Raw genomic sequence first — 57,671 nt, 5'->3', positions numbered from 1 at the left:
TGCCCCTGATGTCCCTCGACGGCAGGCCCGAGCGCTGCTCCCTCGCCAATGTGGCCGCATACCTGGGGCCGTTGTCGCCGGAGCGGGCCGACGGCGAAGGCCCGGCCGTCGGCCCGGTGTCGGCGGCAGGCACCTGCTGAGCCTCGTCGCCGGGGACCGGCAGTTGTCCTGGTGGCTGCTGCCGAGGGACCCTCCGCTCTTCGGGCACGTCCGGCGGGTGGATCACACCGCCCACCACCTGCGACGCGACGGCCCCGCCGCCCTGGAGCAGGCCGCCCACATCCGCAGTCACACCCGCCTGCTGGCCATGGAGGGAGCCCTGTTCGCCGCCCCCGTCCGGCAACACCCGCAGGCGCGGCCCCCGACCGAGCGCTGACACGGCACGGGACGGCCTCCCGGCCGCCCCGCGAAGCTCCGGTTGGCAGGCTCGGGAGGCACGTCGGCCGGACCCACGGCGCTCCCCTGCGAGGACCTCCAGCAGGGGAGCGCCGTCCCGACCGCGGCACGCCGAGGGGACCGCCCCGGGCTCCGCCCGCGCTGCGGCTACAGCCAGCCCGCGAACTCCAGCAGCAACTCGGCGTCCGATGTCCGCCCCACGCGGCGCGCCCGTACCCCCGACTCCACCGCCCGGAACAGCGTCCAGCCGCGCAGCCGTTCCTGATCCACCTCCAGCGACTCCGCCAGCCGCTTGATCCGCCGCCTGGTAGTGGCGGCCCCCGAAGGTGTGGCGATCAGGTCCTCCACCCGGTCCCGCACCAGCCGAGCCAGATCGAACGCGCACTCACCCACGACAGGATCCGGCCCCACCGCAAGCCACGGCACCCGGTCACCGGCCAGCACCTTGCTCTGCCGAAACGTCCCGTGCAGCAACCGCGCCTCAGGAGGCGCGGCCAACAACTCGTCCCGGGCGTCCAGGGCCGCCGAGACCAGCGAAGCGACCTCCGCCCCGCTGTCCCGCATGGCCGCGGCCTGCCGCCCGGTCCGCTCGGCCACGGTCTCGAACGCGTGATCGCCCGGCGGCTCCACCCACAGCCGCCGCAACGCCCCCGCCGCCTCCAGCAACGCCTTCGCCTCCGGCAACGACCGCACCGACACATCCGGATGCAACCGCTCCAGCACCAGCACACCCTCACCGGCCGCCACCTCGACCAGCTGTACGGCCCCCCGGCCGCCCCAGTGCGCGAGCGCGGCCCGCTCGCTCTCCGGCCGGGCCCGGCGCGGGGCCAGCTTCAGCACCGCCGGCGTTCCGTCGGCCTGCCGAACGAGCACCACCAGGCTGCTGCGCCCACCGGGCACCTGCACCCGTTCCACAGTCAACTCGCGTAGATCAACGGCCTGTTGGGCCACCTCGGGCAGCTTCTCCAACCAGTCGTCACCGCTCGGTGCCGTCTCACCGAGCGCCCTCACCAGACGCTGCGGCGGTTCGAAAGCCATGCGCGAGTAGTTCCCTTCATATGGTCCTGCGGCCCGGTGCGGTGTTACGCCGTGGGTGTCGCCGAGGCCGTTGGGGTCGCGGCCCGCTCGGCGAGACCTGGGAAGGGTACGCTGCCGCCGCGCCAGCGCACCGCCCGGACCGCCGCTTCCCGCAGCGCCTCCGCGGCCGTACCGCGCACCCCGCCGGTCGACGCCCGCACCAGGTCGGAGTAGACCCCGGCCACCCGCTCCTCCAGCTCCGCGGCGAGCCGTACGGCGGCGGCCGAGTCCGGCACCGGGAACGGCAGCGCGTACGCGGCCGACGCGGCCACCGGCCTGCCGCCCAGGTCCCGTACCTCCCGGACCAGCGCGTCCCGCCGGGCCCGGTGCCCGTCGTAGGCGGCCTTGGCCTCGGTGCGCCGGCCCTCGCGGATACGGCCGCCGACCACGCCGTAGCCGTAGACCGCCGCGTGCTCGGCGGCCAGGGCCGCCTGCAGTGCGGTCAGTTCCGCGGCCTTCTCCTCGCTCACTTGGCATCCTCCGTCAGCAGATACGCGTGCCCGGCCCCGGCCGCAGCCACCGAGGCCAGCAACCGGGCCAGCTCGCCCGGCACGTCGATCAGGGCCTTGGCCCGCTTGTCGGCGAGGGTCCGCTCGGCCGCCGCCAGCCCGGCGAGGGCGCCGCTCTCGGTGGTGGGTACGGCGGAGGCCGATGCCGATGCCGACGGCGCGGCAGTGGCCGTAGGAGAGGGTGTGGAACCGCCGCCCCCGAAGGCGGTCGCGTGTCGGACGACCTCCGCGCGGAGCGGGTTCAGGCGCTCCGCGAGAGTCGGGTGGGCGGCGAGCACCGCGTCGTACTGCTGGAGCAGGGTCTCGCTGTCGGAGGCCGCACGCGCGCGTGCGCGTTCCGCGGCCGAGGGGCTGCCCGCGGTGTTCTCGGTGTCGTCGGCGTCGGTGGAGCAGCCCACCAGGAGCGCGGCTCCGGCGGCCGAGGCGAGCAGGCTCCTTCTGCGCGGTCCCGTGAGGGTGCGCGGAGGTGGGGGGAACGGCACGGCGGATCGTCCTCGGGGGCTCGTACGAACGAAAACACGGGAAGGGCTGCGCGCCCGTGATCACGGTACCCGCGCATGCCCCGGACTCATGTCACCGGCTCGTGGGCCCACCCGAGGGCGCGGGGAAGTGCGCGATCGGCAGGCTGCGACCCGTACCCGCCCGACCTCCGCAACCACCCGAGCCCAACGGCGCCCGCCCCCACTGCCGGAGGCACACGTGGGCGGCAACACGCTCCAGGACCGGATACCCTTTGAGCAGACACGCGCCCTACCCACAACAGCACACGCGGCCGAGGAGTCACCCGGATGAGCACGACCCAGAGCGAGAGGCTGCGAGTACTGCTGGAACCGCTCGTCAGCTCCCAGGGACTCGATCTCGAAGAGGTCGAAGTGGACTCGGTCGGACGCAAGCGGGTGCTGCGCGTGGTCGTCGATTCCGACACGGGTGCCGATCTGGACCAGATCGCGGATGTGAGCCGCGCGCTCTCCGCGAAGCTCGACGAGACCGACGCGATGGGTGCGGGCGAGTACACCCTTGAGGTCGGGACCCCCGGTGCCGAGCGCGAGCTCACCGAGCACCGTCACTACGTGCGTGCCACCGACCGGCTGGTGAAGTTCCAGCTGGCCGAGAGCGGTGAGTTGGTCGCCCGGATCCTCGACGTGGACGACGAGGGGATCGACGTGGAAGTGCCCGGAGTGAAGGGGCGCAAGCCGACCGCCAAGCGGCTCGCTTTCGCGGATGTCCTCAAGGCCCGTGTGCAGGTCGAGTTCAACCGCAAGAACAAGAACGACAACGAAGAGAACGCAGAGGAGGCGTAGCCGTGGACATCGACATGAGTGCCCTGCGGGGCCTGGTACGGGAGAAGGAGATCTCCTTCGACCTGCTGGTCGGAGCGATCGAGTCGGCCCTCCTCATCGCCTACCACCGCACCGAGGGAAGCCGTCGCCACGCGCGCGTGGTGCTCGACCGTGAGAACGGCCATGTGACGGTCTGGGCGAAAGAGGACCCCGAGGACCTGGAGGAGGGGGAGGAGCCGCGCGAGTTCGACGACACCCCGTCCGACTTCGGCCGGATCGCCGCCACCACCGCCAAGCAGGTCATCCTGCAGCGGCTGCGGGACGCCGAGGACGAGGTGACGTTCGGCGAGTTCGCCGGCCGTGAGGGCGACATCGTCGCCGGTGTGGTCCAGCAGGGCCGCGACCCGAAGAACGTGCTCGTCGACATCGGCAAGCTGGAGGCCATCCTGCCGGTGCAGGAGCAGGTGCCGGGTGAGGAGTACCCGCACGGGCTGCGCCTGCGGTCGTACGTCGTCCGGGTGGCGAAGGGCATGCGCGGTCCGTCCGTGACCCTCTCCCGTACGCACCCCAACCTGGTGAAGCAGCTGTTCGCCATGGAGGTGCCGGAGGTGGCCGACGGGTCGGTGGAGATCGCCGCCATCGCGCGCGAGGCCGGCCACCGCACGAAGATCGCCGTCCGCTCCACCCGCAGCGGTCTGAACGCCAAGGGCGCCTGTATCGGCCCGATGGGCGGCCGGGTGCGCGCGGTGATGGGCGAACTGAACGGCGAGAAGATCGACATCGTCGACTGGTCGGACGATCCGGCCGAGATGGTGGCCAACGCGCTGTCCCCGGCGCGGGTCTCCAAGGTCGAGGTGGTGGACCTCGCGGCCCGCTCCGCGCGCGTGACGGTGCCGGACTACCAGCTGTCGCTCGCGATCGGCAAGGAAGGGCAGAATGCCCGGCTTGCGGCCCGCCTCACCGGCTGGCGGATCGACATCCGTCCGGACACCGAACAGCCGTCCGACCAGCCAGGGGAATAGTTCTCGGCCGTCAGTGGCTTAGATCACGACAACAGCCGTTCGATTCTTGCCCGGCAGGGGTGAGGTCGGTGCGGGGAGGTAGACTTAGCAGTGTCTGGCCGGACGCGAGCCCGCGCATGCCCTGAACGCACCTGTGTGGGGTGCCGGGAGCGAGCGGCCAAGAAGGACTTGCTGCGCATCGTGGCGGTCGAGGGCGAATGCGTCCCCGATCATCGCGGTACGCTGCCCGGCCGGGGTGCTTATCTGCATCCCGCCCTGGTCTGTCTCGACCTGGCGGTACGCCGCCGGGCGTTCCCACGGGCGCTGCGTGCCCAGGGAACGCTCGACACAAAGGCGTTGCGTCTCTCCGTCGAGCAGGCAACACCGTAAGAGCGAGTCGTACGGAACCTCCGTGCGGCCCGGTATTCCGCGAGTTGGAAGTAGGTCGAGATTGCGATGAGCACTCGATGAGCACGCGATGAGTACGCCCATGAAGTAGCGACGGTCCGGACGCACCCGGACCTAAAAGGAGCGAAGTGGCTAAGGTCCGGGTATACGAACTCGCCAAGGAGTTCGGGGTGGAGAGCAAGGTCGTCATGGCCAAGCTCCAAGAACTCGGTGAATTTGTCCGTTCGGCGTCCTCGACGATCGAGGCGCCCGTTGTACGCAAGCTGACAGACGCCCTCCAGCAGGGCAGCGGAGGCGGCAAGCCCGCCCCCGCACGGAAGGCTGCCCCGGCCCGTCCGGGAGCCCCCTCTCCGGCGCAGGGTGCCCGTCCGGGTCCCGCCGCCCCGCGTCCGCCGGCCCCGAAGCCGGCTGTCGCCGAGAGCGCCGCCGCGGCTCCCGCAGCCCCGGCCGCGCCCGCCGCACCGGCCTCCACCGGTGGCCCCCGTCCGGGCCCGCGGCCCGCGCCGCGGCCCGCCCCGGTCTCCCCGGCGCCGACCGCGCCCGAGTTCACCGCGCCTCCGGCGGCTCCCGCGGCTCCGGCCGCCCCTGCCTCCACCGGCGGCTCCGCACCCCGTCCGGGCGCCCCGCGTCCGGCTAGCCAGGCGCCCCGTCCGGGCGCTGCCCGTCCGGCCGGTCCCGGCCAGGGCGGACAGGGTCGTGGCGACCGTCCCGAGCGTGGCGGCGACCGTCCCGGCGCTCCGCGTCCGGGTGGCCAGGGCGCGCGCCCCGGTGCTCGTCCGGCCGGTCCCCGTCCGGGCAACAACCCGTTCACCTCCGGCGGTTCCACCGGCATGGCGCGCCCTGGGGCGCCCCGTCCCGGTGCCCCGCGTCCCGGCGGCCAGGACCGCCCGGGTGGTGCTCCCGGCGGCGCTCCGCGTCCGCAGGGTGCCGGTCAGGGCGGTCCCCGTCCCCAGGGTGCTGCGGGCGGTCCCCGTCCCGGTGCTCCGGGTGGCGCGCGTCCGACCCCGGGCGGCATGCCCCGCCCGCAGGGCGGCGCTCCGCGTCCGGGCGGTGGCCCCGGTGGCAACCGTCCGAACCCCGGCATGATGCCGCAGCGTCCCGCTGCGGGTAGCAGCCCCCGTCCCGGTGGCGGCCCCGGTGGCCGTGGTCCCGGTGCCGGCGGCGGTCGTCCGGGCGGTCCCGGCGGCGGTCGTCCCGGTGGTGGCGGCGGCTTCGCCGGTCGTCCCGGTGGCGGCGGTGGCGGTTTCGCCGGTCGTCCCGCGGGTCCCGGTGGCGGTGGCGGCGGTTTCGCCGGCCGTCCGGGTGCTCCCGCCGGTGGCGGCGGTGGCCGTCCCGGCTTCGGCGGTCGTCCCGGTGGTCCGGGTGGCCGTGGTGGCACACAGGGCGCCTTCGGTCGTCCCGGTGGTCCCGCGCGCCGTGGTCGCAAGTCGAAGCGGCAGAGGCGCCAGGAGTACGAGGCCATGCAGGCCCCGTCGGTCGGCGGTGTGATGCTGCCTCGTGGCAACGGACAGTCCGTCCGTCTGTCGCGCGGTGCCTCGCTCACCGACTTCGCCGAGAAGATCAACGCCAACCCGGCGTCGCTCGTCGGCGTGATGATGAACCTCGGCGAGATGGTCACTGCCACGCAGTCCGTCTCCGACGAGACGCTGAAGCTCCTCGCGGACGAGATGAACTTCGTCCTGGAGATCGTCAGCCCCGAGGAGGAGGACCGCGAGCTGCTCGAGTCCTTCGACATCGAGTTCGGCGAGGACGAGGGTGGCGAGGAGTTCCTCGTCGCGCGTCCGCCGGTCGTGACCGTCATGGGTCACGTCGACCACGGCAAGACCCGGCTCCTCGACACCATCCGCAAGACGAACGTCGTCGCGGGCGAGGCCGGCGGTATCACGCAGCACATCGGCGCGTACCAGGTCACGACCGAGGTCAACGACGAAGAGCGCAAGATCACCTTCATCGACACCCCGGGTCACGAGGCGTTCACCGCCATGCGTGCCCGTGGTGCCAAGTCGACCGACATCGCGATCCTCGTGGTGGCGGCCAACGACGGTGTGATGCCCCAGACGATCGAGGCGTTGAACCACGCCAAGGCGGCCGACGTGCCGATCGTGGTCGCGGTCAACAAGATCGACGTCGAGGGCGCAGACCCGACCAAGGTGCGCGGTCAGCTCACCGAGTTCGGTCTGGTGGCCGAGGAGTACGGCGGCGACACCATGTTCGTCGACATCTCCGCCAAGCAGGGTCTGAACATCGACCAGCTGCTGGAGGCCGTGGTCCTGACCGCGGACGCCTCGCTCGACCTGCGGGCCAACCCGGAGCAGGACGCGCAGGGCATCGCGATCGAGTCCCACCTCGACCGTGGCCGCGGCGCCGTCGCGACCGTCCTGGTCCAGCGCGGCACCCTGCGGGTCGGCGACACCATGGTGGTCGGCGACGCCTACGGCCGTGTCCGCGCGATGCTCGACGACAAGGGCGACAACGTGGAAGAGGCGGGTCCCTCGACCCCGGTCCTCGTCCTCGGACTCACCAACGTCCCGGGCGCCGGCGACAACTTCCTCGTCGTCGACGAGGACCGCACGGCACGTCAGATCGCCGAGAAGCGCGCGGCGCGCGAGCGCAACGCCAACTTCGCCCGGCGTGGAGTCAGGTTCTCCCTGGAGAACCTGGACGAGGCCCTCAAGGCCGGTCTGGTGCAGGAACTCAACCTCATCATCAAGGGCGACGCGTCCGGTTCGGTGGAGGCTCTCGAGTCCTCGCTGCTCCAGCTCGACGTCGGCGACGAGGTCGACATCCGCGTCCTGCACCGCGGCGTGGGTGCGGTCACCGAGTCGGACATCGACCTGGCGACCGGCTCCGACGCGATCGTCATCGGCTTCAACGTCCGCGCAGCGGGCCGAGCGGCGCAGATGGCGGAGCGCGAGGGCGTCGACGTCCGGTACTACTCGGTGATCTACCAGGCCATCGAGGAGATCGAGGCGGCCCTGAAGGGCATGCTCAAGCCGGAGTACGAGGAGGTCGAGCTCGGCACGGCGGAGATCCGCGAGGTCTTCAAGTCGTCCAAGCTGGGCAACATCGCCGGTGTCCTGGTCCGCTCCGGAGAGGTCAAGCGCAACACCAAGGCGCGCCTCGTCCGCGACGGCAAGGTCATCGCGGAGAGCCTCACCATCTCCGGTCTGCGTCGCTTCAAGGACGACGTCACCGAGATCCGCGAAGGGTTCGAGGGCGGTATCAACCTCGGCAACTTCAACGACATCAAGGTCGACGACGTCATCGCGACGTACGAGATGCGCGAGAAGCCTCGCGGCTGATCGTCACAGCACGCGATCGGGGCCGGTCGGCGGGGACACAATTCCGTCGATCGGCCCCGGCCGTTGCGTGTACGGTTCCTGTATCGGCGTCCAAGACCGGCGCCCATACCCCGAACCGGCGGGACATCCGGGCACACATGTATGTGGGGACTCTGTCCTTCGATCTGCTCCTCGGCGACGTCCACTCGCTGAAGGAGAAACGCTCTCTCGTCCGTCCGATCGTGGCCGAACTCCAGCGCAAGTACGCGGTGAGCGCGGCCGAGACGGGCAGTCAGGACCTGCACCGCAGGGCCGAGATCGGGCTCGCGGTGGTCTCCGGGGACACGGGACACCTCACCGACGTACTGGACCGCTGCGAGCGACTCGTCGCCGGGCGGCCCGAGGTGGAACTGCTCTCGGTTCGACGCAGGCTCCACAGCGACGAAGACTGAAGCAAGCAGCAAGACGTAGTTACTAAGGAGACGGACCAGTGGCCGACAACGCGCGTGCCAAGAGGCTGGCGGACCTCATCCGAGAGGTGGTGGCCCAGAAGCTGCAGCGCGGGATCAAGGACCCGCGGCTCGGCTCGCACGTCACCATCACGGACACCCGGGTCACCGGGGACCTGAGGGAGGCGACCGTCTTCTACACCGTGTACGGGGACGACGAGGAGCGCGCGGCAGCCGCCGCCGGTCTGGAGAGCGCCAAGGGCGTGCTCCGCTCGGCCGTGGGTGCCGCGGCCGGCGTGAAGTTCACGCCGACCCTCACTTTCGTCGCGGACGCCCTGCCGGACACCGCCAAGACCATCGAGGACCTCCTCGACAAGGCACGGCAGTCCGACGAGAAGGTGCGAGAGGTCTCGGCGGGCGCCGCCTACGCGGGCGACGCGGACCCGTACAAGAAGCCGGACGACGAGGACGACGCCGCCGAATGACGCAGAAGACCCAGACGCCCGACGGCCTTGTCATCGTGGACAAGCCGTCGGGCTTCACCTCGCACGACGTGGTCGCCAAGATGCGCGGCATCGCCCGCACCCGCCGCGTCGGGCACGCCGGCACCCTCGACCCCATGGCGACGGGCGTGCTCGTCCTCGGTGTCGAGAAGGCGACAAAGCTCCTCGGTCATCTCGCGCTGACGGAGAAGGAGTACCTGGGCACGATCCGCCTGGGCCAGAGCACCCTGACCGACGACGCCGAGGGCGAGACCACGGGGTCGGTCGACGCCTCGAAGGTCACCCGGGAGGCCATCGACGCCGGGATCGCCAAGCTCAGCGGCGAGATCATGCAGGTCCCGTCCAAGGTCAGCGCCATCAAGATCAACGGCGTGCGCTCCTACAAACGGGCCCGCGACGGCGAGGACTTCGAGATCCCCGCCCGCCCCGTCACCATCTCCTCCTTCGCGGTCTACGACGTCCGGGACGCCGTCGCCGAGGACGGCACCCCCGTCCTGGATCTGGTGGTCTCGGTGGTCTGTTCCTCCGGGACCTACATCCGGGCGCTCGCCCGCGACCTGGGCGCCGACCTCGGCGTGGGCGGCCACCTGACCGCCCTGCGCCGCACCCGCGTCGGCCCGTACAAGCTGGACTCGGCCAGGACCCTGGACCAGCTCCAGGAGGAGCTGACGGTGATGCCGATCGCCGAGGCCGCCGAGGCCGCGTTCCCGCGCTGGTCGGTGGACGAGAGGCGGGCGAAGCTGCTGCTCAACGGAGTCCGCCTGGACATCCCCGAGGAGTACGCGGGCGTCGGCGCGGTCGGCGTCTTCGACCCCACGGGCCGCTTCCTGGCCCTCGTCGAGGCACAGAAGGGCAAGGCCAAGAGCCTCGCGGTCTTCGCCTGAGCGACACCCCCGGAGACCTCTCCGGGGGGCCAACTCCCGCCCGTGGAGCGGCGGTCACGGGGTCCACGTTCCCGCCGCTCCACGGTCCCCCCTCGGTTCCCCCACCCCTAGGGTGTATCCAACCCTCCGCGTCTATTCACCCACCTGGGCAGGCGCTCGGAGTGAACCGAGGGAGCGGAAGGGGGCGCGTTCACCGCGCGATCTGTCCCGCTGATCACGCCACGCCTACCGTCGAACACAGGGCAGGGGTACAGCGGGGAGGTTCGACCATGGTGGGACGGGACCCGCGGGCGGGCGGCGGCCGTCACACGCAGGAGGAGCGCGTCACCGCGGCCGAGGCGCGGGTGCCGGGTGACGCGCCGGTGCCGGGTGACGAGGCTCTGGTGCGGATCCGCGATCTGGCCGGACGTCCGCGCGGTACCGGATTCGTCGCCGACCACCACGGCACGGTGATCACCAGCCACGAGGCCGTCGACGGACTGCCCCGGCTCGTCCTGCACGCGGCCGGCGACCGCAGCTGCCTGGTGACCGCCGACGCGGTGACCCCGCTGCCCGCCCTCGACCTGGCCCTCGTCCGCACCGAAGGACTCGGCGTCGACCCGCTCCCCGTCACCGTCCGGGACCGGATCGGGACCGGCACCTACGTGCGGATCGCCGCGGGCTGCTGGCGCGAGGCCCGGGTCCTGGGTGCGACCTCCGTCACGTACACGGCCACCGACCGCTTCCATCTCCTCGACGACGCTCTGGAGTTGGCGATCGGCACGGCGGGGCGGGACGCCCTGCGGCTGGGCGGCGGAGCGGCCGGCGGCCCGGTCCTCGACACGGTGACCGGAGCGGTGGTCGCCGTCCTCGGCACGGCGCTGCAGTCCGGGCAGCGCGACACGGGCTTCGCGGTACCGCTGCGCGCGCCCGACGGCCCACTGGCCGAACTCCTCGCCCGCAACGCGGCGACCGTGCCCGCGTACGGCGCCGACCTCAACCTCGCGGGTGTGCTGGAACTGACGGCCACCTCGGTGGGCTCGGACGGCCCGCCCGGCGCGCTCGCGGGCTTTGTCGGCCCCGGCCACGGCCTCGACGGCCCGTCCATGCTGCGGCCGGTCGAACGCCCGTCGGTGGCAAGGGAGTTCGCCCGCTTCACCACGAGCCCGGCCGCCGTGCTCGGCCTCGTCGGGCCCCCGGGCAGCGGCCGTACGACGGAACTCGCGGCGTTCGCCGCGCGGCGCAACGGCGGGGCGGAACCGGCGCCCACGCTGTGGCTGCGCGGCGCCGATCTGCGCGACGGCGACGCGTCGGTGGCGGACGCGGTACGGCGGACGGTGGAGCGGGCGGCCCGCATCCTGGCCGCGTCCGTCGCCCCGCCCGGAGGCCTCGGCGACGTCGGCCCCGAGCGGCTGGCGCGGGTCGCGCGCGAGGCGGGCAGGCCCTTGCTGTTGCTGCTCGACGGGCCCGAGGAGATGCCACCCGTGCTGGCGCACCGGCTGGACGAGTGGACCCGGGGGACGGGGGAGTGGCTGCGCGGGAGCGGGGCGCGGCTGGTGGTGGGGTGCCGGGCGGAGTACTGGGAAGGGGCGGGGTTCTCAAGGGAGTTGCTGCACTGCGGGGACGCCTCGGAGAGTTGTGTGCGCCTGGGTGACCTGCGGGACGACGAAGCCCGCCGGGCCCGCGCGGCCTACGGCGTCCCGGAGGGTACCCTCGCCGACCCCGACGCCCGTCACCCCCTCACCCTCCGCCTGCTCTCCGAGGTACTCGCCGCACTGCCCGCCGCCCCCGCCGCGCCACTCCACCGCGACGACGTGTTCTCGGCCTACCTCGACCTCATGTGCCTCCGCGTCGCCGTCCGCCTCGCCGCCGAGAACGGCCTGCGCGGCACCGCCGTACGGCGGCTCGCCGCCAAGGTGTCCGGGCAGGTGCACGAAGCGGCGCGGCGCAGTCTCGGGCCGGGGCAGGGGGAGTTGGGCCGGGAGGCGTTCGAGGCGGTGTTCCCGTGGGGCCCCGCGCCGGCGCGGCTCGGCGGGGGTACCGGGTGGGCGTCGGCCGTCCTCACCGAGGGGCTTCTCGTGCCGGCCGGTACCGGATACCGCTTCGCCCACGAGGAGTTGGCGGACTGGATCCAGGGCACGCACCTCGACCTCGACGAGGCACTGCACGCTCTCGTGCACCGCCCGCGCACCCAGCGGGCCGCGCATCTCCTCCCCGTCCCGCACCACCGCATCGGCCCCGTCGTACAGGCCCTGCTGCTCCTCGCCCGCGAGCACGGCACCGGTCAACTCGCGCTACGGCTCAAGGAGTTGACGCAGGCCCTGGAAGCCGACCCGCACTCCTGGTGGGCCGCGCGGCTGCTCTCCGGGGTGCTGGCACGGGTGCCGGACGCGACGCCGTACAGCGGCGTACTGCGGCTGCTCGCCGACCAGTTGGTGGCGCGACGGCAGGAACACGACGACGTACCGGCGGAGTTCGGGCCGGACTTCTGGAGCGCGCTGGCGCTGCCGGAGGCCGAGCGGTTCGAGTTGCTGCGGCGGCTGGTGCTCGCGGACGGTGCCGCGCAGGAGGGCGGCGGGCCCCGATTCCTCGACACCGCCGCCGAGTTGCTCGCCGCCGACCCCACCGCCGTACAGCCGCTGCTGACCCGCTGGTTCGACGACGAGCGGCCCTTGCCCGCGACCCCGCACGCGACCGTGGCGACGGCCGCGCAGGCGCTGCTGCACACGCATCGGCGGCGGGCGCTGGACGATCTGACCGAGGTGCTGGTCGGCTGTGCGCACGGGCGGGCCGACGAACTCCTCGCCGTACTGGCCGAGGAGGAGCCGTCGGCCGTGTGCCGGGCCGTGGACCGGTGGGCGCACGACGAGCGGCCGGGCCGGCGGGTGGCGGCGGTGGCGTACGGACTGCGGGCCGCCCCGCACGTACGGACCGAGGCCGACCGTGAACTCCTGCGCTACGCAGCCCAGTTCCTGCTGGCCCGCCCCGCCGACCGCTCCCTGCACGGCGGCGCGCTCGCCCTCCTCGTCCGCGATCCGCAGACCCGCGCCCACCATCTCCCACAGGCGCTGCGGCACTTCGCTTCCGGCGACCCGCAGTTCCCGCCGAGCGCGCTGGCCGCCGCCCTCACCACCCACTCCGACCCCGTTCTCGAAGCCTTCCGGGCCCGGCTGCACGGCCCGGACGCGGGCGAGGCGGTCCGTACGCTCGCCGACGTCACGACGCCCGCCCTCGCCCGCCGGGCCGCCGCCCTGGTGCGCGAGACCGTCGTACGGTGGCCGGAGACGGCCGCCCACCTCGGCGTCTACGTCGACCGCCGCCTCGATCACGGCCCCACCGCGCGGACCGACCTCCTCCCCCTGGTCACCGGCCTCCTGGACGGCGGCCCGGAGCCGGTGCGGACGGCACTCGCCGCCGTGCTCGCCGCTCCCGGCGCCCCCGCCTCCCGCCCGCTGCGCAGCGAACTCCTGGAGTTCCTGCTTGCGCACGAGCACGACCCCGCCGTCCTGGACGCGCTGCTGCACGCGGCGGCCCGGCGCGACGACGACGAGCTCCGCGACCTCGTCCACCGGACCGGCCGGCTGCTCGTGCGCACCCCCGCCGGTGCGACCCGTTTCGACCGCGGACTCGTCGACCTCGGCCGCCAGGTGCCGGGCTTCGCCGCACTGATGGCCCGCTGGCTGGCGGACACCCCGGAGGACTGGGCCGCGGTGGTCGGACCCAGCACCCGGCGCATGATCGAGAACCTGGCCGGGGTGGGGGTTCTCGCGTAGCCGCCGTCGAACGTGCGCCCGGTCACAGCCTCCATGCCGATGCGGGCCGCAGGCCCCCGGCATGGCACCCTTAGACCTGCGTAAGAGGTCAATGACACAGGTCTACATACGGACACGGGTTCGATGAGGAGCGGTCACAGTGCAGCGCTGGCGTGGCTTGGAGGACATCCCTGAGGACTGGGGGCGCAGTGTCGTCACCATCGGTTCTTATGACGGGGTCCACCGCGGGCACCAGCTGATCATCCGGCATGCCGTGGAACGCGCCCGTGAGCTGGGCGTTCCCTCCGTCGTCGTCACCTTCGACCCGCACCCCAGCGAGGTCGTGCGCCCCGGCAGCCACCCCCCGCTGCTCGCCCCGCACCACCGCCGTGCCGAACTGATGGCCGAGCTGGGCGTCGACGCGGCGCTGATCCTGCCGTTCACCAAAGAGTTCTCCAAGCTGTCCCCGGCCGACTTCGTGGTCAAGGTCCTGGTGGACAAGCTGCACGCGAAGGCGGTCGTCGAGGGCCCCAACTTCCGCTTCGGCCACAAGGCCGCGGGCAATGTGGCCTTCCTGATCGAGCAGGGCAGGACATACGACTTCGAGGTAGAGGTGGTGGATCTTTACGTGAGCGGTGCGGCGGGCGGCGGCGAGCCCTTCTCCTCCACACTGACCAGGCGGCTGGTCGCCGAGGGCGACGTCGAGGGCGCCCGCGAGATCCTCGGCCGCCCGCACCGGGTCGAGGGTGTCGTGGTGCGCGGCGCCCAGCGCGGTCGCGAAATGGGCTTCCCGACGGCCAACGTCGAGACCCTGCCCCACACGGCGATCCCGGCCGACGGCGTCTACGCCGGTTACCTCCACGTCGAGGGAGAGGCCATGCCGGCCGCGATCTCCGTCGGCACGAACCCGCAGTTCGACGGCACCGAGCGCACGGTGGAGGCGTACGCCATCGACCGCGTCGGCCTCGACCTCTACGGCCTGCACGTCGCCGTCGACTTCCTCGCCTTCGTGCGCGGCCAGGCGAAGTTCGACTCGCTGGAGGGTCTGCTGGAGCAGATCGCGCAGGACGTGAAGCGCTGCCGGGAACTGATCTCGGCGGACGCGGACGCGGACACGGACTCCGGCGACGCCGGATAGCCGTTCTCGGTTCTACGACGCCGAAGGGCGGCCGGTGCCCGATCGGGCACCGGCCGCCCTTCGCGTTCGGCGGCGGGTTACTGCTGGGGAGGCGCGGACGGCGGGGGAGGCGGAGCCTGACCGCCTTCCGGCTGGGCGTAGCCGGGGTGCTGCGGATAGGGCTGGGCCTGCTGTCCCGGGTGCTGGGGGTAGGGCTGCTGGCCGTACGGCTGCTGGCCCGGCTGCGGTTGTGGTTGCTGCGGGGGGTAGGGGCCGGGCTGGCCCGGGTACGGCTGCTGTTGCGCCGGATAACCCTGCTGACCGGGGTAGCCCTGCGCTCCCGGATATCCCTGCTGGCCCGGCATCGGCGGGGCCAGCACCGGCGGGGGGTTGCCGTCGCTCGTCCACAGGCCGTGCATCTGCTGGTGGCGGACGAAGTCCTCGGCGACCAGGGCCGCGAGATTGAAGTACGACTCCCGGACCTTCGGCCGCATCATGTCGAGGTCGACCTCCGCACCGGCGGCGAGATGCTCGTCGAACGGAACGACCACGACACCCCGGCAGCGCGTCTCGAAGTGGCTGACGATGTCCTCCACCTTGATCGTCTTTCCGGTCTCGCGCACCCCCGAGATGACGGTGAGCGAGCGCGAGACGAGGTCCGCGTACCCGTGCGCCGACAGCCAGTCCAGCGTCGTGCTCGCGCTGCTCGCACCGTCCACGGACGGGGTCGAGATGATGATGAGCTGATCGGCGAGGTCCAGCACACCGCGCATGGCGCTGTAGAGGAGACCCGTACCGGAGTCGGTGAGGACGATCGGGTACTGCTTGCCCAGCACGTCGATCGCGCGCCGGTAGTCCTCGTCGTTGAACGTGGTCGAGACGGCCGGGTCGACGTCGTTGGCGATGATCTCCAGACCGGAGGGCGCCTGGGACGTGAACCGGCGGATGTCCATGTACGAGTTGAGGTACGGGATCGCCTGGACCAGGTCGCGGATGGTGGCGCCGGTCTCGCGGCGCACCCGGCGGCCGAGCGTGCCGGCGTCCGGGTTGGCGTCGATCGCGAGGATCTTGTCCTGGCGTTCGGTGGCGAGGGTGGAGCCGAGCGCGGTGGTGGTCGTGGTCTTGCCGACACCGCCCTTGAGGCTGATGACCGCGATCCGGTAGCAGGACAGCACGGGCGTGCGGATCAGCTCCAACTTCCGCTGCCGCTCGGCCTCTTCCTTCTTGCCGCCCAGCTTGAACCGGGAGGGCGAGGCACCCGGCCGACCGCTCTTCGCCTTCTGCTTCTTGTTGTTGAGCAGCCGGTCCGACGACAGCTCCACGGCCGCGGTGTAACCCAGCGGCGCGGCACCGGGGTTCACCGGCTGCCGGTGATCGTGCTGCATGGGCTGCGGCCAGGCGGCACCGGTGCGGGGGTCGACCGGGGGCGCGGACGGAGGCTGGGGGTGGGACTGCGGCGGCAGCGGTTGCGGCTGCGCCTGCGGGGGCGGACCGGGGTGCCGCGGGTCCCCGGCCTGTTGTGGGATCTGGGGCGCGTGCGGGGGCTGCGCCGGGTCGGACCAGGACTCCGGTGCGAAGCCCGGGCGGGGTGCCTCAGGTGCGGGGGCGTGCGGGAAGCCGTAGCCGTCCTGGGGACCGGGGGGCGGCGGGAAGCCGTAGCCGCCCTGCTGGTCCGTCGGGGCGGGGGAGGGCCCTGCGTGCGGGGCGCCCTGCTGGTTCTGTGGTGCGGGGAGCGGTACCTGGGGGGTGCCGGGCGGGCCGTGTTGCGCCGGCGGCGGGAAGCCGTAGCTGCCCTGCTGGTCCGGCGGGGTGCCCGGCTGGTTCTGCTGGGCCGGGGGGTGGGGGAAGCCGTAGCCACCTTGTTCGTTCGGGGCGGGCGGAGCGGGCGGCTGGGGGAAGCCGTAGCCGCTCTGCGGCGGGGTCGGGGGTGTGGGTGTCGGTGCCGGGCCCTGGGGAGCGGGGGCGTTCCATGCGGCCGGCGCGGATTGGGGGGGCTGGGGTGCCTGCGGCTGCTGGAACGCGGGCTGCTGCTGGGGCGGCGCCGGCGGCTGAGGCGGCGCGGGGTTCATGGCCGGGGGCTGCTGAGCCTGAACCTGGGGCTGGGGCTGGGATTGCGGCTGTGCGGGCCAGTGGTCGGCCGGGGCCGGGGCGGCGGGCTGGTAGGAGGGCGGCAGGGGCGGGACCCCGCTCTGCGGGGAAGGTGGGCGAGTCCAGGCGGGCGGGAGGGGCGGTACGTCGCCGGTGGCACCCGTGGCCGGGTCGGCGGCCGGGGCGGTAGCGGGCTGCGGGGAGTCGGCCTCGGGTGCGGAGGCCGGGGCGTCGGTGTCGCTCTGTTCGTCCGCCTGGTCGGTGGCGGGCGTCGTTTCGGCGTTCGTGGCGGGGGCCGCGGCGGTCGCGGAGGCGTCGTCGGCGCTCTCGTCCTCCGCGTGAGCCTCCGCCTCGGCCGAGGCCGCGCTCTCCGAGTCGGCGACCGCGCCGTCCTCGTCCTGAGTGCTCACCTCGGCGTCGTCGTTCTCGGGGGTCGCCGTCAGCTCACCGTCGGCCGGAAGCACCCCACCGGGCACCTCGCCTCCGGAACCCTCGGACTCCTCTTCCCCGGAGCCCGGTTCAGCACCACCGGCATCCCCTGCGGAACCCTCGGCCGGAGCCGGAGTCACCGGAGCCTCCGCGTCGGTCTGTCCCGGCGTGGGGTCAGTGCCCCCACCCCGTTCCGTGATCTCCCGCTTCAGCGCGGCGGCCGAGATCCGCATGGTCGCGCCGCTCACGAGGTCGCCGTTCTCGGAGTCCTCGTCGTCCTCGTCGGAGACCAGGGCCGCGGCCGTCCAGGCGGACGGGAAGCCGGAGTTGCTCGGCAGCGCCGGTGTCGAGAACGGGAGGCCGACCGACGGCGGCGTGGCCGTACCGTTCGCCGGAGTCGGTGCCGAAGGCGGCGTAGGTGCCGTGGGCGGCGTAGGCGGTGTGGGCGTCGGCGGGGCCTGTGCGGGCGTGCCCGACGAGTTCTGCGTGTACCAGGCCGGCGGGGCGTAGTCGATCGTGAACTCGCCCGTCATCTCGATGGCGGACTCGTCATCGGGCTGGTCATCGCCGGGCGTGGCCCAGCCCCCGCGGATCCCGTCCCGATCGCTGCTCACAATTCCTCCTGGTGTGGTCGAGCACCCTCATGCCGTGCTGGGGCGACCGTTCTTGACATCCGAACATCCGATGCGCCGGGTCGTCCCCCTGAGCCCCTGGCCCTGGGCGACGCACCACCCGCTCGCGGATACTCGTGACGTGCCCTGTCCCAGCCTAATCACCAAAACCGTGGACTCGGCAGGCCCGCCCATCCCTTCGTGCACACCCACACGACCGAGACCGGCGATAGCGGATCAAATCCCCCTGGAAATCGACCAAACGCGACAGCTCGGGCACTTCAACCGGCCGGATCCACCCCACCGGCGGTCCGGCGGCGGTCCGCCGTCAGTCCATGCGGCGGGCCACGCCCAGCAGTCCCACCTCTGCGTCCGTCGGCTGGGTCATCACGTACTGCCGGTCCCGCTCCGTGCACCACAGCGTGACGCCTTCGGGCAGTGTCGGCAGTGACTCCAGGTCGGTGCGCGGCAGACCGATCACGCGCCCGATCTCGGCGGCCTCGTCCGGCGACACCCGCTGCACACCCACCAGTCGTGCCTGCCGCATCAACCGGGGTGCGACCGGGCTGAGATACGGCAGCAGGGTCAGCACGGACTGCCACGGCGCCGACGTCACCCGCCCGCGCGGTGGCCGCATCCCGCAGTCCCGCACCACCAGCACGGGCGTACCGGCGGAGGCGCCCTGCGGGGGGACACGGCCGACGTCGTACACCGCGAGGCCGTTCTGTCCGCCGCCCATCGCGTGCACCATCTGCATCCAGGCCTGCGGCCGCCCGGTCTCGACGGCGACACGCGCGCCCGTGGCCGCCGCCCGCAGCGCCAGCACCTGGGCCGTCCACAGGCCGCTGATGAGCAGGATGTCGTACGGCGTCGGGCGGTTGACCCCGAGCACGGCGGGCCGGCCGTCGGGGTCGATACCGACGACCACGCCGTCGTCCCCGATGGGCAGCGACAGCGCCTCCACCTGGTCGACGGGCAGTGCATGCCGCGGATGGCGGGGGCCGAGCAGGCCGAACCCGGTGCGCAGCCGCGAGGCGATACCGGTGGTGCCGGGCTCTGTGGTCGTCATGGTCATCAGCGGGCACCTCCGAGGGGCAACGTGGCGAGGACGCCGGGGAGTTGTTCGCGGTCGAGGCGGGCCAGGCCGGTGCGTGCCTGCCGGGCCGCCTGCTCCAACTCGCGCCGGGCGTCGGTCAGTTCCTGGTTGCTGCGGCCGGTGATCCGCAGGTGTCCGGTGAGGGCCACGTCCTGCTGCTCGCCGCGGGCCAGGGTCAGACTGAAAGTCGTCGCCAGCGCGGGCACCGCCGTCAGCTGTGCCACGAGCTGTGCCAACGAGATGCCGGACTCGCCCAGCTGGGGCCAGCGGCGCACCCAGTAGGTGGTGTGCCGGCGGTTGTCGCAGCGCCAACTGCGGCTGGACTCCTCGGTCCGCCGCTGCGGTGCCTCGCTCCGCCCGGCCTGCGCGGTCACCATCGGGTTGGCGCACGCGGAGGTGGCGATCGCGGCCGTCAGCTCCTCCTCCGTGAGCACATGGGCCCGCAGACCCGCACCGGACAGCCGGCTCGACAGGTGCTCGGCCGACCGCACCAGGCACTTCTGCGCCCCGACAAGACCGCCCCCGCGCGCGGCCACCGCCTCGGGGCACAGCTCGGGGTCGAGCTTCAGCGCGATCCAGGTGATACGGACGGCGGGGGAGCCGGTCTGGGCCTGCAGCGGCGCGTAGTTGCTCACCACGACCGACTGCTGTGGCAGATGCAGCGCGGGCGCGGGCTGGGTGTGCACCACGATCTGCGCCGATTCGAGGCGGATGCCGTCGACTTCGAGGGTGTCCCGGACCAGCCCCACGGGCAGCGGTCTGCGTCCGCGCTCGGCACGCAACGCGCCCGCGTCGGACTCCACTTGGAGCACCGCGGTGAGGAAGTCGCCGTCGCCGATCATCCCGACCGGCCGCTGGTCGCGGTCGTCACCGCGGTGGTAGCTGTACGTCCGCAGGCTCGGGTCGCACTCCACTGCGGGCGCGAGACCGGCGTCCGTCCCCGGCGGCACCGGGGTGTTGGCGGCCCGCCGCACCCGGGACCGCAGCGCCAGCAGGGTACCCAGCCACTCCGGCAGGGAGCGCCCCCGGCGTCGTACGACGGCGAGGACCACGAGGAGGGCGGCGACCGCGAGCGCGGGCACGAGCGCGACCGGGCCGACGATCCAGCCGGAGACCACGAGCGCCGCCGCGACCTCCAGCAGCACCAGCCGCTGGGTCGTGAACGAACCCCCGCGCCCCGAACGCGACTTCAGATGAGGCGTGAAGGAACCGCGGTACGGACCCGAAACGCTCACGCGATCCGAGCCGGATCCTGATCGCGATCCGGATGCGGATCCTGATTGCGATCGCGACCGGTTCCGCGTTGCGGAAGCCATCACTCCAAAACCCCCGAACTCTCCCGAAATTCCCTGCGCTCTCGTCCCCTCAGGGCCAGAGCACCCTACCCGTGACACAAGCACACCCACGCAACAGGCATAGTAGGGGGCGGGTCTGACACCTGAGGTATCAGAGGCAACCGGGGGCTGGGGACGTATCTCCACAGGTCCTCCACGGCTCCGCACGGGGAGAGAGCGGACACAGATGGCATCACGGCGCGACGAACTCAACGCCTACACCTTCGCGAAGCGCCGCACGCTCGCGTCCTTCCTGCAGCCGTCCCCGACGGGCTCGGAAGAGGGCGCGCCGAAACCACTGGGCGCACTGGTGCCCGGCGTCATCGTCGGAGTGGTGATCCTCGCCGTGTTCGGCGGTATCGGCATGTTCAAGCCGACGGCGCCCCAGGGGTGGGCCGACGTCGAGTCGCACGTCATCGTCGCGAGCAAGTCGACCACCCGGTACGTGGTGCTGACCACCGGCAAGAACAAGCAGAAGCAGCTGCACCCGGTTCTCAACATGGCCTCCGCCAAACTCCTCCTGGATCCCAACAAGTCGAGCGTCATCACCGTCGACGAGGACGTCCTCGACAACGGCAAGCTCCCGCACGGCGCCACCATCGGCATCCCCTACGCCCCCGACCGCCTCCCCTCCTCCGGCGAGGCCGAGACGGCCAAGCGCTGGGCCGTGTGCGAGCGTCCCAGCGCCGGCGGACGCGCCATCCAGAAGGCGACGTTCGTGCTCGCGAAGAAGGAGTGGCCGAAGACGGAGGGCGCCGGCAAGCTCTCCGGCGGCGACCTGATGTACGTCGTGGCCCCGGACGGCAAGACGCAGTACGTGGTCGACGCGCACGGCACCGCCTACGAGATCGCCGACCCCTCGGACAACGAACTCCTCAAGGCCCTCGACACCCAGGGCCGTGCCCCGCAACGCGTCTCCCAGGAATGGCTCGACACCCTCCACAAGGGCGACGAGATCTCCATCCCGAAGATCACCGGCGGCACCCCGGGCACGAAGGCCGGCGCCTCCGCCCTCCTGGAGGACTACGACAAGGTCGGCGAGGTCATCAAGGCCTACGCAGGCCAGGTCATGCAGTACTACGTGGTGCTGCCCGGCAAGGTGGCCCGTATCTCCGAGTTCACCGCCACGCTCCTCCTCAACAGCGGAGACCTCGTCGGCGTCGGACAGGCGGGCGAGGCCCAGCAGGTCAGCCCCGGCGCGGTCGCCGACAGCACCACCTTCGACGCGGACAAGAACTGGCCGACGTACAAGCCGAAGACGGTCAACGACGGCACCAGCGCCACCAGCGGTCCCAACACCGTCTGCAACGTGCTGCGTTCGGTGGGCGCCGACAACAAGACCACGCTCTCCACCTGGGTCGGCAGCGACTACCCGGCACAGCTGCCCACCGGCTCCTCCAGCGCGTACGTCACCGCCGGTTCCGGCCAGCTCTTCCGCCAGGTCAAGGGCACCGAGGCGAAGGCGGGCCCGGTCTTCCTGGTCACCGACACGGGCCTGCGCTACGCCCTGCAGTCCAACAGCGACAGCGCCACCGACGACAGCGGCATCGGCACCACCGCCGCGCAGCGCAAACAGGAACTGAGCGAGGCCGAGATCGCGCAGACCCGCCTCGGCTACGAGAAGGTCACCCCCACCCCCGTCCCCGCCGAGTGGTCGACGTTCCTGCCGATGGGTCCACGCCTGTCGGAGGCGGCGGCGCGGCAGCCGCAGGGTTCGTAGGCGCGACGGGGGAAGGGTTCGGAAGGGTTCAACTCATGCTGATCGCGCGGATGTTGAGGATCACGGTGGCGGCCTCGATGGTGGCCGTACCGCTGTCGATGTCGCCCTTGTTGGTGACTCCGGTGTGGGCGGACGACGGCCAGTGCACGTTCCCGTCGAAGGACTACACGGGCCGCCCGTGGGCCCTGCAGCGCGTCAATCTCGACGAGTTGTGGGCGGAGTCCACCGGCAAGGGCGTCAAGGTGGCGGTGATCGACACCGGCGTCGACGTCAAGAACCAGCAACTGAAGTCGGCGGTCGACGCCTCCAAGGGCGAGAACCTGCTGCCCCCCAAGAACTCCAAGGGCGAGACGATCGACCGCGGCAACAGCCAGGGCACCACCGACACGGTCGGCCACGGCACCCGGGTGGCCGGCATCATCGCGGCCCGCCCCGCCAAGGGCACCGGCTTCGTGGGCCTGGCCCCCGACGCGACGATCATCCCGATCAAACAGAACGACGCGGAGGGCGACGGCACGGCCGCCACTCTCGCGACGGCGATCCGCGACGCGGTGGCCAAGGGCGCCGGCGTCATCAACATCTCCCAGGACACGGCGAACGCCGTAGCCCCCGACGACCGCCTCCGCCAGGCCGTGGACGAGGCGCTCGCGCAGCGCGTAGTGGTCGTAGCCTCGGCCGGCAACGACGGCCTCGGCGGCAACGTCAAGGTCACCTACCCGGCCTCCTACGACGGCGTCCTCGCCGTCGCGGCCTCCGACCGCAACAACGAACGCGCCTCCTTCTCCCAGTCCGGCGAGTTCGTCGGCGTGGCCGCGCCCGGCGTCGACATGATCTCCACGGTGCCGGGCGGCGGCCACTGCTCCGACAACGGTACGAGCTTCTCGGCGCCCTATGTCGCGGGCGTGGCCGCCCTGTTGAAGGCCAAGTACCCGCACTGGACGGCACGCCAGATCGTCGCCCAGATCGAACAGACAGCGGAACGCTCCATCTCCGGCCACGACCGCCTCGTCGGCTGGGGCGTCGTCGACCCGGTCAAGGCCCTCACGGACGTCGACCCCGAACACCCCGTCGAATCCCCAGCCCCCGAGGGTGGAGTCTCCAAGGCCGAGGCCCCTTCGGTGACCCCCCTCCACTTCGGCGAGACGGCGGACGAACGGAATACGCGGCTGGGGACGTACGTGGTCGTGGGCGGGTTGCTCGCGGTGGCGGGGCTTGGGGGGACTGCGGTGGCGGTGCGGGATGCGCGTCGGCGGCGGGGGCGGGTTACGGGTGGTGGCGGGGCGGGGAGTTGACGGGGGTGGAGAAGCGCGGCTCCACTTGTCAGCCCCGACACCCGCTCACGAGGAGATCTGCTTCTTGCAGGGCCCTTGTTTCTTGACCTTCGCCGTGTAGTCGGAGATGAGGCTCTTCATTGCCGACTCGTCTGACCGCGCAGGCTTCAAGACCTTGACAAGGGTGCTGATGTCCTCCTTCTCCACGTCGGCTCCTCGGCACTTGAGCAGTGACACAGCGGCGTCGTCGGTGTACGCGATGCTGGTGCCTTCCGTGAACTTCGGCTGTGTGATGCGGAGTTGGGTGTACAGGATGTGCCGTGCCGAGTCACCGGCGACGATTCGCTCCCTGCTCAACGTCAACACCCTGACGTCGTTGACGCTGACCTTGCAGAGCAGGACATCGTCGGTCGAGCCCTCCGCCTCAGTGGTGAGCTTCTTGCCGGAGGCGGGCAGAAGCCGGGACAGCGCGTCGACCGGCACGGACACCCCGCACAGGGCTTTGGGCACCGTGAACTCCCGACTCGGATTGTCCGCCGAGCAGCCGGCCGTAGCGACCGCGGTGACCGCGGCAAGGATGGATACACCTCGCACAAGGTATGTCCTGTGCCTCATTTCGTGTCACTTTCCGAGGTGAGGGCCTGAGTCAGGGCAGGCATCGGACTTGGCAACGGTGGCTGTGTATTGCTCGACGAGGCGCCGCATTTCCGACGCGAACGAGGCGTGGGTGGCTTGAGCCATAACCACCTGGTCGGATTGGTCAGGTGGTTGCCCACACCCGTGCGGGAATCCGGTCGAGTACATCGCACAGGTAGTCCAGCCGTTCTTCGACATCCTGCGGGGACAGCGTGCCCGTGTACCACGTGAACAGTTCGTCATCGCGCAGTCGGAGCGGGGATTTCTGGGCGCGGGAGTCCGAGAGTAGGAAGGCTGGCACGAGGGCGCTCAGAATGCTGCGGGCGAAATCGTCTTCATCGGTGACAACCTGAAACTTCTCGTCGAATTCCGGTACGCCCAACAGCATTCTGGGTCGACGGCCGAGCACTGAATCCAGTTTGTCCGGTCGACCGATCTGCAGGAACGGCCCGGAACTGGGTGCCGAGACCAGGAAAACCGACTCGATCGTCAGCTTCCTCGACTCTCCGACGCCGCTGCTGCCCGACAGGGGATTGGAGTAGCGGTACTCGAAGCACTTGAACGAACGGCCGCGGAACTCACCGGTGATGTAGTGCCAAGCGCTCAGATGCGAGCCGCTTCCGGGCATCGGACCCACACCGCAGTACTCGGTGGCCCGCCCTCGCGCACGCTGTTCGTACGTCCATCCGCGCTCCGCCGCGACCCGCGAGAGGTCCGCCCACCCCTGCCTGACCCGCTTTTCCTCCTTGTCGCTGCGCACGCTCTGATGATGAGGGCGAACATCCCCACCACGAAAGCGAAGAGGAACACCTTCAGAAGAATCCCTACCGCCGTCTCCATGCTCCTGATTATTGCGGACGCCGAGTGGGACTGGGGGTTGCCCGACCGTGCGGTCTGTCTGGTATGTGTCGTCGGTGCTCGACCGCGTAGGTAATTCCCGCGGTCTCACCGGGGAGTTCCCTTTTCTCCCGCTGGGTGCCGATGCCGGAATCTCGACTGGAAGCGCCGCCTGCGAAGCGCAGTCGAGGTGCTTCGCCATGGCTCCTGAGAGGGAGTTTAGTACAGTCATCAAGTCTCGGCCGGTTGCCTTTGTGGACATCTGCCCCGGCGCACTTGTGCGACTTGCTCGGATGTAAGGAGTGGTATTTCATGCTTTCGTGGGTACCGCTACGAAGACGACGACGGTGCGATGTCGTCCACCGCCCGAGAGCCCCTGCGTTGCGGTCCAGGTTGGCGTTCTTTACGAATTTTCACGGAGATTGTTCGGTGTATCGCATTTCGCCTTGGTGTGGGCATACTCAGCGGCATTCCTGGCGAGGGTAATGAGTCCGGCGCGAAGGGTCGATTCGCCGGCATCGCCCTTTTTCTTAAGGTTGACGACCACGCTGAGGTGCCGGTACACACCGTGCGATGTGCAGGGAAGGTAGACCGCCGCGACCTTTGATGAGGCAAGCGCCTTGTCCCCGGCGGTGAACGGTGTCAGTGACGACACGGAGTCGTACTGCCCCAGTACTTCCTCGGCCCATGCTTCCGTAGTGTCGTACTCCAGCAACTCGGTCCCCGTCCATGCGAGTTGTTCACCGCCCCCGTCCACGGTGCAGTCCGTCTGGTATGTGTCGTCGGTGGTGTCGAGGCGGAGGTCCGTCAGGCTGTTGTCGAACGAGTACGACGATTTCTCGGGCAGAACCCGCTTCAGGGCGGCGGCACTTGTGGGCGCGGATCCCATGGTCGCGCACACATCCGATGCCTGGATGTCGCCCAGCTTCTCCTCGAAGGGCGGCAGCTTGACCACATAGGCGATGCCCGCGAGGAGGGCCAGCGAGACGAACACCGCGCAGGCGAGGAGAATCTTTGAACGAGTGAGTTTCACTTTTCAGTCTTCCGTGTCGAGTTGCCGAGGGATTCCCTCTCCGTCGAGGTATTGGTGGACCTTCCGGCCTGCCGAGTCGAATCCGTCTTCCGCGGAGGTCGCGACGGACGCCTCGATCAGGGGATAGCGGTGACCGGAGTTCTCGCCCGCCTTCCTGGATGCCGCTTCGACCAACTTGTATGTCGAGTCGGACGTGTCCTGAAAGCTCGCACCGTTGCGGTAGATCACTTCTCCGGAACTGTCCTTCATGGCTCCCTCGGTGATGGAGCTGATGATCTCGTCGGCGGCCGTTCCCGCCAGATCGCCGATGATGGCACCCCCCGGACCAGTGAGCGGCTCCGTGGCCATGCCGACGCCGATGCCGATGGCGGTTCCGCCCCACGTGCTCGCGTTCTCCAGGGCGGCGTTGTATTCGGCGTCCTTGGCACCGCCCTCCAACTCGCCCGCATAGGCGCGTCCGGCGCCGAGAATGCCCTCGATCTGGCCCGCGGTGCGGGCCACGCCGTCGATCCCCTGCTTGAGGTTCTCGCTCTGGCTGAACGATGGATCCTGGACGTAGGCGTCCGGATGCTCGAAGTGATGCTGCATCAACTGGGTCGTATAGCTGTGCTGGCCCAGATTCACTGCGGCGTACCCCTCGGGATTCTGGCCGACCGTGTAGAGGAACCTCGTCAGATCCCGCTCGTCGGGGGCAGCCGCGGTTCCCGCGATGGGGAAGAGCGCCGTCTCATGGTCCTGTCCCGCGTGCAACTGGCGATTGATATCAGGCATGTACTCTGCGGCGATCTGCCCCATACTGTCCGACATATAGCTGTTCTTGCTCAGGCGGGACGGGTCCTCGGAGATCGACTGGACGATGTTCTCCATCAGCTTTGCCTGCTCGGCATTGTGGGCCGGAGTGTCCGCCGTGGGAATTTCGCCCGCCGGATGCCCGGTGGTGGCCGCTTCCAGTGCGAGGGCCAGGTTGTTCTGGCCGGTGTGGATGTCGTCGCCGTGGAGGTCCACCTCCTGGGGCCAGTCGCGCTCCTCGAACAGATACTGGAAGTTGGACAGCGTGACCTTGCCCTTGTAGTCGTTCTCGTCGTCCGAGTCACGCTCGAAGGGATTGTCCGGGTTGTCCTTCGAGACGTACTCCTGGTTGAAGAACGAGGTAGCCGCGTCAGGGCTGTTGGACAGGCCCTTGAGGTAACCGGTGAGCGGGTCGGAACCGCTGTCGTCGCCGATGCGGTTCAGCCACGGGTCTCCGCCCATGAGCTGCCAGAACCCGTTGCGGTGCGCGCCGTTGCCGGTGAGCTTGCGTTCCGTCTCCATGAGTTTGGTGCCGTAGTCCTGGAGGAACCGGTCGTCGTAGTCGCCGGCCCGCATCAGGTTGCTCATGACCTGAAAACCCATGGGGCCGCCGCGGTCGCCATACAGCGGCTTGTCGCCGATGTCGATCATCGTGCGCTTCCAGTCGGCCATCGCCGCCGAATCGCTGTGCGACGCGTGCGCCAGCGTCATGCTCAAGTTGCGCTGCAGATCGTCGAACTGGTCGAGCCGCTCGCGCCCCAGTTCGTAGTTCCCCCGGTTGGCGTCCGTGATCCCGGTCCAGAATTCCAGGGTTTTCTGCGGCCCGAGCCGCGTGGCGAACCGCTCCGCGAAGAGCTCGTCCCCGCCGTATTTCTTGAGCCCCGCGTTGAGCCGGTCGAAGTCCTGGACCGTCAGATCGTCGGGGTTCTTCTTCGCGAGCTCGGCCAGTTCGTCCGCTTCCTTCACGGCCGCCGCGGCATCGTCCCGATTGGCGTAGTTGGCGTCCGTGAAGCCCAACTCGCTCTGATCCGCGATCGTTTGGAGGACTGTCTTGGCCGTCTCGTCGCTCTCGGTCGCCTTGTTCAGAATCCCTTGGATCTGATCCCGGAGCGCGGTGATCTCGGTCGCGTTGTCTTTGTCCCCCTGGGCACGACCCTCGGGGGGAACATTCGTGGTGACCGTGAAACCGCCGTCGTAGCCGATGACCGCGAGGTTCTTCTTCCGGCCGCCCTCGATGGCGTCGACCAACTGCCCGTGGTAGCCCTTGAGTTCGTCCCGGGTGTCGCTGAGGATGTTGTGAATCGACTTGGCTTGCGTGTGGGCGTCGGTGAATTCACCGGCGGTCTTCCCGATGAACTCCTTGGACATCTTGGCGTTCACACCGGCCCAGTCCGCCTTGTTGGCGGCCTGGTGAAGGTCGTCCTCGGCGTCCTTCTTGAGCTCCTCAAGGTGCCCGACGAGCGTCGACCAGTCGGATACGGCGTCGTCGAGCAGCGTGAAATTCGCGTCGCGGAGAGCGTTGAGTTGCATGGGGGTGTGTCCTTGGAGAGGTCGGGAGAACAGATGAAGGAGGGGGAGCGAATACGAGACCGGCGATGTAGCCGGACCACTGTCCGCCCCGGCGCTCGCTACTCCTTCTCGTCCTTCTTGCCCTTGTCTCCGGAATAGACGGGATTCTTCTCGCCCGCCGCGCCGACCCGTTCGTCGAAGCCGGCGTCCAGTGTGTCGATGCTGCTCATCTGCCGTTGGATGTAACCCTCGTCGCCGGCATGCAGCTTTGTCGTGGTGTGCATATGGTTGGAGATCTGGGCGCACGCGTCCATCAGGGACTTGAGCTGCTCGTCCCAGCGGGTCGACACATGCTGGAGCCCGGCGCCGAGTGCGAATCCCTGCTTCGAGAGGTCGTCGGCCGCGGAGTCGCTGCTGGGTACGGCGACGCGGGCTTTGTCCCAGAGTTGGTTGTAGAGGGAGTTTGCGGCGCTGCCGATCTTCGCCAGGTCTTTCTGCCCGACCCGGAGATCGCCGTACTCCTTCGGCAGGACATAGGGGCCGTACGTCCCGCCGCCACCGTCGACGTGGTTCAACTGCATGGCAGGCGACTGCCGGTCGGCGGCCTGAGCCTTGAGCTGCTCCCACTCTTCCCACGCCATGGACAGACCCTTCCCCCGTGCGCTCGACTGCGATCTCCGGTCAAGCTAGCAACCCGCTCCGGGTAAAGTCCTGGTCAGGTCCGAAATGCGGCGATTGTCTGCGTGTGAAGTTTCAGGGAAGCCGCCACCGGTTCAGGTGAGTTTCTTCAAGTCGCCCAAGGATGCGGGGAGTCTGCTTTCCTGGAAGCAGTTCATCTGTTGGGCGAGTTTCACGGCGGCGCCGTAGCCGATGCGGGTCAGGTCTTCAGGGGCCCGGGCGTCGTGGTGCGCGTCGAGTTTCCGCGTCGCGATGGCCACGGAGATCGCCGTGTTCTTCGCGCGTCCGGGGCCGACGGGGCAGCGGAAGTCGAGGTGCGAGGTGTCGGACGCCGCGCTCGCGTACGGCGCGCTCGTGCCTTCGGCGCCGTCACCCGTGAGGTCGTAGACGGTCCAGTCGTCGGTGCTCTTCCAGGCGCGGTCCTTGGTGCCGACCTTGATCCACTGGGTGGAGATGGTGAGTTGACCTCCGGTGAGTTTGTCCGCGGCGACCGGCAGGCAGAGGTCGAATTCCTTGCCGCGGCGTTCGAAGGAGGTGTCACCGAGCAGGTGCCGCTTTGCTTCGGAGAGGCTGCTGACTTTCTCGCCCAGGGTGAGTGAGGACTCGGTGAAGTGCTGGGAACCGGTGAGCCGTTCCAGTGCGGACGCGGGCTCGCCGTTCAGCAGAGCGCCGCATACCTGCGATGCGGCCTGTCCCTTGCCCGAAGAGCTCGGATCAGGCATCGGTGCCGGCGTCGACTTCGACGAGCAGCCGCAGAGCGCGACCGCGAGCACGGCTACGACCGCCTTCGGAAGCGCCGACTTCGTGAGGGGGGAGGTCATGGTTCAGCCTTCGGAGGAGGGGAGCTGGCCGACGTCTTCTTGGAGCTGGCTTCCGCTGGTGTACCCGTCCTGGTGCGAGCTGCGCAACGCGTTGCTGAGCGTCTGATACGTGTCGCTGTTCCACCGGGAATCATGGTCGGCCCGGTCGAGCACCGTGTACGCAGGCTGCATCGAGGCCTTGAAGCCGTGTTCGTAGACCTGGTTTCCCTCGGCGTGGTATTGCTCGGAATTGTCCCGGTGCTGTGCCTCGGTGTACGCGTCCAGGTTCTTCTCGATCAGTGTGCCCGTTACTTCGCTGGTCTGATCGCTGACGATGGGGATCACCGTGGCGGCGAGCCCGGTCTCTGCCTCGGGCACCAGTGAGAACATCCCTCCGGTGACCGCGCCGACGACCATCTTCTGGCGGTCCATCCGGGCGTCGATCGCCTTGTTGTACGCCTCGTCCATGGCCTGCCCATGAGCCTTGATCTGCTCGGCGCGAGCCCTGTCGAGTGTGCCCTGGACCTCGGCCCCCGTACGCACCGCGGTCTCTGCCTGGACACTGTGCACATGACCCTGCGCGTCGACCGTCGGCGGGTGCGCATCGACCAGTGATGTGCTGTACACCTGCTGCGCCTGGCCCACTTCGGTGTACGCGAGCGGATCCTGCCCCAGCGTGCTGAGGAACTTGGTTACCCCGAGCCCCTTGGCGTCGAAGTGCGCGCGCTCACCGAGCGAGCTGCGACCACCGTTGTCCATGGCGTACAGCGACTTGTCGGCGTCGTGGTCCATGGCCCAGTCGATGTCGTCGATGTAAGCGGCCCCGATCTTTCCGAGGCTGTCCGAGATGCCCTGCTGCTTGTGCATCAACTGCGCCCCACTGAGGCCGACTTGGTCGTGTCCCTTGTACGTGGCGTCCCGCCCGTACAACGCTACGACCTTCTCGGCGACCCTGGCGGTGTCCGCGTCGCGATGCAGCGAGGGCGGATGGGCGCCGTACGGCGACCCGGTCGTCGCGGACTCCAGCGCGTGCCCGAGCGAGTCGTACCCCGCGATCGTCTTCGCGTGTTCGCCCACGTAGTCCTCGGGCCACTCGCGCTTGTCGGCAAGGTAGTCGAAGTTGTCGCCCTCGTTGAAGAACTGCGTCGATGCGTCCGAGTTGTGGCCCAGCCCCTCCATGAACCCGGTCATCGGATCCCGCCCGGCGTCGTTGGCATCGCCGTAGTGGAGCTGCTCCCACTGGCCGGAGTGGTCCCAGGGCAGGACGTCCTCGCGGGTGACGCGGCGCTGGAGACCGCCGTACTCGTCGGAGGTGTGCGACTTCTCGTAAGCGATGAGGTGGTCGCCGTAGCCGTGGAGGAAGTCGGTTCTGTACTCCCCGTTGCGCATCAGGTTGCTCATCACCTGGAAGCCGTAGACGGGGTTTTCGCCGTTGGGCCGGACGTTCTGCCCGCCCAGGTTGATGGCGTCGGACTTCCAAGTCTGCATCTTGTCGCTGTCGGAGTGGCTGGCCGTGGCCAGTGTCATTCCCAACTGCTTCTCGAAGCCCTCGACGAGCTTCATCCGCTCCTTCTGCGCATCCGAAAGTCCCTCGCGTGAACGGGGGTTGACGGCGAACTGAGCGTCGTCGACCAGGCTCGCGTAGAACTCCATGGTCCGCTTGGGGCCCACGTCGGTCGCGAACTTCTCGGCGAAGAGCGGGTCGTTCTTGTACTGGGCGAGCGCGGTGTTGAGCTCGTCGAGTTCGGTGTTGGTGACGTCGCCCGGATCCTTGGCGAGGATCTTGGCCAGCCTGCCGGCGGCTGCTACGGCCTTGGCGGCGGAGTCGCGGTCCGTGTACGCGGCGTCGGAGAAACCGTACTCGGCCTGGTCGACGAGGAGTTGGAGGACCTTGGCCGCGCTGCTGTCACTCTCGGTGGCCTTGCTGAGGATGTGCTCGATCTCCGTGCGGAGCGCGTCGATGTCCTGCTGGCTGGTGGCATCGGTCTTGCCGCTGGGGTCGGAGGCCCAGTCGGGGCGGGTGTTCTGGGTGACGACGAAGGTGCCGTCCCCGGTGTCCATCACGGTCAGGTGCTTCTTGGCGCAGCGGTCGACGGCGTTGTTCAACTGGATTTGGTAGCTGACAAGTTCACCGTGAGTGTCGCTGAGGATCTTGGTGATCGAGTCGGCCTGGGTGTGGGCGTCGGCGAACTCGGCGGCCGTCTTGTCCACGAACTCGCGGGTGACGGTGGCGTTGAGACCTGCCCAATCCGCCTTGTCCGCCTTGGCCTTGAGGTTGTCCTCGGCGTCCTTCTTCAGATCGGCGAGCTGCTTGGTCATCTGCTGCCAGTCGGTGATCGCCTGGCCGAGCTGCTGGAAGTCGCCGTAGCGGAGCGTGTCGAGATCCATCAGTTCTGCCCGCTCCCGCTTTGCCCGCTCCGGTGGTCGAAGCCGCCATCAAGGGTGGAGATGCTGCTGATGGTGCCGGCGATGTAGACCTCGTCGCCGGCGTGCGCGCCCTTGGTGTAGTCGAGGTGGTTGGAGATGTGAGCGGTGGCGTCCAGGAGTGAGCGGGTCTGCTCGGCCCAGCGTTCGGCGACGTGGTCGAGCGCGGCGCCGAGAGCGAAGCCCTGCTTCTTGAGACCGCCGGCCGCGGTGACGGAGGCGGTGCGGGCGTAGCCGCTGTAGTGGGTGAAGCCCTGATAGAGCTGGTAGGCGGCGTCGCCAACCGCGGCCAAGTCCCGCTGGTTGACGCGCAGATCGCCCTGTGCACTGTCCCCGCCTTCGCTTCCGCCAGGGTCCGGCGCCAACTGGTTCAACTCCATCTTCGCCGAGTGCCGCTCCGCCGCCTGTGCCTTGAGCTGCTCCCACTCGTCCCACGCCATGCGTGGATACCTCCCCGTTACTGCTGTATTCCGTTATGCCCCGTGGTTTGCGCTTTGCCTGATGAGTAGGTTTCCGGCAGGGCAAAGTTGGCGTCAACGTAGCAATCGGTTTGTCAGGGTCAGGTTTTGTAGTCGCAAAGATCTTCTGATGTGGTGGCGGGAGGGGTGAGTTGTGGGGTGGTCACCGATGGCCGCTTTGGCGGTCCGCGGGTCGTTGCGGTGCCGGTCGGACGGTGGGTGCGGCCGTCGGTGAGGCGGTGTGCGGGAGTTGCCCTGTCCATGGTTCGTAGCGCGTGGAAATGTGATGAAGATCGAGAGGTGTGAGGTGTTCGAGGAGGTTGACCGTGGTCACGATTGGGCTGCTGGTGGATGGGTAGCGCCACCAGGGGTCCTGTGACCGGTGTCATCCGAACAGGCGAATCGGGCAAACTGTGGCGGCCGGGCCTGTTGCGTAACTGAGGTAACACGCAGCGCGGTTGGAGCCGATGTACAGGTTGACTACAGTGGTAAACGCGTTGTCAGGTGTGGCTCGCTTTGCGATCGTACGGTGAGCGGATGGGGTCGGCGCGGCTTGACTGCGGCCGATGGATGAACGGGGAAACGGGGAGGAGCGTCGTGCTTCCGGCAGACATGGTGGGGGGCGTGTCGGCTACCAGGGCCAAGGACCTGGAGGCGAGTAGCGAAGCGCTGACCGACTTCGTGAACCGCGTGGACAAGGTCCTGCGTGATCTCGAGAGTTCGGCGGGGAACCCGAAACGGGTGGGTGCGCAGACGGTCAGCGCGGGGTCGATCCACAGGGGTGGGCGAGGCGCTTTCCACGAGGCGGACGGCCTGTACGACGAATACCACGCGGTCCACGACAAGCTCACCGCCCTGTCCAAGACTCTCCATCTGCAGATCGAGGCGATCGGTATCGCCGTGCAGGGTGCCAGGGGCACCTTCGACGGGGTGGAAGAGGATCAGCGTCGGCGGTTCTGGGAGATCCAGACGGAGATCACGAGGATCAACGGTGCCTCGGGTCCCGAGCGCACCAACACCGCCAACTCCGGTATGAGTGGGTGACGATGACTGACGACCAGCACAAGGCGGACCTGAACCGGGTCTCCAGCCAGAATCAGTTCACCGACCTGGCTCGGGGTGTCGAGGAGCGACCGAGGGAGAGCGGCCTCCTGGCCGGTCTCTTCTACAACCCTCTGCGCGCGGTGGTCGAGAGCACGTCGGAGGGCCAGGCCGTCCACGACTCCGTGCACGGACCGTCCGGCGACCGCCGTACGAACTTCGAGAATCGCCCGCTCAACGAAATGATCGACCTTGTGGAGCGGACGAACCCGGAGGACCTGGAGTCCTCCGGCAAAGCGCTGTGGGACGCGCGTGACGCGATCAAAGCGGCGGCCGACGAGCTCAGCGGTCACATTGACAGGGTCGAGTGGGCCGGGAAGTCGGGCGAGGCATTCCGTAAGTGGGGGAGTGAGCTCGTCACTCAGACGCACAGCCTGAGTACGTTCGCCGGAGGCGCCGGCGACCAGATCACCGCCGCTGCCATGGGTCTGGCATCCGTGCGCAGTGCCATGCCCGCTCGCGATACGCAAGCGGAGCGAAAACACCCCGCGACGTTCACGGCGGCCGAGAAGGTCGCGAACAAAGACGAGTACGCGGCGGCCCTGCGTGTGGAGAAGGATCGCCAAGAGGCGATCAACCAGATGAACCGGCTGTCGTCGTACTACGTGGTGTCCAAGGACGAGCTGGCGGCGCTGAACAGCAAGGCGCCCGAGTTCACGGCCATGCCGAACGTGGGTGTGCCGCGGCCTCAGACGGACAAGAAGGGTGGCTATGCGCGGGTCACATCCCCGAAGTCGGAAGTGACTGGTGCCTCGAGCGCCGCCGATCACCACGCTACTGCCGTGTCAACCACGGGTAGTACCGGCAAACGTGATGTCCCAAGTGACGTCACGCCGCCTGTGAAACACACCACCGATCGTGTGACTCCCCCTGATGCGCCGACGCGCACGAACATCGACAGCGTCGGCACACTTCCGCCGGCCACCACGGTGCCCACCACGGTTCACAATCCGCCGGTCACTGGTGTCCCTGTCCCGGGGGGAGGGCCAGCCAACGTGTTCGAGAGCGGCTTCGGGACCCCTATCTCAAATGGTCCGGTGAGCAAGAGCGCCGGTGGCTTCCGGACCCCCTTCTCCGCGCAGGGGCGAAGTGGTACCTCGGGTCTGGGTAATTCGGGCACTGAGCGGTCTGCTGGCCGCGGGCCCACGAGTCAGATGGGCCGCGCTACGGAGACGGGCAGGTCACTTGCCAAGGGCACTGCTTCAGGTGTGAAGCCTTCGCCGATGGGGCGAGGTGTCACTGGTGGCGTCCCGCGGTCAAGCGGTACGGCGGTTCCACGTGCCAACGGCGGTTCGACCACCGGCGCCGGACGTTCGAACGGCGTGGTGGGCGGGCGGCCCACGTCCTCCGCGGGCAATTCGGCGAAGGGCGGGGCGAGGGTTCCGCGTGGCAATGTCATCGGTGCTGAGGAGGCGGCCGGCTCCCGGTCCACGGGCGGTCGGCCCGGACAGCGCGGGGTTTTCGGAGCGCCCGAGGCCGCGACAAGGCCCAGTACGAGCTCATCGGGGGCGCGTGGCGGTACGAGTACTCCGGAGAGTGTCACGGCTACGCCCGCCCAGCGTAAATCTGTTGCCCAGGCCGAACGTAACGGCATGACGCGGGGCGGCTCCGGCCTCGTGCGCGGATCTGGTAGCCAAGGGAAGCACGGCGACAGGGAGCGCACGGACGGATCTCAGCCGGCCGACCACATCGCCGAGAACGAAGAAGAAACCCATCTCCCCACCCCGCCGCGGCGTGATGTGCCGCCGGCCGTCAACTGAGCGCGAGCGAGGACAGTCAACGCCATGAAGTCAGGGACCAGCCGACGAGCCCAGAGGGCTGAGCTCCTCAAGACGCGCCGTGCCAGACGAGTGCGCGCAGTGAGCGCGGTAGTTGGTGCCCTGGCCGTAGTAGGCGTGGGATTCGCCCCGAGTGCCGCTGCCGACGATGTCCAGTCGAAGCAGTGGTACCTGGACCAGATGCAGGCCGAGAAGATGTGGAAGGTCAGCACGGGCAAGGGCGTCAAGGTCGCAGTCGTCGACACCGGGGTGAACCCCAACACGCCGTCCTTGAAGGGGCAGGTGCTAGTGGACGATGTGCCCAAGGCGGTCTCGTATCACTCCACTGTCGACTTCGACGGCCATGGCACGTCCATGGCCGAGCTGATCGCCGGTACCGGGGCGGGAGGGAGTCTCAAGGGGCTGGCGCCGGGTGCGAAGATCGTCCCGTATCGAGTTGACCTCAAAGGCCTGAAGGTCGGATCGCCGGAGCAGAAGAAGACGCCCGAACCCTGGCAGGCGGTCAGAGCAGCGGCCGACACCGACGTAAAGATCATCAGTATGTCGATCGGGGGGTACGTCAGCCCTGAGCTGGAGCAAGCGATCAACTATGCCGCTTCCAAGGGCAAGCTAATGGTCGCCGCCGTGGGCAACTCGGGTACCGGGACGGGCGATGGCAATGTCGATTATCCCGCCGCCTACCCTTATGTGGTCGGCATTGCGGCGGTCGACTCGTCGTTCACCGTCACGAAGTTCTCCTCGTACGGAAACTACGTCGATCTCGTAGCACCCGGCACAGGTATTCCGGGATGGTGCGACACCACCTTCCACACGTATTGCGATACAGGTGGCACAAGCCAGGCGACCGCGATCGCCTCCGCCTCCGCCGCCCTCATCTGGTCCGCCCACCCCGACTGGACGGTCAACCAGGTCACCCGCGCCCTGATCGACACGGCGAGCCGGACGTGGCCGGAGAACGAACCGAGCAAGTACGCCGGTTACGGGTTCGTCCGTCCTCGCATGGTGTTGGAGAACGCCAAGTACGACGCGGGCGCCCCCAACGTCGACCCGCTGGCGAAGGAGAACGGCGGCAACCTGTTGGCCAAGTCGGCGAGTTCTTCTTTGACCGCATCGACTCCGTCCGCGTCAGCCACGTCAAAGACTCCGGGCAAGGGCTCTACCGGCGGCACCTCAGCCGCAGGATCAAGCGCCGAGTCGTCCAGCGACAGCAACACACTCTGGATCGCACTCGGCGGCGCAGCCGCAGTCATCGTCATCGGCGGTGCGGGCGTAGCCGTAATGCGCGCACGGCGTGCCAGGTGACCAGGATTTCCAGCCAGACCGCGAATCAGTCAACACACGACGCCAGTCAATAGAAGAAGGGTGAGCTGACCATGTCCAACAAGCAGAAGCTCGAAGATGCCGCAGTAGTCGATATTCAGAAGCAGATGCTCGACAAGTACGACGGCATCGCCAAGCGTGTGCACGGGCTTCAGGGTGTGATCGACGGGCTTGAGGGGCAGTGGCACGGTATCGGGCGTGCCGCGTTCGACAAGAAGCAGTACGAGATCAACGAGTCGCTGCAGAAGATCGGCACCATTCTCGGTGACGTCATCGAGGCGATGACCGCGACGCGCAACATCAAGGACAGCAAGGAAGACGAGGTCCGCGCGGCGGTCAACAAGATCGACCTCCAGGACGGCGCCCCGACCGTGACCTCCCCGCTGAGCTCCTACTGAGTCACGACGCCCACCAGCCCATACGAACGAGACGAGGTAGACACGCATGAGCCGTAACTCCGACGGCCTTTCCGTCACTTATGACGGGCTGGACTTCGCGGCCACCAAGATCGGCAACGAGGCGAAGCAGCTGGAGCAGGACCTCCAAGAGCTCCGCGCGCTGGTCGTGAAGAGCCAGCAGTACTGGGAGGGTGACGCGCAGGGCACCTTCAACGAGAAGCTGCACCGGTGGGACAAGGAAGCCAACGACATCCACACCGCGCTGACCGGCATCGGCCACGTCGTGTACACGTCGGGCGGTACCTACATGGAGGGCGACAAGAAGGCCGCCAGCTACTTCCAGTAGCAGAGCCAGGCGAGGTACGCAGCAGCAACTCAGGGTGGGCGCGCGCGGGAGGCGCCCACCCTGTTGCCGTGCCGGGCCCCCGCACGAGAGGGTGAGCACGCGCCGATGCCGGAGGGCGGAGAGCGCACGACACACGGCTACGACACGGTGGAACACGGCTACGACACGGTGGAACACGGCTACGACACGGTGGAACATGGCTACGTCACGGCGGATCGGCCCCTACACGATCGTCACCCGGCTCGACGGCAACACCCACACCCCCCACACTCACGCCTCCGCCCAATCGTCCGCCCAACCCCCCACCCCCGAACGCCGTTTCATCGCCCGCAGCCCCGACGGTGACCGCACCGTCCCGCTGAGCGCTCCCCTGCCGAAGGCCGACCCGGGGCGGTTCATGGCGGAGGCCGACACCTCGCGGTATCTGCTCGGGCCCTGGGTGCTGCCGGCCGTCGAACTCGCCGCCCCGGGCGGCGAAGCGTGGCACGCCCGGCCCTATGTGCCCGCGCTGCCTCCCGACCGCCCTCGCGGTGAACGGCGGTCTGCTGCCTGAGCGGACCGTGCGCTCGCTCGCCGTGGCGCTGGCCGAGACGGTCGCCGTGCTGCACGGGCAGAAACTGTCGCACGCCGGGGTGTGTCCGGCTGCCGTGCTGCTCGCCGCCGACGGGCCTCGGCTCGGTTGTTTCGGGGCGGTGCGGGCCGCCGCGCCGGACGGCGTGCCGCGGTGGGGAGCGCCGGGGCTGGACGCCGGGAGTCTTCCGCCCGAGCAGGCGGCCGGTGGGCAGCCGCGTCCGCTGGGTGACGTATACGCGCTGGGTGCGACGCTCGCGTACGCCGCCACGGGTCACGCGGCGCCGGAGCGGGGGGAGTTGCCGGCCGGGCTGCGTTCGCTGGTGGCGCGGTGTTTGGCGCGTGATCCGGCCCATCGTCCTCAACTCGCTGACATTATCGGGGAGCTGGCGCCCGACTCCCGAACTGCCTTTCGCGCAGCGGGTGGTGGGCTCGGCGTCGGTGGTTGCCCGCCCGGATTGTCGCGGCCGTCGCTCATCAGTCGGCCTCCGTGCCGGCCGCCGAGGTGCAGTTGTCCCAGTAGGCGCGGCCGGGAGTGAGTGTCGTATCGGCCGCGGTACCCCGTACCCACCACAGCCCCTGACGACATGAGCCCGAAACCCCACGCCCACACCCCTCGCCCACGACGACCCCGTAACTCTCGGTCCGTACCGGCTCGTTGCCCGGCTCGGCAGTGGTGGCATGGGCACGGTGTACATGGCGCGTGGCGTCGGCGGTCGTACGGTCGCGCTCAAGACGATGCACGCCCGGATCGCGAACGATCCGGGTATCCGTACCCGGTTCCGGCTCGAAGTGGACGCGGCCCGGGTCATCGGGGACCGGTTCGGGTTTCGGGTGGTGAACTCCGATCCGTTCGCCGAAACACCCTGGCTGGCAACGGAGTTCGTGCTCGGACCCGCCCTCGACGAGGTCGTCCTGGGCACGGGACCACTGCCGGAGAGGTCGGTGCGGGCGCTGGATGCCGCGCTGTGTTCGGCGTTGGACCAGCTGCACCGGTCCGACGTCGTGCACCGTGACCTGAAGCCGTCGAACATCCTCCTCACCGACTACGGTCCGAAGGTCATCGACTTCGGGATCGCGCGCCATCGGCGACGACCGGCTGACCCGTACCAATGCCTCGGCCGGCACCCCCGCGTTCATGTCCCCCGAGCAGGCGTCCGGGCAGGAGCACGGCGCGGCCGGTGATGTCTTCGCGCTGGTCGGTGTACTGGTGTTCGCGGCCACCGGGCGGGCCCCGTTCGGTGGCGGGCAGCCCGCGGATCTGCTGTATCGGGTGCGGTACGCGGAGGCCGACCTGCGCGGTGTACCGGCCGCGCTCGTGCCGCTTTCGACCGGTGTCTGGCCAAGGAGCCGGAGAAGCGGCCCTGCTTGGCCGAGCTCGCGGCCCAACTGCACGACGGGAGGGGAGAGTTCGCCGAGCAGCTGCCCGACGCCGTGCTCGCGGAGATCGGGCGGCGGGCCGCCGACGTATGGCTGACCGTGCCGCAGCGACTGCCCGCCCCGGCGCCCGAGGAGGGCGACGCCCACGTCACGTCGGTGTCCGGGCCCTCGCGCCGCGGGCTCCTCGCCGTGAGCGGGGCGCTCGCGGCGACCGCCGCGGCGGGGGGCGTCTGGTGGTACCAGGGGCGTGGGCGTGCCACCGCGCCCGCCGCCGAGGCGCCGCCGCAGACGCGCAACCTCGATCCGCTGTGGCAGTACGGCGGTAAGAACCTCGACGTGCCGGGCTGGGGACTGGTCGTGCCGTACCAGGCCGACGGATCGATCTGGCTGCCGCCGAACGCGATCGCCGAACGCCTCGCGCCGACCACCGGGCGGTCGCAGGGTGAGGTGCCCGTTACCGCCCACTGGTGGCAAACGGCCGTACAGGAAGGGCAGTTGTACCTGCTCGGCCACGATCCGCCCGCGCAGGGGAGTCGGTGTCGATCGACACCTGGAACGCCGCCGCGGACGCCGTGCGGCCCACCACGGCCGCCCTCACGAACGTCACGCCCACCCTCGTACAGCCAAGTGGACCTGCCCGGCGGCCGAGGCGGCCCAACTCCTCGGCGCCGACGCGGAGTCGGTGTACGTCATCACCAAGGACGGCAGGCTGCGCAGCGTGCGCCGCGCGGAGGCGAAGGTCGGGTGGACGGCGACGGTCCCGGCCGACTTCCGCACGAAGGTGTTCGACCCAGGCGCCGTCTGCGCGGGTCGGCTGGTCATGGGGACGACCGACGGCAACTTCCTGGCGGTCGACACGAGCAAGGCCGCATGGCGTGGAACCGCCTCGACCATGTCCCCATCGGCCTCCGGCCGGCCGTCGGGGGCGACACCGTGTACCTCGGCGGCTACACCCTGGAGGCGGTGCGGATCGCCGACGGGGAGCGGATCTGGAGCGCCAAGCCCCACGGGGACCGCAACCGGGAGCGTTGGGGACCCGTGACGGTCTCCGGGAGCAGGCTCTACGCCACGGAGGGCATCTATCCCAGACGCCTGGACCCGCGCGACGGCAGCCAGTTGTGGTCCGGCTACTCCGACTCCGCGGGCACGGGTCTCTGCGCGGGCCGCGCGCTGCCGCAGGGGCACGCGGTCTGGTCGATCGACAAGAGCGTGGTGCAGACCGAGCCCATGGAGCTCGACGCGGCGAAGGCGGTCGACGGGGGGAGGCTGTGGCGGTACGAGTTCCCCCGTACCGACTGCACCCGCCTGGCCGCCGACGGAAACCGCGTCTTCCTCATGCACGACAGCACGGTCGTGGCCCTCACCACGTTCTGAGGAACCCGTCGGCCCACACCGGGGTCCTACTCGTCGCAGTCCGGGACCTGTCCGATCTGGACCAGCGGCTTCCCCCGCTTCCGGGACACGAACACGCCCCGCCCGGCGGGCATCGGCCGCGGCCTGACCCCGCCCAGCAGGTCGCCCTCGGCCGGGTCGCCCGCCAACACCACGCCCTGGGCGCCGAGTTCCTTCATGCGCTGCATGAACGACTCGTAACCGGCGCGCCCCGCACCCGCCGTGGAGCGGGCGATGATGAAGCGCACGCCCACGTCCCGGGCGAACGGCAGCAGTTCCGTCAGCCCCGACAGCGGGTTTCCGCTGGACGTGGACACCAGGTCGTAGTCGTCGATGATCACGAAGACCTGCGGGCCCCGCCACCAGCTCCGGTCGCGGAGCTGCTGCGGAGTGACGTCGGACGTCGGCGTCCGGCGCTGCATCAGGTCGGCCAGCGCGTCCATGTGGTGCTGCATCTGGTTCGACATGGGGATGTACTCGGCCAGGTGCGAGGGCGGAGTCACCCCCAGCAGGGAACGCCGGTTGTCGACCACGAACAGCTTGCACGCGCTGCCGTCGTAGCGCTCGCTGAGGCGCTTGATCAGCAGCTTGAGCAGGTTCGACTTGCCGGACTCGCTCTCGCCGAAGACCAGGAAGAACGGGTCCTGATCGAAGTCGACGAACACCGGCTCCAGGTTGTCCTCGTCGAGGGCGAAGGAGACGCCCCGGTTCGGGAAACGGTCGCCGGACGGCAGCTGGGCCGCCGCGAACTCCCTCGGCAGCAGCCGGACTTCGGGCGCGCCGGGCTCCTGCCAGTGCCGGGCGACCTCGGCCGTGAGGGCCGTCGTCGCCTCCGCAAGGTCCGTGTCCGAGGACAGGCCGTCGATGCGCGGGACCGCAGCCATGAAGTGCTGCTTCTGCGGGGTCTGGCCACGCCCGGGCACGCCCGTGGGCACGTTGGCGGCGACCTTGCGGTCGAACTCCGAGTCCATAGGGTCGCCGAGCCGCAGCTCCAGCCGGTTCATCAGGTGGTCCTTCATGTTCGCGCGGACCTCCATGGAGCGCGAGGCGGTGAGGATCACATGGATGCCGTAACCGAGGCCGCGGGCCGCGATGTCCAGCACCAGCGGCTCCAACGCCTCATAGTCCGTACGGAAGTTGCCCCAGCCGTCGATGACGAGGAAGACGTCGCCCCAGGGCTGGTCCGTCACGGAGATGTCGCCCCGCGCGCGGCGGGCGCGGAACTCGGCGATCGAGGAGATCCCGGCCGTACGGAAGTACTCCTCGCGGCGGGTCATCACGCCGTAGACCTCGGCCGCCGTACGCCGGACCTTCTCCGGGTCGAGCCGGGAGGCCACCCCGCCAACGTGCGGCAGACCGGCCACCGCCGACAGGCCGCCACCGCCGAAGTCCAGTGCGTAGAACTGCACTTCGCGCGGGGTGTGGGTGAGCGCGAACGACGCGATGAGCGAGCGCAGCAGCGTCGACTTGCCGGACTGCGGGCCGCCCAGGATCTGCATATGGCCGGCCGCGCCGCCGAAGTCGGTCCACAGCGGGTCGCGCCGCTGCTCGTACGGCTTGTCGACCAGACCGACCGGGACGACGAGGCGGCCCGCGCCCTCGTAGCCGGGCTGCGTCATGCCACGCCCCGGCACCGCGGCGAGACCGGGCAGCAGGGAGTCGAGCGACGGCGGGCTGTCCAGCGGGGGCAGCCACACCTGGTGGGCGGCCGGACCCTGCGCCTCAAGCCGCCGCACGATCACGTCGAGCACGGTGTCGGCGAGCGCGTCGTCCTTCTCGTCCGCCGTCTCCGCCTGGCGCTGACGCGGCACGGGCGCGTACTGCACCGGCACCTGCGCCGCCGTGAACAGCACCGGCCTGCGGTCCACCGGGAGCGGCCCGCCGAGCGCGGCCGCCTGCTGCGAACCGGTGCGGTACACCCCGGAGACGTACGCCGCCTTGAAGCGGACCATCTCGTCGGTGCCGTACTTCAGGAAGCCGGAACCCGGCACGTTCGGCAGCTCGTACGCGTCCGGCACCCCGAGCGCGGCCCGCGACTCGGCCGCCGAGAACGTCCGCAGACCGATCCGGTACGACAGGTAGGTCTCCAGGCCGCGCAGCCGGCCCTCCTCCAGACGCTGCGAGGCCAGCAGCAGATGCACACCCAGGGAGCGGCCGATGCGGCCGATCTGCACGAACATCTCGATGAAGTCCGGCTTCGCGGTGAGGAGTTCGCTGAACTCGTCGATCACCAGGACGAGCGACGGGACGGGCTGCAGGGGGGCACCCGCGGCGCGCGCCTTCTCGTAGTCGTGGATGTTGGCGTAGTTGCCCGCGTCGCGCAGCATCTCCTGGCGGCGGTTCAACTCACCGCGGATCGAGTCACCCATACGGTCGACGAGCGTCAGGTCGTCGGCCAGGTTGGTGATCACGGCCGCCACATGCGGCATCTGCGCCATACCGGCGAAGGTCGCACCGCCCTTGAAGTCCGCGAGGACGAAGTTCAGCGTCTCCGAGGAGTGGGTCACCGCGAGGCCGAGGACCAGGGTGCGCAGCAGCTCCGACTTGCCGGAACCGGTCGCGCCGACACACAGCCCGTGCGGGCCCATGCCCTCCTGGGCCGCCTCCTTGAGGTCGAGCATCACGGGCCGGCCGTCCTCACCGAGCCCGATCGGCACCCGCAGCCGCTCTGCCGTCGAGCGTGGGCGCCAGGTCCGCTTCGGGTCGACGGAGGCTGCGTCGCCCAGGTTCAGCAGATCCGTGAACTCCAGGTTGGCGAGCAGCGGTTCGTCGTCGTCGCCGCCCGAGACCATGCGCAGCGGCGCCAGTTGCCGGGCGAGCGCCTCGGCGGCCTCGTACGACAGCACGTCAGGCGTGCCTTCGTAGACCATGCCGTGGCCCGACTCCAGGCGGAGTTCCTTCGGGTGTACGACGACCGAGAGGTCACCGCGGCCGCTGCTGAGGTCGCCGGGCACGACCTCGACGATCGTCACTCCCTGAAGGCCTTCGGGGCTGGCCAGGAAGGAGGTCGGCGGCAGGGAGACGCCGTCCAGCACGACCACCAGGTGCGGCTGTTCGGGCACCGGCGCTCCGGCGGGGTGGAAACGCGGACGGCCCTGGAGCCGGTCCGCGAGCATCTCCTCCAGCTCCGTCGGGTCGGTGCTGATCAGGCGCATGCTGCCCGCGCCGTCCGCGAGCCCTTGCGCCTGCGCGTGCGGGAGCCACTTGGCCCACTCCCACTCGGGCACCGACTCGCGGCCGGTGGCGACGGCGATGACGAGGTCCTCGGGGGAGTGCATCGAGGCGAGGGAGGCGGCGACGGCACGGGCGGTGCCGCGCACGGTGGCCGGTTCGCCGCTGATCGTCACGTGGTAGAAGGCGCGCAGTGAGACCGCCATCGGCAGGTCCTCAAGGGTGCTGTGCGTGGCCAGGAAACGCTGCATGGCGCCCGCCGTCAGCGGCTCCAGCTCGTCGACCGGGGCGGTCTCCGGCGGGACCAGGGGAGTGGCGAGACCCTGGGGTCCGAGGCCGACCCGCACCTGTCCGAAGTCCTCGTCGTTCGTGCGGCGTTCCCACACTCGGCTGCCCTCGGCGACCAGCGCCCACAGTTGCTCCGGCGAAGGGTGCAGGTAGTACTGGGCGTCGCGCTGGGCCCGCGCGGTCTCCAGGGCCGTACGCCGGGTCTGGGACAGATAGCGCAGATAGTCACGGCGCATGTCGGCCATCTGCCCCTGGTTGCCCCGGCGGTAGCGGACCAGCATCGAAACGCCCATCGCGACCGTGGACGCGATCATCACCATGCCCATGATCTTCATGAACGGCTGGGCACTGGGGTTGAAGAAGAACACCACCGACCCGCCCATGCCGAGCATGGGCAGGAGCTGCATCATGGCGCCCTCCTGCTGGCCGCGCGGCAGCTCCGGCGGAGCCTGCAGCATGACCTCGTCCGTGGGCACTTCCTTCGGCAGCGACCTCGGCGGGCGCTTGACGACGATCTGGCTCACTACGCACCAATTCCCTTGCCGGACCGAGTTGTTTCGTCCGCCGCCCCGTGTCGGGCGGACGCCGATCCGCACTGCGCGATCCTACTGACAACCACTGACAACGGCGGGCGGTAGGGTGCCCGTGAGACGTGTGAGCAGTTGCGAATCGTTCCGGGAAAACCGGGCAAAACCGCAGTGTTCGCGGCGGGCGGATCCCGTCGGATCCCGTTGAGTGCCGGGCGCGACGGCGCGGCCGGCCGACGGGACGGGTGGTACGGCGCGACCTGCACAGGATCTTTACGGCGGAACTCCACGGCGGACGCGCGCGGCAGCTTCGCGGGCAGCCCGTCACTGACAAGGGGGAACAGCAGGTGAGCATCACGGCCTCCGCGCCGGCCGGCGCGACCGGCGGAACGGGCACCGGAGCCTCTTCCGGGGCGGGCACGGGCTTCGGCTTCTGCCGGGTCACCATCGTGGCGCCCGACAGCCGGATCGACGTGGCCCTGCCCGACGACGTACCGGTCGCCGACCTGTACCCCGAGATCCTGCGGCTGTCCCAACAGAGCCTCCCCGAGGGCGCCCCCGTCGGCTACCACCTCGTACGCCGCGACGGCACCGTCCTCGACGGCGCCCGCTCCTTCGCCGCACAGCGCATCCTCGACGGCGAACTGCTCACCCTGCGCCCCTTCGCCGACTCCCTGCCGCCGGCCGTCTACGACGACGTCTCCGAGGCGGTCGCTGCCGCCGTCACCCGTGACCGTGCCCTGTGGAACGGCGAGTTGACGCGCGCAGCCGGTCTCGTCGCGGGCGGCATCCTGCCCGCACTGCTCGCGTTCGTGGCCTGGAGCTCCCAGATCCACCACGACATGAACGGCCTCCAGGGCATCGTCGCCGGCCTCGCCGGCATCCTCCTGGTCACCATCGCCTGCGTACGCGCGCGGGTGTACGACGACCGGGGCTCGGCGGTCGCCCTGGGCCTGGGCGCGCTCCCGAACATCGCCGTGGCGGGCTCCGGACTGCTCCCCTTCTCCGAAGGAGAAGGCATTGGGCGGCTCCAGTTCCTGCTGGCCTGCGCCGCCGTCCTCGTCGCGGCCGTCGTCCTCACCCTGGTGTCGCCGGGCGGCGACGGCCCCTTCGTGGCCTTCGTCTTCGCCTCCGCCGTCGGCCTGTTGACGACGTTCACCGCGATGCTCGCCCACCTGAAGCCCATCGAGACGGCCGCGATCTGCGCCCCCCTCTCCGTGTGCGCGCTCGCCTTCCTGCCGGGCCTGTCCATGCGCTTCGCCCGCCTCCCCATCGGCTTCGAACCGCCCAACCCCAACCGCGGCTACGGCGACGGCGAACCCGTGGCCCAGGAGCCCGTCGACGCCGAACGCATCGCCGCCCGCGCCCGCCGCGGCCACGAACTCCTCGTCGGCCTGGTCGGCGGCTGCGCTCTCGTCTCCGTGGGCGCCTCGATCGTCCTCGGCTTCTCCAGCAACGTGTGGGCGCAGCTCCTCGCCCTCGCCACCGGCGTCGCGATGCTGATGCGCGCCCACCTGTTCCGCTACACCGCCCAGGTCGGCGCCACCCTCGCCGCGGGCCTGGCCGCCCTGGTCTTCCTGGGCCTCGGCCTCGCCCTGAACCCGCCGCACGCGTACGTACGGGACGCGTTCCTCGGCGACCCGAACTCCCTCGACATCCGCAGCGTCTGGCTCGCGGCGGCCGTAGCCGCGTCCACCGCCCTGGTCACCGCTGTCGGCCTGATCACCCCGAAGCGCGGAGTCACCCCCTTCTGGGGCCGCTTCCTGGAGATCGCCGAGAGCTTCGTCCTGCTCACCCTGATCCCGCTGTCCCTGGCCGTCTTCGACGTGTACGCGCAGGCGCGGGCGATGACCAGCTGAAAGACGCAGGCATGGAAAAGGGACGGCACGCGCGCGTGCCGCCCCTTTTCCATGCCTGCGTACGACTACTGCTCCTCCGGAGCCGGATCCAGATCGAACTCGCCGTCCCGGGCGCCCAGCACGAAGGCCGTCCACTCCGCCTCCGTGTACCGCAGCACGGTGTCCGGGTCGAGCGACGAGCGCATGGCCACCGCCCCGTCGGGCAGGTCGGCGATCTCGACGCGCTCCTCGTGCTCCTCCGTGCCCGGCGCGCTGCGCCACTCCACACCCGAGATGTCGAGGGCGTACAGCTCGTCCCGCTCCCGCTCCTTGCGTGCCTTGATCTCCTGCTCCGTCTCCGCCATGGCGAAGCGACCCCTTCCCGACGAACCGACGTGATCCACGGTCCATGCGTGGACGTGGATCACCCTAGTGGCCGTATCCGCCCCGGTCAGGGCCCTTCACAGAGCTGGACCGAGGTGTCCCCCCAGGCTGGTACGCTGTGTAGCGGCCGTTTGTGTACGCACCCCTGGAGCTCACGCTCCGGAGGCCGCGCCCAGCGGATCCCGCCTCCCGAGTAACGGAAGCTCCCCTGAGAAGTGGACCAGGGGCACTCGGTGGCACATCAAAGACTACGAGGAGTACGCGTGTCGCTCGACGCCGCTACGAAGAAGCAGCTCATCACCGAGTTCGGTCAGAAGGAGGGCGACACCGGCTCCCCCGAGGTCCAGGTCGCCATGCTCTCGCGCCGCATCTCGGACCTGACCGAGCACCTCAAGACCCACAAGCACGACCACCACTCCCGTCGTGGTCTGCTGATCCTGGTCGGTCAGCGCCGCCGGCTGCTGCAGTACCTGGCCAAGAAGGACATCCAGCGCTTCCGTGCGCTGGTCGACCGCCTGGGCATCCGCCGCGGTGCGGCGGGCGCCAAGTAACACGCCGTGAGGGGAGCGGGTCCCGAGACGATCGGGAGCCGCTCCCTTTGCCGTATGTGCGGAAACGTGCGGAGTGTCACTGCCTCTTTGTAGTGTGGTAGCACAACGCAATACGCACGACACAGCACGACAACGCACCACAGCACGACAACGAACGAGGAGAAGCGCGCCTCGCAGCCGCCGGTCCTCGGTAGTGGCCCCCGGGCAGGAAACCCCGGGTGCTTCGATCGAAGACCGGCCCGCACCAGACAGCGCTTCTCCGCCACCGTCCCCCCGCCACACGGGCGGGGAGGGACGAAAGACGACAAGTAACGGAGAAAACGCTAGTGGAGAACGAGACCCACTACGCCGAGGCCGTCATTGACAACGGCTCCTTCGGCACCCGCACCATCCGCTTCGAGACGGGCCGCCTGGCCAAGCAGGCCGCCGGCTCCGCCGTGGCGTACCTGGACGACGACACCATGGTGCTGTCGGCCACCACCGCCTCCAAGAACCCCAAGGACCAGCTCGACTTCTTCCCCCTCACGGTGGATGTCGAGGAGCGGATGTACGCCGCCGGCAAGATCCCCGGCAGCTTCTTCCGCCGTGAGGGCCGTCCCTCCGAGGACGCCATCCTCACCTGCCGCCTGATCGACCGCCCGCTGCGCCCGTCCTTCAAGAAGGGCCTGCGCAACGAGATCCAGGTCGTCGCCACGATCATGGCGCTCAACCCCGACCACCTGTACGACGTCGTCGCGATCAACGCGGCCTCCGCGTCCACGCAGCTGGCCGGTCTGCCCTTCTCCGGCCCGGTCGGCGGCGTCCGCGTCGCGCTGATCAACGGCCAGTGGGTCGCGTTCCCGACGCACACCGAGCTCGAGGACGCCGTCTTCGACATGGTCGTCGCCGGTCGCGTCCTGGAGGACGGCGACGTCGCGATCATGATGGTCGAGGCCGAGGCCACCGAGAAGACCATCCAGCTGGTCGCGGGCGGCGCCGAGGCGCCGACCGAGGAGGTCGTTGCCTCTGGTCTGGACGCCGCGAAGCCCTTCATCAAGGTGCTCTGCCGTGCGCAGGCCGATCTCGCCGCGAAGGCCGCCAAGCCGACCGGTGAGTTCCCGATCTTCCTCGACTACCAGGACGACGTCCTGGAGGCCCTCACCGCCGCCGTCCGCCCGGAGCTCGCCTCCGCGCTGACCATCGCCGGCAAGCAGGACCGCGAGGCCGAGCTCGACCGCGTCAAGGGTCTCGCCGCCGAGAAGCTCCTCCCGGAGTTCGAGGGTCGCGAGAAGGAGATCTCCGCCGCGTACCGCTCGCTGACCAAGTCCCTGGTCCGTGAGCGCGTCATCAAGGAGAAGAAGCGCATCGACGGCCGCGGTGTCACCGACATCCGCACCCTGGCCGCCGAGGTCGAGGCCATCCCGCGCGTGCACGGTTCCGCGCTTTTCGAGCGTGGCGAGACCCAGATCCTGGGCGTCACCACCCTCAACATGCTCCGCATGGAGCAGCAGCTGGACACCCTCTCCCCGGTGACCCGCAAGCGCTACATGCACAACTACAACTTCCCGCCGTACTCCGTCGGCGAGACCGGCCGCGTCGGCTCCCCGAAGCGCCGCGAGATCGGCCACGGAGCGCTCGCCGAGCGCGCCCTGGTCCCGGTCCTCCCGACGCGCGAGGAGTTCCCCTACGCGATCCGTCAGGTCTCCGAGGCCCTCGGGTCGAACGGCTCGACGTCCATGGGCTCGGTCTGCGCCTCCACCATGTCGCTGCTGAACGCCGGTGTGCCCCTCAAGGCCCCCGTCGCCGGTATCGCCATGGGCCTGATCTCCCAGGAGATCAACGGCGAGACGCACTACGTCGCCCTCACCGACATCCTCGGTGCGGAGGACGCCTTCGGCGACATGGACTTCAAGGTCGCAGGCACCAAGGAGTTCGTCACCGCCCTCCAGCTCGACACCAAGCTGGACGGCATCCCCGCCTCCGTCCTGGCCGCCGCCCTCAAGCAGGCCCGTGACGCCCGCCTCCACATCCTCGACGTGATGATGGAAGCGATCGACACGCCGGACGAGATGTCCCCGAACGCCCCGCGGATCATCACCGTCAAGATCCCCGTGGACAAGATCGGCGAGGTCATCGGCCCGAAGGGCAAGATGATCAACCAGATCCAGGAGGACACCGGCGCCGAGATCACGATCGAGGACGACGGCACCATCTACATCGGTGCCCAGGTCGGCTCGCAGGCCGAGGCCGCCCGCGCCACGATCAACGGCATCGCCAACCCGACCATGCCGGAGGTCGGCGAGCGCTACCTGGGTACGGTCGTCAAGACCACCACCTTCGGAGCGTTCGTGTCGCTGCTCCCGGGCAAGGACGGTCTGCTGCACATCTCGCAGATCCGCAAGCTCGCCGGCGGCAAGCGCGTGGAGAACGTCGAGGACGTCGTCGGTGTGGGCCAGAAGGTCCAGGTCGAGATCGCCGAGATCGACTCCCGCGGCAAGCTCTCCCTGATCCCCGTCATCGAGGGTGAAGAGAACGCCGAGGACGACAAGAAGGACGACGGCGACAAGTGACGTCGACCAGTACCACGACGACGGCCCGCACCTCCTCGGAGGCGCGGGCCGTCGCCCGTACCCAAACCCTCATCCAGGGCACCAACGGCATCGGCACAGTCCGCAAGACCACCCTCCCGGGCGGCCTGCGCATCGTCACCGAGACGCTGCCCTCGGTCCGCTCCGCCACCTTCGGCATCTGGGCACACGTGGGCTCCCGCGACGAGACGCCGTCGCTGAACGGCGCCACGCACTACCTGGAGCACCTCCTCTTCAAGGGCACGCACAAGCGCAGCGCGCTGGACATCTCCTCCGCGATCGACGCGGTCGGCGGCGAGATGAACGCATTCACGGCGAAGGAGTACACGTGCTACTACGCGCGCGTGCTCGACACCGACCTGCCGCTCGCCATCGACGTGGTCTGCGACATGCTGACGGGCTCCCTGATCCGTGAGGAGGACGTCAACGTAGAACGCGGCGCCATCCTCGAAGAGATCGCCATGACGGAGGACGACCCGGGTGACTGCGTGCACGACCTGTTCGCGCGCACGATGTTCGGCGACAACCCCCTCGGCCGCCCGGTCCTCGGCACGGTCGACACCGTCAACGCCCTCACCGCGGACCGGATCCGCCGCTTCTACAAGAAGCACTACGACCCGACCCACCTCGTGGTCGCGGCGGCGGGCAACATCGACCACGACAAGGTCGTACGACAGGTCCGTGCCGCCTTCGACAAGGCCGGCGCGTTCAAGAACGCCCAGGCCGCGCCCATCGCCCCGCGCGACGGCCGTCGTGCCCTGCGCACCGCGGGCCGCGTCGAGCTGATCGGCCGCAAGACCGAGCAGGCCCACGTCGTCCTCGGCATGCCCGGCCTGGCCCGCACCGACGAGCGCCGCTGGGCCCTCGGGGTCCTCAACACGGCCCTCGGCGGCGGCATGTCGTCCCGCCTCTTCCAGGAGGTCCGGGAGAAGCGCGGACTGGCCTACAGCGTGTACTCGTACACGTCCGGCTTCGCCGACTGCGGCCTCTTCGGGGTCTACGCCGGCTGCCGGCCCTCGCAGGTCCACGACGTGCTGAAGATCTGCCGCGACGAACTCGACCAGGTCGCCCAACACGGCCTGTCCGACGACGAGATCGGCCGCGCCGTCGGCCAGCTCCAGGGCTCCACCGTCCTCGGCCTCGAGGACACGGGCGCGCTGATGAACCGCATCGGCAAGAGCGAGCTGTGCTGGGGCGAGCAGATGTCCGTCGACGACCTGCTGGCCAGGATCGCTTCGGTCACCCCGGACGAGGTCCGCGAGGTCGCCCGCGAGATCCTGGGACAGCGACCCTCGCTGGCGGTCATCGGCCCGCTCAAGGACAAGCAGGCGGCCCGACTGAACGACGCCGTCGCCTAACACACGTCGTAAGGAAGCAAGAACGATGAGCAAGCTGCGCGTGGCGGTCCTCGGTGCCAAGGGCCGGATCGGGGCCGAGGCGGTACGAGCCGTCGAGGCCGCCGAGGACATGGAACTGGTGGCCGCCCTGGGCCGGGGCGACACCCTGGAGGCGCTCACGGCCGCGGGCGCCCAGGTGGCGGTCGAACTGACCACCCCCGCCTCGGTGATGGACAACCTCGACTTCTGCGTCCGGCACGGCATCCACGCGGTCGTCGGTACCACCGGCTGGACCGAGGAACGCCTTGCGCAACTGAACGGCTGGCTGGACGCCTCGCCGGAGACGGGCGTCCTCATCGCGCCCAACTTCTCCATCGGAGCCGTACTGACCATGAAGTTCGCGCAGATCGCCGCGCCCTACTTCGAGTCGGTCGAGGTCATCGAACTGCACCACCCGAAGAAGGTCGACGCCCCCAGCGGTACGGCCACGCGCACGGCCCAGCTCATCGCCGAAGCACGCGCGAAGGCGGGCACGGCCGCGGCACCGGACGCCACGGAGACGGCCCTGGACGGCGCGCGGGGCGCGGACGTCGACGGGATCCCCGTCCACTCCGTCCGGCTGCGCGGCCTGCTGGCCCACCAGGAGGTCCTGCTCGGCGGCGAGGGCGAGACCCTGACCGTCCGGCACGACTCCCTGCACCACAGCAGCTTCATGCCGGGCATCCTGCTCGGCGCCCGCCGCGTGGTGACCACCCCGGGCCTCACCTTCGGCCTGGAACACTTCCTGGACCTGGGCTGAGGCTCACGACATGCGCGCCAAACTCACCTACGCCGTCACGGCCGCCGTCCTAGTCTTCTACTTCGTCCTGGTCGGCAGCCGCGGCGTCATGCTCATACAGTCGGGCACGGTCATCACGGTCACCTTCGGGATCGCGGTCCTGATCCTGCCGGTGATCGGCGTGTGGTTCCTCTGGAAGAACACCCAGTTCGTCCGCGACGCCAACCGTCTTGCCGCCCTCCTCGACGCCGAAGGCGGCCTCCCCGTCGACGAGTTGAGGCGCACGCCCGGCGGCCGTATCGACCGTGACTCCGCCGACGAGGTCTTCGCCAAGCGCAAGGCCGAGACGGAGGCCGCCCCCGACGACTGGCGCAGCTGGTTCCGCCTCGCCGTCGCCTACCACGACGCCCGCGACACCCCGCGCGCCCGCAAGGCGATGCAACGCGCGATCGCCCTGCACGCCGGCCGCGCCGTCCAGGCCTGAACGCCCGTACACCGAAGGGGCCGACCCGCACCCGCTGCGGACCGGCCCCTTCGCGTCGCTCTCGGCCGGTCAGCTCCGCCGGTACTCGTCGGACCACACCTCGACCGAATCGGCGGCCCGGTCGAAGGAGGAGGCACGCGCCAGGAAGTCGATGTCGTGCGTGGTCAGCAGCGCGGCCACGTCCTCCGGAGCACGGTCCTTTCGTACGAGGAGCAGCGCCTGCCCCTGCACCGTGCGCGGCAGCCCGAGCCAGCGCACCGGCTGCTGCACCGTCCGCACGGCGGCGACGCGGTCCCACGGCACCGTACGCGTGAAGAGGAACCGCACCCGACGCAGCCCGCGCGCGCTCACCCACACACCCATGCGCAGCAGTCGCAGGGCGCAGAGAATGACGGCCACCGCGATACCGAGGATCACCCCGGCGTCGGACCGCGAGCCGGTCAACGCGATGATGACGGCGGCGAAGAGCACGTACGACGCGAGCAGCAGTACGAGCGCCGAGGCCGCCACGCGCCACGGTCCGGGCCGGTAGGGGCGCCGCCAGCGGTCGCGGTCGTCGAACGGCAGCGCGAGCTCGTCCGCGGCCTCGAATGCGCGGTCGGCCGTAAGGAAGGGCAGGGGCACGGCTGGTGTCCTCACTGAATCCATGCGTGGGCTGTGCCCGGTGAGGCTATCCGGCCGTGTTCCCGCTCACCACCATTGGGGGTCCGGATGAGTCAGTGTCAGCTGCGCTGCAGGTCAGCGGTTGTCGGCGGCCTGTGACTGCTGGTTCTGTGTCGAGAGGTTGTGCTGGGACAGCGCCGGCATACCGAGGACCACGGAGCCCACGATGCCGGCGATGATGGTGAGCCCCAGAAGCCAGCGCCCGGCTATCTGACCGGCGGACGCGCGCTCACGGGGCGGCGGGGTGACGTTGCTGCGGAAGCGGTCGGTCTCGGCGATGAAGGCGAACGGGACGGGTTCGCGCCGACGGAGCATCGGTGGTGCATCTCCCCTCGGGGATCGAGTCGGGATCGAACGGGTGGCTCTCACCAAGACAGACGAGCGAACGCCCCAAAAGGTGCCCCGTTTCGCCGAATTCGCAGAAGTTCGCCAACGAATGTCGCGGCACGGCACCGAACGCCCCGATGTCAGTGCCGGGCCGTAGAGTGGGCGCCGCCCGAGAGACGTGATGGAAGGACCCTCCGAGCCGTGACCGACACTCCCGCCGACGACCTCAAGCCCAGTTTCCGCAGCGATGTCACCGTCGAGCTGGTGAAGCACACCGCGTCCGACGCGGACGTGCTCTTCGCCGCCCGCGTCTCGACGATCGGCGAACAGTCCCTGGAAGAGATGGGCAAGGACCCCGAGCGCTCCAAGGGTCTGATCAACTACCTGATGCGGGACCGGCACGGCAGCCCCTTCGAGCACAACTCGATGACCTTCTTCATCAGCGCCCCGATCTTCGTCTTCCGCGAGTTCATGCGGCATCGGGTGGGCTGGTCGTACAACGAGGAATCGGGAAGGTACAGGGAGCTCCAGCCGGTCTTCTACGTCCCCGGCGAGTCCCGCAAGCTGGTCCAGGAGGGCCGCCCGGGCAAGTACGTGTTCGTGGAGGGCACTCGGGCCCAGCAGGAGCTGGTCGGCCGCACCATGGAGGACTCGTACCGCCAGGCGTACGAGGCGTACCAGGAGATGCTCGCCGCAGGCGTGGCCCGCGAGGTCGCCCGCGCGGTCCTCCCTGTGGGCCTCTTCTCCTCGATGTACGCCACGTGCAACGCCCGCTCGCTGATGCACTTCCTCGGCCTGCGCACGCAGCACGAGCTGGCGAAGGTGCCGTCGTTCCCGCAGCGGGAGATCGAGATGGTCGGCGAGAAGATGGAGGAGCAGTGGGCCAAGCTCATGCCGCTGACCTACTCCGCCTTCAACGCCAACGGTCGTGTTGCCCCGTAGCGCACCTCTGTTTGCCGAGCGGGCACACATGTGCGGGTAAGTCGCGCGAAGTGTCCGTATTGCGGCATTTGGAGAAGTTCATCTAGCCTGATCAAACGGACCCGGCACTGCTTGAACCCCCGAGCAGGCAGTGCCGGGCTCCATATTTGTCACGACTTGTCGCCTGCCCCGAGGGCAGACCCCGCATTGAGCAGCGAGTAGCGTGTTACCCATGGCTCCGACCTCCACCCCGCAGACCCCCTTCGGGCGGGTCCTCACCGCCATGGTCACGCCCTTCACGGCGGACGGCGCGCTCGACCTCGACGGCGCGCAGCGGCTCGCCACCCACCTGGTGGACGCAGGCAACGACGGCCTGGTCATCAACGGCACCACCGGTGAGTCCCCGACCACCGGCGACGCGGAGAAAGCGGATCTCGTACGAGCCGTACTGGAAGCGGTCGGCGACCGCGCCCACGTCATCGCCGGCGTCGGCACCAACGACACCCACCACAGCGTCGAACTCGCCCGCACGGCCGAACGCACCGGCGCACACGGCCTGCTCGTCGTCACGCCGTACTACAACAAGCCCCCCCAGGAGGGCCTGTACCGTCACTTCACGACGGTCGCCGACGCCACCGAACTGCCGGTCATGCTCTACGACATCCCCGGCCGCAGCGGCGTCCCGATCGGCACCGAGACCCTGGTCAGACTCGCCGAGCACCCCAGGATCGTCGCCAACAAGGACGCCAAGGGCGACCTCGGCCGCGCCAGCTGGGCCATCGCCCGGACCGGCCTGGCCTGGTACTCCGGCGACGACATGCTGAACCTGCCGCTGCTCTCCGTGGGCGCGGTCGGCTTCGTCTCGGTCGTCGGCCATGTGGTCACACCCGAACTGCGCACCCTGGTGGAGGCCTATGTCTCCGGTGACGTCCAGAAGGCCACCGAGATCCACCAGAAGCTGCTCCCGGTCTACACCGGCATGTTCCGCACCCAGGGCGTCATGACCACCAAGGCCGCGCTCACCCTCCAGGGACTGCCCGCCGGGCCGCTGCGCTCACCGATGGTCGAGTGCTCGCCCGAGGAGATCGCCCAGCTCAAGATCGATCTTGCCGCCGGCGGGGTACAGCTCTGACAACAGACTTCACAACTGAATACGCAGGGCTTCGGCGCCTGCATCCCACCAATAACTGCATTTGCACGAACGTCATGCGCGCCACGTGCCCACCGGTACGTGGCGCGCATGGGTAGGAGAGTCTTTTGAGCCATCCGCATCCTGAACTCGCCCCTCCGTCGAAGCTCCCCGAAGGCGGCCTGAGGGTCACCCCACTCGGCGGCCTCGGGGAAATCGGCCGAAACATGACGGTCTTCGAATACGGCGGCCGTCTGCTGATCGTCGACTGCGGCGTGCTCTTCCCGGAGGAGGAGCAGCCCGGAATCGACCTGATCCTGCCGGACTTCACGTCCATCAGGGACCGGCTCGACGACATCGACGGCATCGTCCTCACGCACGGCCACGAGGACCACATCGGCGGAGTCCCGTACCTCCTTCGCGAGAAGGCGGACATCCCGCTGATCGGCTCCAAGCTGACCCTCGCCCTCATCGAGGCCAAGCTCCAGGAGCACCGCATCCGCCCGTACACGCTCGAGGTCGCCGAAGGGCACCGCGAGCGTATCGGCCCGTTCGACTGCGAGTTCGTCGCGGTCAACCACTCGATCCCGGACGCCCTCGCGGTAGCCATCCGCACCCCTGCGGGCATGGTCGTCCACACCGGCGACTTCAAGATGGACCAGTTGCCGCTGGACGGTCGTCTGACAGATCTACACGCGTTCGCACGGCTCAGCGAGGAAGGCATCGACCTTCTCCTCGCCGACTCGACGAACGCCGAGGTTCCGGGATTCGTCCCGCCCGAGCGGGACATCTCGAACGTCCTGCGCCAGGTCTTCGCGGGTGCCCGCAAGCGCATCATCGTGGCGAGCTTCGCCAGCCATGTGCACCGCATCCAGCAGATCCTGGACACGGCACACGAGTACGGCCGCCGGGTCGCCTTCGTCGGCCGCTCGATGGTCCGGAACATGGGCATCGCGCGTGACCTCGGCTATCTCAAGGTCCCGCCGGGCCTGGTCGTGGACGTCAAGACGCTCGACGACCTCCCGGACAGCGAGATCGTCCTCGTCTGCACGGGCTCGCAGGGCGAACCGATGGCTGCCTTGTCCCGGATGGCCAACCGCGACCACCAGATCCGCATTGTCGCCGGCGACACGGTGATCCTGGCGTCGTCGCTCATCCCCGGCAACGAGAACGCCGTCTACCGCGTGATCAACGGCCTCACCCGCTGGGGCGCCAACGTCGTCCACAAGGGCAACGCCAAGGTCCACGTCTCCGGACACGCCTCGGCCGGCGAGCTGCTGTACTTCTACAACATCTGCAAGCCGAAGAACCTGATGCCGGTCCACGGCGAATGGCGCCACCTACGGGCCAACGCCGAGCTGGGCGCCCTGACCGGCGTCCCGCACGACCGGATCGTCATCGCCGAGGACGGCGTGGTCGTCGACCTCATCGAGGGCAAGGCCAAGATCTCGGGCAAGGTCCAGGCCGGTTATGTGTACGTCGACGGCCTCTCGGTCGGAGATGTCGGCGAGCCCGCGCTGAAGGACCGCAGGATCCTGGGCGACGAGGGCATCATCTCGGTCTTCGTCGTTGTGGACTCGTCCACCGGCAAGATCACAGGCGGCCCGCACATCCAGGCCCGCGGCTCCGGCATCGACGACTCCGCCTTCGTGGACGTGGTTCCGAGGATCACGGAGGTCCTGGAACGCTCGGCCCAGGACGGCGTGGTCGAGCCCCACCAGCTGCAGCAACTGATCCGCCGCACGCTGGGCAAGTGGGTCTCGGACAACTACCGGCGCAGGCCGATGATCCTCCCGGTCGTGGTGGAGGTCTGACCGTCGTACGACCCCCTCGTACGCGTGAACCTGGAGCGGGCCGCCTCGATTTGCTTCGAGGCGGCCCGCTCCAGTACGTTTACGGCTCCACCTGAGGGGGAACCCGGACACTTCGCGTGTACGGGAGCCACTCCCGGAGGGCCGGAAAATCCGACTCAGAACCTCTGATAAAGTCGGAGTCGCCGGAAAGGGAAACGCGGAAGCGGGAACCTGGAAAGCACCGAGGAAATCGGTACCGGAAACGGTCTGATAGAGTCG

Annotated in this window: 48 protein-coding genes and 1 pseudogene (1 of these 49 running past the window's edge); 30 read left to right on the top strand and 19 right to left on the bottom strand. The window is 69.6% G+C overall.

Annotated elements, in window-relative coordinates; translation table 11 throughout:
• Positions 1-140, top strand: partial view of a BN159_2729 family protein gene (locus AB0I51_RS09940; protein ID WP_362973649.1) — the 3' portion only. 136 nt of this gene lie to the left of the window's left edge; 140 of the gene's 276 nt are visible here — the last part of the coding sequence; its start codon lies beyond the left edge, outside the window; the stop codon is at positions 138-140.
• 77 nt (positions 141-217) lie between these two features.
• A complete protein-coding gene (locus AB0I51_RS09935) occupies positions 218-376 on the top strand; it encodes a hypothetical protein (protein ID WP_362973220.1) in 159 nt (52 codons plus the stop codon).
• Positions 377-543: 167 nt separating this feature from the next.
• Here AB0I51_RS09935 and AB0I51_RS09930 read toward each other — a convergent pair whose 3' ends face one another.
• From AB0I51_RS09930 to AB0I51_RS09920, 3 genes are read right to left on the bottom strand one after another with little or no spacing between them, the layout of a single operon-like run.
• Entirely contained in the window at positions 544-1,434 is an 891-nt protein-coding gene (locus tag AB0I51_RS09930; RefSeq protein ID WP_362973218.1) for an aminoglycoside phosphotransferase family protein, read from the bottom strand.
• Positions 1,435-1,478: 44 nt separating this feature from the next.
• On the bottom strand, positions 1,479-1,943 hold the full coding sequence (locus tag AB0I51_RS09925; RefSeq protein WP_362973216.1) for a ferritin-like domain-containing protein: 465 nt from the start codon (positions 1,941-1,943) through the stop codon (positions 1,479-1,481).
• Positions 1,940-2,464: a hypothetical protein gene (locus tag AB0I51_RS09920; protein ID WP_362973214.1), complete on the bottom strand. Its 525-nt coding sequence runs from the start codon at positions 2,462-2,464 to the stop codon at positions 1,940-1,942. The genes AB0I51_RS09925 and AB0I51_RS09920 overlap by 4 nt, the downstream gene beginning before the upstream one ends.
• A gap of 306 nt (positions 2,465-2,770) precedes the next feature.
• Between AB0I51_RS09920 and rimP the strand changes: the two genes are divergently transcribed.
• The 9 genes from rimP (at position 2,771) to AB0I51_RS09875 (ending at position 14,657) form a co-directional block, all read left to right on the top strand.
• Positions 2,771-3,283 carry a ribosome maturation factor RimP gene (gene rimP / locus AB0I51_RS09915; RefSeq protein ID WP_362973212.1) on the top strand — a complete coding sequence of 171 codons (513 nt, stop codon included), beginning with the start codon at positions 2,771-2,773 and terminating at the stop codon, positions 3,281-3,283.
• Between the two features lie 2 nt (positions 3,284-3,285).
• Positions 3,286-4,284, top strand: a complete 999-nt coding sequence (gene nusA, locus AB0I51_RS09910) for a transcription termination factor NusA (protein WP_362973210.1) — start codon at positions 3,286-3,288, stop codon at positions 4,282-4,284.
• A gap of 90 nt (positions 4,285-4,374) precedes the next feature.
• Entirely contained in the window at positions 4,375-4,653 is a 279-nt protein-coding gene (locus AB0I51_RS09905) for a YlxR family protein (RefSeq protein ID WP_362973208.1), read from the top strand.
• Positions 4,654-4,799: 146 nt separating this feature from the next.
• Positions 4,800-7,973, top strand: a complete 3,174-nt coding sequence (gene infB, locus AB0I51_RS09900) for a translation initiation factor IF-2 (RefSeq protein ID WP_362973206.1) — start codon at positions 4,800-4,802, stop codon at positions 7,971-7,973.
• A 137-nt stretch (positions 7,974-8,110) separates the two neighbouring features.
• Positions 8,111-8,404, top strand: a complete 294-nt coding sequence (locus tag AB0I51_RS09895) for a DUF503 domain-containing protein (protein WP_019074817.1) — start codon at positions 8,111-8,113, stop codon at positions 8,402-8,404.
• A 38-nt stretch (positions 8,405-8,442) separates the two neighbouring features.
• Positions 8,443-8,886, top strand: a complete 444-nt coding sequence (gene rbfA, locus AB0I51_RS09890) for a 30S ribosome-binding factor RbfA (RefSeq protein WP_362973204.1) — start codon at positions 8,443-8,445, stop codon at positions 8,884-8,886.
• Positions 8,883-9,788 carry a tRNA pseudouridine(55) synthase TruB gene (gene truB, locus AB0I51_RS09885; RefSeq protein WP_362973202.1) on the top strand — a complete coding sequence of 302 codons (906 nt, stop codon included), beginning with the start codon at positions 8,883-8,885 and terminating at the stop codon, positions 9,786-9,788. Before rbfA ends, truB begins: the two co-directional genes overlap by 4 nt.
• Positions 9,789-10,057: 269 nt before the next feature.
• A complete protein-coding gene (locus AB0I51_RS09880; protein WP_362973200.1) occupies positions 10,058-13,540 on the top strand; it encodes a trypsin-like peptidase domain-containing protein in 3,483 nt (1,160 codons plus the stop codon).
• A gap of 139 nt (positions 13,541-13,679) precedes the next feature.
• Entirely contained in the window at positions 13,680-14,657 is a 978-nt protein-coding gene (locus tag AB0I51_RS09875; protein ID WP_362973198.1) for a bifunctional riboflavin kinase/FAD synthetase, read from the top strand.
• A gap of 77 nt (positions 14,658-14,734) precedes the next feature.
• On the opposite strand, the gene AB0I51_RS09870 is transcribed toward AB0I51_RS09875, so the two are convergent.
• The 3 genes from AB0I51_RS09870 to eccE form a co-directional block, all read right to left on the bottom strand.
• Positions 14,735-17,767, bottom strand: coding sequence for an SCO5717 family growth-regulating ATPase (locus AB0I51_RS09870; RefSeq protein WP_362973196.1), 3,033 nt, complete (start codon positions 17,765-17,767; stop codon positions 14,735-14,737).
• Between the two features lie 325 nt (positions 17,768-18,092).
• Positions 18,093-18,839: a hypothetical protein gene (locus AB0I51_RS09865; RefSeq protein ID WP_362973194.1), complete on the bottom strand. Its 747-nt coding sequence runs from the start codon at positions 18,837-18,839 to the stop codon at positions 18,093-18,095.
• Positions 18,839-20,176, bottom strand: coding sequence for a type VII secretion protein EccE (gene eccE, locus AB0I51_RS09860; RefSeq protein WP_362973192.1), 1,338 nt, complete (start codon positions 20,174-20,176; stop codon positions 18,839-18,841). The genes AB0I51_RS09865 and eccE overlap by 1 nt, the downstream gene beginning before the upstream one ends.
• Before the next feature lie 205 nt (positions 20,177-20,381).
• On the opposite strand from eccE, the gene eccB reads away from it, so the two are divergent.
• Both eccB and mycP read left to right on the top strand, forming a co-directional pair.
• Positions 20,382-21,914, top strand: a complete 1,533-nt coding sequence (eccB, locus tag AB0I51_RS09855) for a type VII secretion protein EccB (RefSeq protein ID WP_362973190.1) — start codon at positions 20,382-20,384, stop codon at positions 21,912-21,914.
• A 35-nt stretch (positions 21,915-21,949) separates the two neighbouring features.
• Positions 21,950-23,206 (top strand): type VII secretion-associated serine protease mycosin, encoded by a 1,257-nt coding sequence (gene mycP, locus AB0I51_RS09850; RefSeq protein ID WP_362973188.1) that lies wholly within the window; start codon positions 21,950-21,952, stop codon positions 23,204-23,206.
• Between the two features lie 45 nt (positions 23,207-23,251).
• On the opposite strand, the gene AB0I51_RS09845 is transcribed toward mycP, so the two are convergent.
• The 8 genes from AB0I51_RS09845 to AB0I51_RS09810 all read right to left on the bottom strand — a co-directional run bounded on the left by AB0I51_RS09845 (position 23,252) and on the right by AB0I51_RS09810 (position 32,331).
• The gene (locus AB0I51_RS09845; protein ID WP_362973186.1) at positions 23,252-23,779 is read right to left on the bottom strand and encodes a hypothetical protein; all 528 of its coding nucleotides are present in this window, start codon (positions 23,777-23,779) and stop codon (positions 23,252-23,254) included.
• Between the two features lie 166 nt (positions 23,780-23,945).
• Positions 23,946-24,581, bottom strand: coding sequence for a hypothetical protein (locus AB0I51_RS09840; RefSeq protein WP_362973184.1), 636 nt, complete (start codon positions 24,579-24,581; stop codon positions 23,946-23,948).
• Positions 24,582-25,061: 480 nt separating this feature from the next.
• Positions 25,062-25,691 carry a hypothetical protein gene (locus AB0I51_RS09835; RefSeq protein WP_362973182.1) on the bottom strand — a complete coding sequence of 210 codons (630 nt, stop codon included), beginning with the start codon at positions 25,689-25,691 and terminating at the stop codon, positions 25,062-25,064.
• A gap of 3 nt (positions 25,692-25,694) precedes the next feature.
• Positions 25,695-28,010: a hypothetical protein gene (locus AB0I51_RS09830; RefSeq protein ID WP_362973180.1), complete on the bottom strand. Its 2,316-nt coding sequence runs from the start codon at positions 28,008-28,010 to the stop codon at positions 25,695-25,697.
• Between the two features lie 98 nt (positions 28,011-28,108).
• Positions 28,109-28,630: a hypothetical protein gene (locus tag AB0I51_RS09825; RefSeq protein ID WP_362973179.1), complete on the bottom strand. Its 522-nt coding sequence runs from the start codon at positions 28,628-28,630 to the stop codon at positions 28,109-28,111.
• Between the two features lie 132 nt (positions 28,631-28,762).
• Positions 28,763-29,488 (bottom strand): hypothetical protein, encoded by a 726-nt coding sequence (locus AB0I51_RS09820; protein WP_362973177.1) that lies wholly within the window; start codon positions 29,486-29,488, stop codon positions 28,763-28,765.
• A gap of 3 nt (positions 29,489-29,491) precedes the next feature.
• Complete coding sequence (locus AB0I51_RS09815) at positions 29,492-31,855, bottom strand: hypothetical protein (RefSeq protein WP_362973175.1); 2,364 nt, start codon at positions 31,853-31,855, stop codon at positions 29,492-29,494.
• Positions 31,855-32,331 (bottom strand): hypothetical protein, encoded by a 477-nt coding sequence (locus AB0I51_RS09810; RefSeq protein ID WP_362973173.1) that lies wholly within the window; start codon positions 32,329-32,331, stop codon positions 31,855-31,857. Before AB0I51_RS09810 ends, AB0I51_RS09815 begins: the two co-directional genes overlap by 1 nt.
• Positions 32,332-32,973: 642 nt before the next feature.
• On the opposite strand from AB0I51_RS09810, the gene AB0I51_RS09805 reads away from it, so the two are divergent.
• The 7 genes and pseudogenes from AB0I51_RS09805 to AB0I51_RS09775 form a co-directional block, all read left to right on the top strand.
• Positions 32,974-33,393, top strand: a complete 420-nt coding sequence (locus tag AB0I51_RS09805) for a hypothetical protein (RefSeq protein ID WP_362973171.1) — start codon at positions 32,974-32,976, stop codon at positions 33,391-33,393.
• A 2-nt stretch (positions 33,394-33,395) separates the two neighbouring features.
• Positions 33,396-35,210 (top strand): hypothetical protein, encoded by a 1,815-nt coding sequence (locus AB0I51_RS09800; protein WP_362973169.1) that lies wholly within the window; start codon positions 33,396-33,398, stop codon positions 35,208-35,210.
• A 90-nt stretch (positions 35,211-35,300) separates the two neighbouring features.
• The gene (locus AB0I51_RS09795; RefSeq protein ID WP_362973647.1) at positions 35,301-36,530 is read left to right on the top strand and encodes a S8 family serine peptidase; all 1,230 of its coding nucleotides are present in this window, start codon (positions 35,301-35,303) and stop codon (positions 36,528-36,530) included.
• 71 nt (positions 36,531-36,601) lie between these two features.
• Positions 36,602-36,946 carry a WXG100 family type VII secretion target gene (locus tag AB0I51_RS09790; RefSeq protein ID WP_019075425.1) on the top strand — a complete coding sequence of 115 codons (345 nt, stop codon included), beginning with the start codon at positions 36,602-36,604 and terminating at the stop codon, positions 36,944-36,946.
• Positions 36,947-36,992: 46 nt separating this feature from the next.
• Positions 36,993-37,292, top strand: coding sequence for a WXG100 family type VII secretion target (locus AB0I51_RS09785; RefSeq protein WP_019075424.1), 300 nt, complete (start codon positions 36,993-36,995; stop codon positions 37,290-37,292).
• Positions 37,293-37,488: 196 nt separating this feature from the next.
• Positions 37,489-37,845 (top strand): hypothetical protein, encoded by a 357-nt coding sequence (locus AB0I51_RS09780; protein WP_362973166.1) that lies wholly within the window; start codon positions 37,489-37,491, stop codon positions 37,843-37,845.
• Positions 37,846-38,522: 677 nt separating this feature from the next.
• Positions 38,523-39,047, top strand: a pseudogene (locus AB0I51_RS09775) (protein kinase); the annotation flags it as partial.
• 798 nt (positions 39,048-39,845) lie between these two features.
• On the opposite strand, the gene AB0I51_RS09770 reads toward AB0I51_RS09775, so the two are convergent.
• Positions 39,846-40,064, bottom strand: a complete 219-nt coding sequence (locus AB0I51_RS09770; protein ID WP_362973164.1) for a hypothetical protein — start codon at positions 40,062-40,064, stop codon at positions 39,846-39,848.
• Between the two features lie 48 nt (positions 40,065-40,112).
• Between AB0I51_RS09770 and AB0I51_RS09765 the strand changes: the two genes are divergently transcribed.
• The gene (locus AB0I51_RS09765) at positions 40,113-40,616 is read left to right on the top strand and encodes a PQQ-binding-like beta-propeller repeat protein (RefSeq protein ID WP_362973162.1); all 504 of its coding nucleotides are present in this window, start codon (positions 40,113-40,115) and stop codon (positions 40,614-40,616) included.
• Between the two features lie 26 nt (positions 40,617-40,642).
• Here the strand turns inward: AB0I51_RS09765 and eccCa are convergent, their stop codons facing one another.
• Positions 40,643-44,617 (bottom strand): type VII secretion protein EccCa, encoded by a 3,975-nt coding sequence (eccCa, locus tag AB0I51_RS09760; protein WP_362973160.1) that lies wholly within the window; start codon positions 44,615-44,617, stop codon positions 40,643-40,645.
• Positions 44,618-44,967: 350 nt separating this feature from the next.
• Between eccCa and eccD the strand changes: the two genes are divergently transcribed.
• The gene (gene eccD / locus AB0I51_RS09755) at positions 44,968-46,479 is read left to right on the top strand and encodes a type VII secretion integral membrane protein EccD (protein WP_362973158.1); all 1,512 of its coding nucleotides are present in this window, start codon (positions 44,968-44,970) and stop codon (positions 46,477-46,479) included.
• 65 nt (positions 46,480-46,544) lie between these two features.
• Here the strand turns inward: eccD and AB0I51_RS09750 are convergent, their stop codons facing one another.
• Positions 46,545-46,823: a DUF397 domain-containing protein gene (locus AB0I51_RS09750; protein ID WP_362973156.1), complete on the bottom strand. Its 279-nt coding sequence runs from the start codon at positions 46,821-46,823 to the stop codon at positions 46,545-46,547.
• A 282-nt stretch (positions 46,824-47,105) separates the two neighbouring features.
• Here AB0I51_RS09750 and rpsO point away from each other — a divergent pair, with 282 nt between their 5' ends.
• The 5 genes from rpsO to AB0I51_RS09725 all read left to right on the top strand — a co-directional run bounded on the left by rpsO (position 47,106) and on the right by AB0I51_RS09725 (position 52,559).
• Positions 47,106-47,393, top strand: a complete 288-nt coding sequence (gene rpsO / locus AB0I51_RS09745; RefSeq protein WP_019075416.1) for a 30S ribosomal protein S15 — start codon at positions 47,106-47,108, stop codon at positions 47,391-47,393.
• Between the two features lie 326 nt (positions 47,394-47,719).
• Positions 47,720-49,942 (top strand): polyribonucleotide nucleotidyltransferase, encoded by a 2,223-nt coding sequence (locus AB0I51_RS09740; protein ID WP_019075415.1) that lies wholly within the window; start codon positions 47,720-47,722, stop codon positions 49,940-49,942.
• The gene (locus AB0I51_RS09735; RefSeq protein ID WP_362973153.1) at positions 49,939-51,318 is read left to right on the top strand and encodes a pitrilysin family protein; all 1,380 of its coding nucleotides are present in this window, start codon (positions 49,939-49,941) and stop codon (positions 51,316-51,318) included. Before AB0I51_RS09740 ends, AB0I51_RS09735 begins: the two co-directional genes overlap by 4 nt.
• Before the next feature lie 25 nt (positions 51,319-51,343).
• Positions 51,344-52,096, top strand: coding sequence for a 4-hydroxy-tetrahydrodipicolinate reductase (dapB, locus tag AB0I51_RS09730; protein WP_362973151.1), 753 nt, complete (start codon positions 51,344-51,346; stop codon positions 52,094-52,096).
• A 10-nt stretch (positions 52,097-52,106) separates the two neighbouring features.
• Positions 52,107-52,559: a hypothetical protein gene (locus AB0I51_RS09725; protein ID WP_362973149.1), complete on the top strand. Its 453-nt coding sequence runs from the start codon at positions 52,107-52,109 to the stop codon at positions 52,557-52,559.
• Positions 52,560-52,628: 69 nt separating this feature from the next.
• On the opposite strand, the gene AB0I51_RS09720 is transcribed toward AB0I51_RS09725, so the two are convergent.
• Positions 52,629-53,183 carry a hypothetical protein gene (locus AB0I51_RS09720; RefSeq protein ID WP_362973147.1) on the bottom strand — a complete coding sequence of 185 codons (555 nt, stop codon included), beginning with the start codon at positions 53,181-53,183 and terminating at the stop codon, positions 52,629-52,631.
• Positions 53,184-53,297: 114 nt separating this feature from the next.
• The gene (locus AB0I51_RS09715; protein ID WP_362973145.1) at positions 53,298-53,537 is read right to left on the bottom strand and encodes a hypothetical protein; all 240 of its coding nucleotides are present in this window, start codon (positions 53,535-53,537) and stop codon (positions 53,298-53,300) included.
• Positions 53,538-53,750: 213 nt separating this feature from the next.
• On the opposite strand from AB0I51_RS09715, the gene thyX reads away from it, so the two are divergent.
• The 3 genes from thyX (at position 53,751) to AB0I51_RS09700 (ending at position 57,413) form a co-directional block, all read left to right on the top strand.
• On the top strand, positions 53,751-54,491 hold the full coding sequence (thyX, locus tag AB0I51_RS09710) for an FAD-dependent thymidylate synthase (protein WP_362973143.1): 741 nt from the start codon (positions 53,751-53,753) through the stop codon (positions 54,489-54,491).
• A gap of 211 nt (positions 54,492-54,702) precedes the next feature.
• Complete coding sequence (gene dapA, locus AB0I51_RS09705) at positions 54,703-55,602, top strand: 4-hydroxy-tetrahydrodipicolinate synthase (protein WP_359609135.1); 900 nt, start codon at positions 54,703-54,705, stop codon at positions 55,600-55,602.
• A gap of 125 nt (positions 55,603-55,727) precedes the next feature.
• A complete protein-coding gene (locus AB0I51_RS09700; protein ID WP_362973140.1) occupies positions 55,728-57,413 on the top strand; it encodes a ribonuclease J in 1,686 nt (561 codons plus the stop codon).
• The last annotated feature ends 258 nt before the right edge of the window (positions 57,414-57,671 follow it).

This window comes from Streptomyces sp. NPDC050549 (genome assembly GCF_040655035.1).
Classification (GTDB): domain Bacteria; phylum Actinomycetota; class Actinomycetes; order Streptomycetales; family Streptomycetaceae; genus Streptomyces.
This window is presented reverse-complemented; position numbering and strand designations above follow the sequence as displayed.

Excerpts from the sequence above, each read along its gene's own strand:
- dapB (WP_362973151.1), top strand. The coding sequence starts at position 51,344 with ATGAGCAAGCTGCGCGTGGCGGTCCTCGGTGCCAAGGGCCGGATCGGG.
- AB0I51_RS09750 (WP_362973156.1), bottom strand. The coding sequence starts at position 46,823 with ATGGCGGAGACGGAGCAGGAGATCAAGGCACGCAAGGAGCGGGAGCGG.
- AB0I51_RS09790 (WP_019075425.1), top strand. The coding sequence starts at position 36,602 with ATGTCCAACAAGCAGAAGCTCGAAGATGCCGCAGTAGTCGATATTCAG.
- AB0I51_RS09865 (WP_362973194.1), bottom strand. The coding sequence starts at position 18,839 with ATGACCATGACGACCACAGAGCCCGGCACCACCGGTATCGCCTCGCGG.
- AB0I51_RS09830 (WP_362973180.1), bottom strand. The coding sequence starts at position 28,010 with ATGCAACTCAACGCTCTCCGCGACGCGAATTTCACGCTGCTCGACGAC.
- eccE (WP_362973192.1), bottom strand. The coding sequence starts at position 20,176 with ATGGCTTCCGCAACGCGGAACCGGTCGCGATCGCAATCAGGATCCGCA.
- AB0I51_RS09820 (WP_362973177.1), bottom strand. The coding sequence starts at position 29,488 with ATGACCTCCCCCCTCACGAAGTCGGCGCTTCCGAAGGCGGTCGTAGCC.
- AB0I51_RS09800 (WP_362973169.1), top strand. The coding sequence starts at position 33,396 with ATGACTGACGACCAGCACAAGGCGGACCTGAACCGGGTCTCCAGCCAG.
- AB0I51_RS09725 (WP_362973149.1), top strand. The coding sequence starts at position 52,107 with ATGCGCGCCAAACTCACCTACGCCGTCACGGCCGCCGTCCTAGTCTTC.
- AB0I51_RS09815 (WP_362973175.1), bottom strand. The coding sequence starts at position 31,855 with ATGGATCTCGACACGCTCCGCTACGGCGACTTCCAGCAGCTCGGCCAG.
- AB0I51_RS09810 (WP_362973173.1), bottom strand. The coding sequence starts at position 32,331 with ATGGCGTGGGACGAGTGGGAGCAGCTCAAGGCACAGGCGGCGGAGCGG.
- rimP (WP_362973212.1), top strand. The coding sequence starts at position 2,771 with ATGAGCACGACCCAGAGCGAGAGGCTGCGAGTACTGCTGGAACCGCTC.
- truB (WP_362973202.1), top strand. The coding sequence starts at position 8,883 with ATGACGCAGAAGACCCAGACGCCCGACGGCCTTGTCATCGTGGACAAG.
- AB0I51_RS09895 (WP_019074817.1), top strand. The coding sequence starts at position 8,111 with ATGTATGTGGGGACTCTGTCCTTCGATCTGCTCCTCGGCGACGTCCAC.
- AB0I51_RS09780 (WP_362973166.1), top strand. The coding sequence starts at position 37,489 with ATGGCTACGTCACGGCGGATCGGCCCCTACACGATCGTCACCCGGCTC.
- AB0I51_RS09930 (WP_362973218.1), bottom strand. The coding sequence starts at position 1,434 with ATGGCTTTCGAACCGCCGCAGCGTCTGGTGAGGGCGCTCGGTGAGACG.
- AB0I51_RS09880 (WP_362973200.1), top strand. The coding sequence starts at position 10,058 with ATGGTGGGACGGGACCCGCGGGCGGGCGGCGGCCGTCACACGCAGGAG.
- AB0I51_RS09765 (WP_362973162.1), top strand. The coding sequence starts at position 40,113 with ATGGCGTGGAACCGCCTCGACCATGTCCCCATCGGCCTCCGGCCGGCC.
- mycP (WP_362973188.1), top strand. The coding sequence starts at position 21,950 with ATGCTGATCGCGCGGATGTTGAGGATCACGGTGGCGGCCTCGATGGTG.
- dapA (WP_359609135.1), top strand. The coding sequence starts at position 54,703 with ATGGCTCCGACCTCCACCCCGCAGACCCCCTTCGGGCGGGTCCTCACC.
- AB0I51_RS09715 (WP_362973145.1), bottom strand. The coding sequence starts at position 53,537 with ATGCTCCGTCGGCGCGAACCCGTCCCGTTCGCCTTCATCGCCGAGACC.
- AB0I51_RS09785 (WP_019075424.1), top strand. The coding sequence starts at position 36,993 with ATGAGCCGTAACTCCGACGGCCTTTCCGTCACTTATGACGGGCTGGAC.
- eccB (WP_362973190.1), top strand. The coding sequence starts at position 20,382 with ATGGCATCACGGCGCGACGAACTCAACGCCTACACCTTCGCGAAGCGC.
- AB0I51_RS09770 (WP_362973164.1), bottom strand. The coding sequence starts at position 40,064 with ATGACCAGCCGACCCGCGCAGACGGCGCCTGGGTCGAACACCTTCGTG.
- AB0I51_RS09825 (WP_362973179.1), bottom strand. The coding sequence starts at position 28,630 with ATGGCGTGGGAAGAGTGGGAGCAGCTCAAGGCTCAGGCCGCCGACCGG.